Origin of the sequence: Streptomyces sp. NPDC021080 (assembly GCF_044333225.1) — a bacterium.
In the GTDB taxonomy this organism is placed as follows: domain Bacteria; phylum Actinomycetota; class Actinomycetes; order Streptomycetales; family Streptomycetaceae; genus Streptomyces.
Window position 1 is genome coordinate 5,647 of the sequence record NZ_JBIRQM010000033.1, and the last position, 47,175, is coordinate 52,821.

Genomic DNA, 47,175 nt, shown 5'->3' on the forward strand with positions numbered 1-47,175 from the left:
GGGGGGGGGTGGCGCCCGCCCCCCGCCCGCCCCCCCCCCCCGCCCCCCCCGGGGCGGGGGGGGGGGGGGGGGGGGCCCCCCCACGGCCCCGACCCACCCACCGGACCCACCCACCCGACAGAACCCGGCACCGCCGCCTGCCAAAGTGACCCCATGCTGATCGCCCGCTCCGCGCTCCTCTTCGCCCTCGCCGCACTCCTGGAGATCGGCGGCGCCTGGCTCGTCTGGCAAGGCGTACGCGAACACCGGGGCGCCCTCTGGATCGGCGCCGGCGTGATGACGCTGGGCCTGTACGGCTTCGTCGCCACCCTCCAGCCGGACGCCGAGTTCGGCCGCGTCCTGGCCGCGTACGGCGGAGTCTTCGTGGCCGGCTCCCTCGCCTGGGGCGTCGTCGCCGACGGCTACCGCCCCGACCGCTGGGACATCACCGGCGCCCTGATCTGCCTGGCCGGAGCCGCCGTGATCATGTACGCGCCCAGAGGCGGCAATTGACCCCCGCCTATCCTGGCCGGAGGCACCACAGAGACCGCAGACACCGCAGACCCCGCCAAGGAGCAGCCGTATGACCCCCGCCGCCGCGTCCCGTATCGCCGTCATCACCGGTGCAAGCAGCGGAATCGGTGCCGCGACGGCCCGGCAGCTCGCGGCCGAGGGCTACCGCGTCGTCCTGACGGCCCGCCGCAAGGACCGCATCGAGGCGCTGGCAGAGGAGATCACCGCCGCGGGCGGCCAGGCGACCGCGTACGCCCTGGACGTCACGGACCGCACCGCGGTCGACGAGTTCGCGACGGCGTTCAAGACGGTCGGGGTGCTGGTCAACAACGCGGGCGGCGCGCTCGGCGCCGACCCGATCGCGACCGGCGACCCGGCCCAGTGGCGCCAGATGTACGAGACGAACGTCATCGGCACCCTGAACATCACCCAGGCCCTCCTCCCGGCGCTCACCGCGAGCGGCGACGGCACGGTCGTCGTCCTGTCGTCCACGGCGGCCCACGCCACGTACGAGGGCGGCGGCGGCTACGTGGCCGCCAAGCACGCCGAGCACGTGCTCGCGGAGACGCTGCGTCTGGAGATCGTCGGCACGCCGGTCCGCGTGATCGAGGTGGCCCCCGGCATGGTCAAGACCGAGGAGTTCGCCCTCACCCGCTTCGGCGGCGACACCGAGAAGGCCGCCAAGGTCTACGCGGGCGTCGCCCAGCCCCTGACCGCCGACGACGTCGCCGACACCATCACGTGGGCCGTCACCCGCCCGAGCCACGTGAACATCGACCTCCTCGTGGTCCGCCCCCGCGCCCAGGCGTCGAACACGAAGATCCACCGAGAACTGTGACCCCGGACCCTGCGCACGCCCCACAGCCGCAGCCATCCCAGCCACCGCCCCCACCCGGCGAACAGGCCCGCCTGGCCCTGGAGAAGAAGCGCGAACGGTACGTCTGGTACTACCTGGCGTACTTCCTCTTCGGCATCCACATCGTGGCCTTCGTCATGATCTACGCGGTCCTGTCGACGAAGTGACCTCACGGCCCACGGAGCCACAGAACCACGGAGCCGCGAAACCGCGGACCGTTCCGGCCCCGCCCGTGAGCGCCCACGCGAAAGAGCCCCGAGCCGGCAACGGCCCGGGGCTCCGCGCAAGGTTCAGCCCTTCACGCAGACGACCTGCTTCAGCTTCGCCACGACCTGCACGAGATCGCGCTGCTGCTCGATGACCTGCTCGATCGGCTTGTACGCACCCGGGATCTCGTCCACGACGCCGGAGTCCTTGCGGCACTCCACGCCCTGCGTCTGGTCCTCCAGGTCCTTCGTCGAGAAGCGCCGCTTCGCCGCGTTGCGGCTCATGCGCCGACCCGCGCCGTGCGAGGCGGAGTTGAAGGACTTCTCGTTGCCGAGGCCCTTCACGATGTACGACCCGGTCCCCATGGAGCCCGGGATGATGCCGAACTCGCCGGACCCCGCACGGATGGCGCCCTTGCGCGTGACGAGCAGGTCCATTCCCTCGTACCGCTCCTCCGCCACGTAGTTGTGGTGGCAGGAGATCTCCGGTTCGAAGGCCGGCTTCGCCTTCTTGAACTCCTTGCGGATCACGTCCTTGAGGAGCGCCATCATGAGCGTGCGGTTGTTCTTCGCGTACTCCTGGGCCCAGAACAGGTCGTTGCGGTACGCCGCCATCTGGGGCGTGTCCGCGACGAAGACGGCGAGGTCGCGGTCGACCAGGCCCTGGTTGTGCGGGAGCTTCTGCGCGACACCGATGTGGTGCTCGGCCAGCTCCTTGCCGATGTTCCGCGAACCGGAGTGCAGCATCAGCCAGACGGAACCGTCCGAATCGATGCAGACCTCGACGAAGTGGTTGCCCCCGCCGAGCGTCGCCATCTGCTTCACGGCCCGCTCCTCGCGGAACTTCACCGCGTCCGCCACTCCGTCGAACCGCCCCCAGAAGTCGTCCCACCCGGCGGTGGCCAGGCCGTGGAAGCGGTCCGGGGTGACCGGGGAGTCGTGCATCCCGCGGCCCACCGGGATCGCCTCCTCGATCTTCGAGCGGAGTCGCGAGAGGTCGCCCGGCAGGTCGTTGGCGGTGAGGGAGGTCTTGACCGCGGACATTCCGCAGCCGATGTCGACACCCACCGCCGCCGGGCACACCGCGTCCCGCATCGCGATGACCGAGCCGACCGTCGCGCCCTTGCCGTAGTGGACGTCCGGCATGACGGCGAGGCCCTTGATCCAGGGAAGGGTCGCCACGTTCTGGAGCTGGCGGAGCGCGACGTCCTCGACCGAGGCGGGGTCGGTCCACATGCGGATGGGGACCTGCGCCCCCGGCATCTCTACGTACGACATATCGTCCTCTATCCCCATAAACACATCAAAAGTCTTAAAGCGCAAAACCGGCGCCTAGGTCGACGTATAGGACAACGGACCGGCGTCCACGGCTGTGCGTGCGATACACATTGTCTCCAGGGGTCGCCCCCGTGCGGCAACCCAATAACCACAGGACACCCGGGCCCAAGCGCCGTCGGGAACCGTCGAGAGGAGCCTGACCGTGCAGCGGAAGGCGTACGTATCTGCCGCCGCCATGCTCCTCGCGGCAGTGCTGGCGGGCTGCACGGGCGGTTCGGGTGTGGGTGGTTCGGCTCCGGACTCCAAGGGCGGCGACACGGGCACGACGGCCCCGGTGGCCCAGCCGGGCAAGTACCGCACCCTCCCGGAGGCGTGCGGCGCGGCCGATCACGACACGCTCGACACCCTGCTGCCCGGCATCCAGGAGACCAGCGACGAAGCGCAGCAGGAGAAGGCGTACGCGGGCGAGGCCACGCTCACGTACGACACGGACCGGCGCGACGGCTGCGACTGGAAGGTGGCGTCCGCCGCCACCACCGATCACCTCTTCGTCGACTTCGAGCGCGTGGTCTCGTACGACAACACGGTGAGCGACGAGAGCAAGGCCGAGGAGCTCTTCGCCACCAAGCAGACGTCGGCCGGCCTCCCGGCGCCGGCCGCGTCCGCCTCCACCTCCGCCGCCGCCACGCCGAGTCCGAGCGACAGCGCCGGCAGCCCCGCCGCCGACAACGCCGGCGGGGACAACGGCGACGCCTCCGGCGCCCCTTCCGGCCCGGCCTCCGGTGTTCCTTCCGGCTCGGCCTCCGGCGCCTCCGCCTCACAGGCCCCGGCCGATCTCCAGCCGCGCGTACTGGACGACCTCGGCGACGAGGCGTTCCTCGACGACAAGCTGAGCACCGGCTCGTCGACGGCTCAGCAGCGCACGGTGACTGTGGTGTTCCGCACGTCCAACGTCATCGTGACGATCGAATACTCCGAGCAGCCGACGGCTTCCGCGAGCGCCCCCGACAGCAAAGAAATGCAGGACAGGGCGCAGAAACTGGCCCAGAAGCTGGCCTCCCGGCTCAACGACTAGCGGCTGCGCGGCCGCTGGGGGCACCCCGGCGCAAACCCCCCGAACGGGAACCGCCCTTGCGCCCCACCGCGTACCGTGGCCCCTCGGACCCGACCGGTCGCACGCGCCATGTGCGGCCGTACCACGAGCCACGAGTGAAGGAACCATGCACCGACCAGTACAGCGAGCAGGCCGAGCCCAGCGACTCACCCGCATCCTTGTCAGCGCGGCCGCCGTCCCGGTGATGCTCGTCGCCGCGGGCTGTTCCTCGGACTCCGGCTCCGGTGACGACGCGCAGAAGGACGCGAGCGCGGGCCCGGGAGCGACGGTGCCCGCGAGCAGCGCGGCCCCCACCGTCCAGCCCGCCGCGTACGCGACGTTGCCCAAGGCGTGCTCGGCGCTGTCGAAGAAGACGCTGGACGAACTGATCCCGAAGGGATCGAAGTCGGGCAAGTCCGGCAAGCTGGACGAGCCGAAGCAGCGCGGCAACTGCAACTGGACCAGCCTCGACAACAACGGGGTGAAGGGCTCCCAGTTCCGCTGGCTGAACGTGGCGCTGCTGCGTTTCGACTCGGACACGCGCGGCTCGGGCGACGAGCAGGCCCACGACTACTTCCAGAAGCAGGTCTCGGCCGCGCAGACGGTGACGGGCGCGCTGGACAGCAAGTCGGCGCCGGTCGCCGGTACGGGCGCCGAGGCGACGGCCGTGCAGTACGGCCTGAAGAAGAAGGAAGGCTCCTTCAAGCAGCAGACGATCGTGGCGCGCGTCGAGAACGTGGTCGTGACGCTCGACTACAACGGCGCCGGTCTCGCGGGCGAGAAGACCCCGGACCCGGCCGCGCTGCTGAAGGCGGCCGAGAAGGCCACGAAGGAGGCGGTGGCCGCGGTGGCCGCCGCGAACGGGGACGGCGGCGCGGCGAGCACGGGCACGCCGGATCCGGCCGCCTCGTCGAAGGCTCCGTCCTCCTCCGGGTCGCCGTCGGCCTCGGCGTCCAAGAGCGCCGCCGGGGGCACGTCGAAGACCAGTTCGAAGACCGGCTCCAAGAGCGCCTCGCCGTCGGAGTCGGCGACGAAGAAGAGCTGATCCGGCCGCGACCGGTTTCCGGGGCTCAACCCGGTTGTCCGGCAAGCCTGTTACGGGAGCCCGGTTCTCGTCGGAACCGGGCTCCGTCCATACCGCGCATCCGTACGCCACACACATGTGCCACTCTGTTGCGCGCAACAACACGCAAGGGAGGGGAGTACAGGTGGCCGCGCCCATACAGCTGACACGGATGCACAAGATTCTCATCGGCGTGGTCGTCGCCGGTGCGCTCGTCATCGCAGGAATCGGCTTCGCCGGTTCGTACGCGGCGGTCCGTGAGCTGGCGCTCAAGAAGGGGTTCGGGAACTTCTCGTACGTCTTCCCGATCGGCATCGACGCGGGTATCGGCGTCCTGCTCGCCCTCGACCTCCTGCTGACCTGGATCCGCATCCCGTTCCCGATGCTGCGCCAGACGGCGTGGCTGCTGACGGTGGCGACGATCGCCTTCAACGGCGCGGCGGCCTGGCCGGACCCGCTGGGCGTGGGCATGCACGCCGTCATCCCGGTGCTGTTCGTGGTCTCGGTCGAGGCGGCCCGGCACGCGGTCGGCCGGATCGCCGACATCACGGCCGACAAGCACATGGAGGGGGTCCGCCTCACCCGCTGGCTGCTCTCCCCGATCCCCACCTTCCTGCTGTGGCGCCGGATGAAGCTGTGGGAGCTGCGCTCCTACGAGCAGGTCATCAAGCTGGAGCAGGACCGGCTCGTCTACCAGGCCCGCCTGCACTCCCGCTTCGGCCGCTCCTGGCGCCGCAAGGCCCCCGTCGAATCCCTGATGCCGCTGCGCCTGGCCCGCTACGGCGTGCCGCTCGCGGAGACGGCCCCCGCGGGCCTCGCGGCGGCCGGCATCGAGCCGGCACTGCTGCCGCCGGCGCCGGCGCCCGCACCGGTCCAGGCGTCCGTCCCGGCCGCCGCCCCGGCGGCTCCCGAGCCGTTGGAGCTGGAGTCGAACGGGGCCGCCGGACGTCAGGCGCAGGCCGCGTACGCCCAGCAGGGCCAGGGCCAGGGACCGGCCCAGGGACAAGGACAGGGGCAGAGGCAGGCCCAGGGCGCGTATCAGGGCCAGGGCCAAGGTCAGTACCAGGGGCAGAATCAGTACCAGGGACAGGCGCCGGACCCGGACCTGAACCCGTGGTTCGCCACCCCGGTCGATCCCCAGGAGATCCCGTACGACGGCGGCTACGACCCGTCGTACGGGACGGAGGAGCAGTACCAGCAGTGGTTCGCCGACCAGGAGGCGCAGGCCTACGAGCCCGGCCCGGAGGAGACGGGCACCTTCCCGATTCCGGCGGGCCCCGGCCGTACGCGCCAGCTCGGTGAGGGCGGCGGCCCGGAGCAGCTGCCCATCCCGTCCCCGCGCGAGGAGCAGTCGCCGGTCCTGGACGAGAGGGCCCAGGAGGAGGCGTACTACCAGGTGTTCCGCCAGTCGATAGACGGCAGCTTCCCCACGCCGCGGACGCTCGGCGACAACATAGAGGCCACGTACGGGACGACGCTCAGCCCCAGTGCGCTGAAGAACCTGACGGACCGCTTCCAGAACCGTTTCAACACGGAGCTGGAGGAGGACCACATCGCGTGAGCAGGAGGCACGTCGGCGCGTGAACGTGCCGGCGTAGTACGAGGAAGGGGCGCCCGGTGGTCACCGGGCGCCCCTTCCTCGTACTACGCGGCCTTGCCGTGTCCGATTACGCGCTGAGCAGCTTGCGCACCCGGTCCTGGCCCACGGCGAGCAGCAGCGTGGGCAGGCGCGGCCCGGTGTCACGGCCGACGAGCAGGTGGTAGAGCAGGGCGAAGAAGGTGCGCTGGGCGACCTTGATCTCGGCGGGGAGCTCCTTGGCTGTGGCGTCGGCGGGGAAGCCCGCCTGGACCTTGGGAACGCCGTAGACGAGGTGGGTCAGGCCGTCCAGGGACCAGTTCGCCTCCAGTCCGTCGAGGAGCAGGCGCAGCGACTCGCGGCCCTGGTCGTCGAGGGACTTCAGGAGCTCGACGTCGGCTTCCTCGCGGACGACGGTGCGCTCCTCGGCGGGGACCTGGGTGTTGATCCAGGTCTCGGCCTTGTCGAGACGGGGCCGGACCTCGTCCAGGGACGTGAGCGGGTTCTCGGGGTCGAGCTCGCTCAGGATGCGCAGGGTCTGGTCCTCGGCACCGGCGGTGATGTCGGCGACGGAGGCGAGGGTGCGGTACGCCATCGGGCGGGCGGTCGGGGGCAGCTCCCCCGCGGCGGTGCCGACGGCACGGCTGTACGCGGCGGCGTCGGCCGGGAGGACCGAGCCGTCGGCGACCTTGCCGGCGAGCTTGTCCCACTCGTCGTAGAGCCGCTGGATCTCCTGGTCGAAGGCGATCTTGAACGACTGGTTGGGACGGCGGCGGGCGTACAGCCAGCGCAGCAGCTGCGGCTCCATGATCTGGAGCGCGTCGGACGCGGTCGGGACCCCGCCCTTGCTGCTGGACATCTTGGCCATGCCGGAGATGCCGACGAAGGCGTACATCGGGCCGATGGGCTGTTCGCCGCCGAAGATCCCGACGATCTGGCCGCCGACCTGGAAGGAGGAGCCCGGGGAGGAGTGGTCGACGCCGCTCGGCTCGAAGATCACGCCTTCGTAGGCCCAGCGCATGGGCCAGTCGACCTTCCAGACCAGCTTGCCGCGGTTGAACTCACTGAGCAGGACGGTCTCGGCGAAGCCGCAGGAGGAGCAGGTGTACGACAGCTCGGTCGTCGTGTCGTCGTAGGACGTGACGGTGGTCAGGTCCTTCTCGCACTGCCCGCAGTAGGGCTTGTACGGGTAGTACCCGGAGGTGGAGCTGCCGTCGTCCTCGGCGGCGGCGCCCGAGCCCTCGGCGGCCTCCAGCTCGGCCTCGTCGACCGGCTTCTGGCCCTGCTGCTTCTTCGCGGGGGCCTTCTTGGTGCGGTACTGCTCCAGGATCGCGTCGATGTCGCCGCGGTGCTTCATCGCGAACAGGACCTGCTCGCGGTAGGTGCCCGCGGTGTACTGCTCGGTCTGGCTGATCCCGTCGTACTCGACGCCGAGCTCGGCCAGGGCCTCGGTCATGGCGGCCTTGAAGTGCTCGGCCCAGTTCGGGTACGCCGAGCCGGCGGGGGCCGGGACGGAGGTCAGCGGCTTGCCGATGTGCTCGGCCCAGGAGTCGTCGATGCCCGCCACGCCGTTCGGAACCTTGCGGTAGCGGTCGTAGTCGTCCCAGGAGATCAGGTGGCGCACGGTGTGTCCGCGGCGGCGGATCTCGTCGGCGACGAGGTGCGGGGTCATGACCTCGCGGAGGTTGCCGAGGTGGATCGGACCGGACGGGGAGAGACCGGACGCCACGACGACCGGTTTGCCCGGGGCCCGACGCTCCGACTCCTCGATGACCTCATCCGCGAAACGGGAGACCCAGTCGGTGGTCTCGGTGCTCTGAGCCACGATCGGCACGTCCTTCTTCCTCAAACGCGAGTACGGCTGACGCGCCCATTCTCCCAGCTCGGCCCCGAAGAGCGAAAACGGCTTTTCACCGCGTGGGATACTGGCTTTCCCTGTACTCGGAGTCTGCGTACACGAAGTCTCCGTACGCAGAGTCTCCGCATGCAGAGCCTCCGGAACCCGAGCAGAAACGGCAGCCACTCCATGGCCTCGGTCACGTCCCTCACCGCTTCCGTCCATCAGCGCCTCGCGGACGCCCTCTCGGCAGCCCTGCCGGAGGCCGGTTCCGCCGACCCGCTGCTGCGCCGAAGCGACCGGGCCGACTTCCAGGCCAACGGGATCCTGGCCCTCGCCAAGAAGGCGAAGGCGAATCCGCGGGAGCTGGCGACGCAGGTCGTGGAGCGGGTCGAGTCGGGTGACGTGATCAAGGACATCGAGGTCTCCGGGCCCGGCTTCCTGAACATCACGATCACCGACCGGGCGATCGTGTCGAACCTGGCGGAGCGGTACGCGGACGGTGAGCGCCTCGGCGTGCCGCTCGCGGCGAACCCGGGCACGACGGTGATCGACTACGCGCAGCCGAACGTGGCCAAGGAGATGCACGTCGGCCACCTGCGGTCCGCGGTCATCGGTGACGCGGTCGTGCAGATCCTGGAGTTCACCGGCGAGTCCGTCGTGCGCCGGCACCACATCGGCGACTGGGGCACGCAGTTCGGCATGCTCATCCAGTACCTGATCGAGCACCCGCACGAGCTGGACCACAAGGGCGGCGAGGTCTCCGGCGAGGAGGCCATGTCGAACCTGAACCGGCTCTACAAGGCGGCGCGGACCCTCTTCGACTCCGACGAGGAGTTCAAGACGCGGGCGCGGCGCCGGGTGGTGGACCTCCAGGCGGGTGAACCCGAGACGCTGGCCATGTGGCAGAAGTTCGTGGACGAGTCGAAGATCTACTTCTACTCGGTCTTCGACAAGCTGGACATGGAGATCCGGGACCCCGACGTGGTCGGCGAGTCCGGTTACAACGACATGCTGGACGAGACCTGCCGCCTCCTCGAGGAGTCGGGCGTGGCGGTCCGCTCGGACGGCGCGCTGTGCGTGTTCTTCGACGACGTGAAGGGCCCGGACGGCAACCCGGTGCCGCTGATCGTGAAGAAGTCGGACGGCGGCTACGGCTACGCGGCCACCGACCTGTCGGCGATCCGCGACCGGGTCTTCAACCTGAAGGCCGACAGCCTGATCTACGTCGTGGACGCCCGGCAGGCCCTGCACTTCAAGATGGTCTTCGAGACCGCGCGCAGGGCCGGCTGGCTGAACGACGACGTCAAGGCCCACCAGCTCGCCTTCGGCACGGTGCTGGGCAAGGACGGCAAGCCGTTCAAGACGCGTGAGGGCGAGACGGTCCGGCTGGTCGACCTGCTGGACGAGGCGATCGACCGGGCGACGGCCGTCGTGCGGGAGAAGGCCGAGAAGGTGGGCCTGAGCGAGCGGGAGATCGAGGAGAACGGCCGGTACGTCGGCATCGGCGCCGTGAAGTACGCGGACCTGTCCACCTCGGCCGTGCGGGACTACAAGTTCGACCTGGACCAGATGGTCTCGCTGAACGGCGACACGTCCGTGTACCTCCAGTACGCGTACGCCCGTATCCGGTCGATCTTCGGCAAGGCCGGCGACCGCACCCCGCTGGCCCACCCGGAGCTCGAACTGGCCCCGGCGGAACGGGCGCTGGGCCTGCACCTGGACCGGTTCGGGGAGACGCTGGAGGAGGTCGCCGCCGAGTACGCCCCGCACAAGCTGGCGGCGTACCTGTACCAACTGGCATCGCTGTACACGACGTTCTACGACCAGTGCCCGGTCATCAAGCCCGCCCCCGAGCAGGAGGTCGCGGAGAACCGCCTGTTCCTCTGCGACCTGACCGCCCGCACGCTCCACCAGGGCATGACCCTGCTGGGCATCAGGACGCCCGAGCGGCTCTGACCATTCGTGATCGGCGCTGGGGGAGCTCCCCCGAGAAAGACTCTATGAGCTCTTCCAGCGCCCTGCGGGTGGGCGTGGACACGGTGTTGCTACATGATGTGGTCTTCCTCCAGCTCCGCGTTGAAACGGTTCTGGAAGCGGTCCGTCAGGTTCTTCAGCGTGCTGGGGCTGAGCGCCGTCCCGTACGTGGCCTCGATGTTGTCGCCGAGGACCCGCGGCGTGGGGAAACTACCGTCAATCGACTGCCTGAAGAGCTGGTAGTAAGCCTCCTCGGCCCATCGGGCTTCCTCCGCAGATGTCTGCGTGGTGGCCCTCTCGATCTCGGATTTGAGCTCTTCGGCCTCCCGCACCAGCGCAGCCTTCTTCTGCTCGACCACCTGAAGCAGCTTCTCAGCTTTCTTGAGCGCGGCATCACGACCCTTGACCGCCTCGGAATTGGCCTTCGAGACCAGCTCTTCTGCCTTGGCCTGCGCCTCGGCAAGCTGCTCCTCGGCGGCCTTGACGAGCGCGTCGCAACGGTCGCCGGCGGATTTCATGCTCTCGGCGACCTCACGGCGGGCCCGCTCGTGCAGCGCTTCGATCTCGTTGGTGACGCGCTCGCGCAGCTCCTCCGCGCGCTCCCTGATGGCGGTGGCGTCCTGGCGGGCGCCAGCAAGCAGCTCGTCCGCGTCCGTGCGGGCCCTTTCGACCAGAGAGCCACTCTCGGCGAGCGCGTCGGCGCACAACCGCTCGACCTCCTCCCTGTTCCGCTCCGTCCGCTGGAACTGCTCCCGTGCCCGCTTCAGAATCTGCCCCGACACCGAGTGGCTGTGCCCTAGTTGTGTGGTGTCCAGGATGTTCCCGCCTGGGTCCGTCACCGCGTGGTCGGCGAGGAGGGTGCTCAGGGTGTCGCAGACGGCCGCCGCGTCCGCCGGACGGTCTTCCGGACGTTTGGCGAGCAGTTGCAGGATGAGGTCGTTCAGGGCAACGGGAAGTCCTTCGACGACGGCCGCCGGAGCGATTGCGGTGTCCTCGATCTGCATCCGGAGTACGGCCCACTGAGTATCGCTGATGAATGGCGGTCTACCGGTCACCGCGTGATAGAGGAGACAGCCCAAGGAGTAGAGATCGCTTCGGTGGTCGATCTCTCGGGCACCCTCGGCCTGCTCCGGAGACATGTACCGCGGGGAGCCCAGAGGCACACCTGTGACAGTGAGTTCCCGCGCCCCGATGGTCTCTCCCATGAACTTCGCGACCCCGAAGTCGAGGACCTTCACCATCCCCTCGTCGGTGAGCAGCGTGTTGGCGGGCTTGATGTCCCGGTGCACCACGCCCTGGCGGTGCGCGGCGTGCAGCGCCTCCGCAATCTGCGCGACCCACCCCACGGCAAGCGGCCAACCCGCCGTCGACTCCTTTAGTCGCCTATGCAAAGGTTCGCCCTGCACCAGCTCCATAACGAGGAACAGGGTGGGACGCCCGTCGACCGACGCCTCACCCCAGTCATGCACGGTCACGATGTTCTGATGGGCCAGCCGCCCAGCCAGCTGTACCTCGCGCTGGAACCGGGCCTGAGTCTCCGCCTCGTCCATCCCGTACTGCGGATGTACGACCTTCACCGCGACATCCCGCCGCATCCGCTCGTCCTGGGCAGCCCACACTCGGCCCATTCCACCGGACCCCAGTAGCCTAGCGATCCGGAACCGCCCGGCAAGCACCTCGTTCAGCACCGGTTCTCTCTCCCGACGGCGTTCTGTCCCGGAACTCCCTTACGAGTATGGCGGCTTCAGTAGCCCGATGAGTCACCCGAGCTTCCGTACGACCCGCCCGCAGACCTCCGCAAGCGCCGTTCCTCCTCATCAAGGCGGCGGACGACATCGTCGATGCCTGTGGTCTCCTCCAGACCGCCGGCGCGGAGTTGGGCGGCCAGGGTGGTGAGGTAGCGGGCGGTGCGGAGGAGGTAGTCGTCCACGTCGACGCCGACAGACGAGGCAGCGCCCGGAGGGATGCGGTTGACGTCGTCCAGGACGCGGTTGACCTGAACCGTGATCTCGTCCCGGACGTCCTGCGTCAGCGCCACCGCCCGCCCGACCTGAGCGAGGATGGAGTGGCAGGAGCGCGCGAGCTGCATGAGCAGCCGGTCGTCGCGGTTGAGGGAGGATATACCCGACGTCCCGGGGCTGAAGTTGCCCGACGCGATCCGCGCGTCCATGAGCTGGGGCTCGAAGCGCCGCAAGTCGACGGCGCTGGTCGCACCGAGTGCTGCCCGGAAACAGGGGTGGACCTGGAATTCCGTCTCATGCGGCTGGACCGGCAGACCGTCGTCGCCGCTGAACACCACATCGTTGCCGCGCCGCACGCCGAGCAGACCGACGCTGTGCAGCACGTCGATGACTCCGGAAAGCGTCAGCACGTTGACGTACGCGGGAAAGTCGTGGTGCAGCGTCGCGGACGCCGCCTCGAAACGGCGAGCGAGCGCGGCGCGTGTGACGACGTACCCGGTGTTCTGGAAGAGCGGGAAGAGGTTGCGTAGGAAGGGGTGTGCAACCAGGTACTCCGAGGTCAGGTCCTTGAGCTTCCACTCCGAGAACTGCCGACCCGCCTGCACTACGTCCAACTCGGTGATGAGGTCCCGCTCCTGTTCCAGCCAGGCCTTTTCCACGCAGGCGTTGAGGAACTGGATGGCATCACGCGGCCGGGGCAGACAGCGCCGGAAAAGATACGTCGTGATCTCCTCCCCGCCCACCGTCTGCGGGAACAGCTCCTTCCATAACTGCTCCTCGGTCAGCCAAGCCCCGACGGAGGCCTGCGCCCGGGCCAAAGCGAGATCCCGCAGGGCCTGTTCCGTCCAGGCGATCCTGAGCTCGTCCCCGTGGAATTTGTCGCCCTCGCCGAACGACAGCGAATCGTAGATGTCGGCCCGCAGGAACAGCAGGAACCGTACGGAACGCCCGTACAGGCTCGCCACATGCTTCGCCGCTAGCAGCAGCCCGATCACCATCGAATTACTGTCCGGCTCGGCCGACCACACCTGCTCCAACTGGTCAACCATGAGCAACAACGGAGGGTGCGCGACACCGTCGCACCCCAGATCGGCGAAGGCCCGCGCGACACCCTGCTCAACGATCTCCAACTGCCGTGCGGCCCGAGCCCCTTCGGAAGGCGACTGGGCGAGACCCACACTCGCCTTGACCCCGAACGCCTCCAGCGAAAGCGAACCCTGCAACCCGCGCGCGCCCTGGGCCAGCCGCTCCACCAGCCGGCCCCCACCGTCCTGCCCCTCACCGTTCTGCTTGAGGAACCGCCCGAGCACTTTCACCGAATCGGGCTTCTTGTCGTGCGCGCCCTTGGCGTGCCCCACCAGGTGCCGAGCCGCATGCACGGCGAACACGTACCGCCAGATCAACGCCTTGGCCGAGTCCCCCGGCAACCCCTGTAACTCGAACCGCCGGATCTCCTCCCCCGCGGCCTCGTCGGGAGTGACGAGCACCTTCCCGCTACCGTGCCCGACGTCCGACATCAAACGCATACAGATGGCGCTCTTCCCAGACCCCTTACGCCCGATGATCAGCATTTTGCGCCCGCTGAGCGCGGCCCTGTAAGCGGCGTTCGGCAGGAACCCACCGCGCAGCAACAACCCCTCGGTCACATCTCGTTCGGCATCCTCGCGCCCGAAGTGCAACCGCGCGAGTACAGGCTGGTCGGCCAAATCGTCCCCCTGGGTCGTCCCGACCTCCACGTTATCGGTGGCCACCGACGCCGGGGCTGAGAACGCCTGACCGGCAACTCCCGTCTGACCGCTGCTTTAGACACTCAGCACGGGACGCGACGCGACGTCCACGCGATCTGCTCGCGGATACAGCCCAGGGACGGCCTCCAGGCACGTTGTCGGTGGCGGGCCCTACAGTCACCGGCATGGCGACCCTTCCCAATCCGCTGCCGCGGCTGACGGCAGACCCGAGCGGGCGCACGCTCGGACTCGACCTCCCGCCCGGGAGACTGATCGATGCTGGGGGTACCTCCCACGCCCTTGAGGCAGTGGGGGAACTCGACGGCCCGTGGCACGAGCCGCTGCTGTGGCACGCCGAGGACCGGGCGGCTCCCGGCGGCTGGGCGGTCCTGTCCGCCGCCCGGACCTCCGGTCTGCTGCCGGTGCTGGTGGAGGTGGGCGGCGAGCAGAACGGCCCGGAGGAATGGGAGCTGTCGCCCGACGAGATGTCGTATCCCGGGGATCACGACGCCGAAGAGGTGCTGGCGGAGTTCTGGGAGGAGTACGCGGCGGACGAACCCGATCCGGACGAGGACTACCCCGGCAAGGAGAAGGTCGTCGAGGTCTTCGGGGAGCAGCCCGCCCTCGACGAGACGATCGCACCGTACGGGCCTCTCTGGCCGGGCCTGGCCGCCGCCACCCCGCTCGACGCGGATCCGGACGCCCGCGCCGCCGAGATCGCCGACTCCCTGACAGGATCCGACTCCTGGCTGAAGGATCCCCGGGTCGCGCTCGTCCCGGCACGCCGTAGCGCCGACATCCCGGCGGCACTCGGCTGGTCGGGCCCGGTGAACTACGAGGGTGACGTGGCGCGCCTGTGCGCCGTCCTCCGCTCGTGGGAGGACCGCTTCGGCATACGGGTGGTGGCCCTCACCTTCGACCAGTTGGTGCTGTCCGTGGCGGCTCCGCCGACCACCGCGGCCGAGGCCGAGGCGGTCGCGGCGGAGCACTTCGCGTTCTGCCCGGACAACATCACCCAGGGCGACTACGAGACCCTGCGCGAGTACGCCGAGCAGGAGGTGCTGAACGGGCGGGTGTGGTCCTTCTGGTGGGACTGAGCCCCTCGTCCGGGCGCCGGAAAACTCGTCGCTCCGAAACGGGAACTCGAAAGCGGGCTGCGGCGGACAGCGGGTGACCCTGCCCCCGTCTTCGAGGAGATCCATGAGACCGAGAGGCGACCGATGACCCTCTCACCGAGCGTCGGAGTTCCCAGTTCCCGCACCGATACCGATACCGATACCGCCGTCGGCTCGGACGGCGGGTTCGGAGCGGGCGCGGACGGCGACTCCGACGCCTCGGTGATCGAGCGGTCCTGGGACGAACCCGATGTGTTCGCCGAGCTGTTCCACCGCTACGCCGACGACATCCACCGGTACGCGGCCAGGCGGCTCGGCACCGAGGCCGCCGACGATCTGATGGCCGAGACCTTCGTGATCGCCTTCCAGCGGCGGCGCCGGTACGACCTGTCGAGGCCGCACGCGCGCCCTTGGCTGTACGGCATCGTCACACGGCTGATCGGCGGCCACCGGCGGGCCGAGGCACGGCGGCTGCGGGCGCTGTCGCGGGTGGCCTCCACGGCTCCCGCCGACGGGGGCGGCGGCGAGTCGCTGGCGGAGCGGGTGGCCGCCCGGATCAGTGCCGAGAACACGCGCGGCGCCCTGTCGGCGGCCCTGGCGAAGCTGCCCGCTCGCCACCGGGACGTCCTGCTGGTCATCGCCTGGGGAGACCTCGACTACGCGGAGGCCGCCGAGGCCCTGGGCATACCGGTGGGCACGGTGCGCTCCCGGCTGCACCGGGCCCGGAAGAAGCTGCGCGAAGCACTGGGCGGGTCGGATCCCACTGCCTTTCGAGAGGAACAGGAGGAACCCCGCCGTGGATGACCTCACCCTTGTACGCGACCTCACGGCCGACCAGGCCGGACCGACCGACCGGGCGCGCGCCGTCGCCTTCGCCCGGCTCCAGAACGCCATCGGCGAGGAGACCGGCGACGGGAGCGGAGCCCTCGCGCGGCAGCGTCCGCTGTCCCGGCGGCTGGTGCTCCGCGCGGCGATCGCGGCCACCGGCACGGCGGCGGTGGCCGGCACGACCCTGCTCGCCGTCCGCGGCAAGAACGGCGGGGGGACGCAGTTGACCGCCGCCCAGGTGCTGCACAAGGCCGCGAACCGGTCGCGGTCGGACGGCACCGGTATGCCGATCCCCCGCGACGACCAGTACATGTACTCCAGGGAGATCACCCACCGGACCTACGACAGGGGCGGGCGGAAGATGCGGCTCGTCGACGAGTGCTGGTTGTCGGTGGACGGCTCGAAGCCCACCCGGTACATCTACAACGGCAGGATTCAGGACGACCCACCACTGGGCAAGCACGAGGTGCAGTCGATCCCCCTCCAGTACTCGAAGCTGAAGAAGTGGCCGACCGACCCGGACGAGCTCCTCAAGTTGTTCCGGGGCGGCGGGGACCCCGCGAAGGATCCGCAGGTGGACCTGGGGGCGTACTTCGAAGCGTGCATGTTCCTGCGGGGTCCCCGGGTCCTGCCTCCGGGACTGCGGGCCGCCGCGTTCGAGGCCCTCTCGAAGATGACCGCCATCAGGATCGACCATGACCGGGTGAACGCGCTCGGCCGGCACGGCATAGGGGTCTCCTACCCCAGGGCGGCGATGGGTTTCGTCTTCGACTCGACGACCTACGCGTACCTCGGGATATTCGAGCGGGGACACTCGGACAAGAACGGGGGGTTCTCACAGGTCAGAGGCGTCGTGGTGCAAGGCGTGGTGGACAGGATCGGCCAGCGGCCGACCGCCCGGGACACGGGCCGGACGACTCCCTCGCCCTCGGCGACCCCGTCCCCGAGCGACGCGTCGGCGTCTCCGACCTCCGCGTCCCCGTCACCCACCTCAGCGTCCTCGTCTCCTGTCTCCCCGTCTCCGTCCGCGACCCCGTCTCCTGCCTCCCCGTCCCCGTCCGCTACTTCCGCAACCCCGCCCCCAGCCTCCGCAACCCCTCGGCAATCTCCTCCGGCGTCTGGGTGACGAAGCACAGGCGCAGGGTCGACGTCTCCGGTGTGCCCGCGTAGAAGGGGGCGCCGGGGACGTAGGCCACGCCCCGGTCGACCACCGGGCGGAGCAGGGCCGTGGTGTCGTACGGCTCGGGGAGGCGGGCCCAGAGGAACATGCCGCCTTCCGGGCGGGTCCAGGTGGACCCGGCCGGGAGGGCGGCGCCGATGCCCGCGAGCATGGCGTCCCGCCGCTCGCGGTAGACGGCCGCGACCTGGACCACGTGGGAGTCCAGGTCGCGGTCGGCCAGATAGCGGGCGGCGGCCAGCTGGTTCACGGTCGGGGTGTGCAGATCGGCGGCCTGCTTGGCGACGGCGCAGGCGCGCCGCAGCGCCGCGGGCGCCCGCAGCCAGCCCAGCCGCATGCCGGGTGCCATGACCTTGGAGAAGGAGCCGAGGAGGACCGTCCGGTCCCCGGCGCCGTCGTGGGAGGCGATCCACGGGACCCGCTCGCCCTCGAAGCGCAGTTCTCCGTACGGGTCGTCCTCGACGATCCACAGGCCGTACGCGGCGGCGGCGCGGGCGACGGCGGCCCGCCGGTCGGCCGGCAGGGTGCGTCCGGTCGGGTTCTGGAAGGTGGGCACGGTGTAGAGCAGCTTCGGACGCTCGCGGGCCACCAGTTCGCCGAGGGCTTCGGGGTCGAGGCCCTCGTCGTCGCCCGGCACGGCCACCACGCGCGCCCCCGCGAAGGCGAACGCCTGAAGTGCCGCCAGATAGCAGGGGCTTTCGACCAGGACGGTGTCACCGGGTTCGAGCAGGGCGGTGGCGAGCAGCGACAGGGCCTGCTGCGAGCCGGTGGTGACGAGGACGTCGTCGGGCCCGGTCGGCAGTCCCCGCGCGCTCATGCGGTCCGCGAGGGCCGCACGCAGCGACGGCTCGCCCTCGGTCGTCGAGTACTGCAGGGCCCGTTCGGGTTCCTCGGCCAGGACGTCCCGGTAGGCGGCGGCGATGCCGTCCGCGTCGAACAGTTCCGGGGCGGGCAGCCCGCCCGCGAAGTTGATCACCTCGGGGCGCGCGGTGACCGCGAGGATGTCGCGTACCGGCGAACCGCCGATCGCGGTGGCCCTCGCGGCGAGCGGGGGAACGGGTGCGGTCGCGGCGGCGGGTTCGGTGACGGTCACGATGACGGCTCCTTGTCCTTGCGGGCGGCGTCCTTGCGGGTGCGTCCTCGCGGGCAGCACCTCGGCGGGTGCGTGCCTGCGGGCGGCGGCGCCCTCCTGCCGGGGCCGCCCCCGACCGCACCCTAGGCCGGTGCGTGGCCTCTACACCCGTCGATTCCGGGATGCGGACGAAACCCCAACCCCGTTACGCCGCCTAGGGCTTGACACCCGTGGCGACGTACACGTTGATGTCCGCGTCCGTGACGTCGTCGATGCCGAGGTAGCGGACCTTGTCGATGGCGTCGAGCGTGGCCAGGAAGGCGGGGTCGGCGGTCTCGGGGGCCGGGGCGTTGCCGTCGGGACGCCAGTGGTGGGCGGGGACGACACCGGGTTCGTCCAGGATCAGGCCGTTCTCGGTGAAGAAGCGCTCGACCTCGGCCTTCGAGCGCAGGACGAAGGTGAACCCGCGCTCGGTGTACGTCCGTTGGACCGCGCGGACGTTCTCGGCGTTCAGGTCCTCGGTGAGGTGGCTGATGACCACCCGGCTGCCGGACGGCAGCGCGTCGACGAGCCCGCGCACGATCGGGTAGGCCTCGGCGTCCTCGACGAAGTGCAGGACCGCGACGAGCACCAGGGCGAGGGGCTGCTCGAAGTCGATGGTCCCGGCGGCCTGTTCGAGGATCTGCTTGGGCTCCTGGAGGTCCGCGTCGATGTAGTCCGTACGGCCCTCGGGTCCGCTGGTGAGCAGGGCGCGGGCGTGGGCCAGGACCACCGGGTCGTTGTCGACGTACACGACCCGCGCGTCCGGGATGATCCGCTGGGCGATCTGGTGGACGTTCTCCTGGGTGGGCAGTCCGGTGCCGATGTCCAGGAACTGCCGGATGCCGCCCTCCGCGGCGAGCGCGGTCACGGCACGGCGCAGGAAGTCGCGGTTGTGCCGGACGTCGAGGTAGCCGCGCGGGTTCGCGGCGAGCGCGGCGGCGGCCGCGTTCCGGTCGACGGGGTAGTTGTCCTTGCCACCGAGGAAGACGTCGTAGACCCGGGCGGGGTGCGCCTTGGTGGTGTCGATCCTCCTTCTCAGCTCGGCGGGATCCTGGCCGAGGGCGTCACCGGGCATGGGGCATCTCCCTGGAGGGTCGCGTCAATCAACGCTCAACACCCTAGCTCTCGGGGCGACTTGACGGCGTCGTTCAGTCACGGGGGAGGGGCCGTCTGCCATTCGCTGTCGCCCAGCGGGTGGTTGTACGCGGGCCGCCCCACGTTCCCGCTCGTCCGGAACGGCTTTCCGCGGTCGTCGACACGCACCGTGCCGCTCTTCGCCCCGCTGGACCAGTCGAGTTCCAGGTACCAGCTCACGTCGTGCGCCTGAGCGCCCGCGATGACGTAGAAGACCTCGGGGTCGGACTCGCTGACCTTGTAAGGGAAGTTCCGCTGGCCGCCCTTGACCCCGACAGCCGGCCGCCCCGCGTCGAGGTCGACGGTGAAGGACTTCGTCTCCACGTCGCCGCCGCAGCCCACGCCCACGGCGTAGTCGTTCCAGGCGAGGGGTGCGTTCTTCTCCAGCACCCGCACGTGCAGCGCCTTCAGGACGACGGTCGCCTTCCCGGTGCCCTGGACTGTGAGCGCGATCATCTGCTCCCCGCTCGGGACCGCGCCGAGCGCGGTGACCCAGCCGCGCGCGGTCGACTCGTCCGGCGGCGGGGGCACTTGGGGGGCGGGCCGGTTCACCAGGTAGTGCTGGCTGCACGGGTTCTCGAACTTGTACGCGTCGGTGACGACGGTGGGCGCGCCCGCTCCGTCGGCAGCCGCTCCCCTTCCGGTCGCCGTGTCGCCGCCGGTCCCTCCCGGATCGACGGCCCCGCCGATGGACGAGACGGACGCCTTGGGACTGCCCTCGCGCGAGGCGGACGGCGAAGGCGAGCCGTGCTCCGCGCCGGTGGCCGCTCCGGTCTTCCGCGGACCGGTGACGCTCGGTACGCCGAGGGCCACCGCCTTGCCCTTGGTGTCGTCGTCACCGCCGCCGGACCCGATCCGCACACCCAGCGCGCCGGACACGACGGCGGTCACGACGACGGCACCGGCCGCGGCGAGCGCCATGGCCCGCCGACCCCGCAGCCGGCTCCGCTCCACCGGTACGGCTTCCCCGATCTCTCCGGCCTCTCCGATCTCTCCGGCCTCTCCGGCCTCCCGGCCACCGTCCGCCGGACTCTCCGCCCGCGGGCCCTGGTCCGACCCCGGCCCCGAACCCGAACCCGATCCAGAGCCCGGCAGAGCGCCGCCCGAGCCTCCGCCCTCGCCCTCGTCCTCGGCCTCACCCTCGGCCTTGCCCTCCGGAGAGGTGCCTTCCGAAGAGGTGCTCTCTGAAGCGCCGCCCGCGTTCTTCCTCCCGCGCAGCGCGTCCGCCAGGACCCACCGCCGGTGCAGTTCCACCAGCTCCTGCGGGGTGGCCCGGCACGCCCGCGCCAGCCGCTCCACGGGCGCGTAGTCCGCCGGTACGGCATCCCCGTTGACGTACCGGTGCAGTGTGGACGTACTCACGTGCAGCCGTTTGGCAAGCGTCCCGTAGCTGAGACCGGACCGCTCCTTCAACTCCCGGAGCAGTCCCGCGAACTCGTCCCCCGCCACCGTTCCTCCATCCCCCGTGTTCCGGACCGCGTTCCAGGGGAGGTCTGTTTCCCCAGGTCAGACGGCATTCCGGCGTTCCAGCGTCCCATGTTCGCCGCTGGGCATGGCAGTTGGGACGGATCGCCGCACAAGCTGTGGCCATCCAAGCACGCCGCTCCCGCCGACCGGTCGAGCGGCCGTCCCACCAGCGACACCACAGGGGGATCACCCATGTCCGCACGCACTGCCCGCACCGCCCGCACCCGTCTGCTCGCCGCCTCCGCCATCGCGCTCACCGCGCTCTCGCTCACGGCGTGCGGCAACGGAAACGGCGTCCGCGACGAGGGTTCGTCCTCGACGGCCCGCTCCTCGGCACGACCGGGCAGCCCGGCGGCCGGCTCGGGCACGACGGCGAAGCCCGCGGGCACCGGCACCACCACGGGCTCGACGAACGGTTCGAAGAACACCGGCACCACGACCGGCGGCGCGGACGGCTCCTCCGGTAAGAGCGCCAATGGCTCGACGGGCGGCTCGGGCGGCTCGAAGGGCACGACCCACACCGGCACCGGCACCGGCACCGGCACCGGCACCAGGAACGTGGCGTGCAACGGCTCCAACACCCGTATGAGCGCGACGGCGGTCTCCCGGCCGCTGAACCACCTGCTGCTCACCGTCACCAACACGGGCTCGAAGAACTGCGACCTGACGGGCTATCCGATCGCCCGCTTCAGCGAGGCCCAGTCCGTCCCGCCGGTCGCGGAGGAGACCCACCCGCAGGCGGTCGTCACCCTCGCTCCCGGCGAGTCCGGCTACGCGGGCGTGCTGCTGTCGGCGGCCGACGGCAGCGGCGGCAACGGTTACACCGCCAAGACGCTGGAGGTCGGCTTCTCCGGCGGGGGCAGGACCGCCCGTCCCGCCCTCCCCGCGAAGGGTGTCTTCATCGACGACAAGCTCACGGTGACGTACTGGCAGCAGGACCTGGACACCGCGCTGTCGTACTAGCCCAGGCCGCTGGCCACCTCGGTCGCCCAGTACGTGAGGATGTTCTGCGCACCGGCGCGCTTGATGCCGGTCAGGGACTCCGATCCTGCGCCGGTCACTGCCGCACGCACCGAAGCCAACGGAAGGACGGACATGAGCGACATCGCCAGAAGAGGCGAACTGTTCGACGGCACCGACGCCGACCGGTTCTCCGGCCCGACGACCGGCGACGAACGGCGCATGCTCGTCGATGTCCTGCGCGCCCAGCGCGCCACGCTGGAGCTGAAGTGCGGCGGCCTGGGAGCGGAGTTGTCCCTGCGGTCCGTGGAGCCGTCCACGCTCTCGTTGCTCGGCCTGGTCCGGCACCTCGCCGATGTGGAACGCCGCTGGTTCCGGCGGGTTCTGGCCGGAGAGGAGGCCTCGGCCCTCTTCTCCTCGGCGGCCGATCCGGACGGGGACTTCGACGGCGCCACGGACGACCCCGGGACCGTCACGGAAGCGTGGGCGGCCTGGCGGACCGAGGTGGCCTTCGCCGAACGGTTCACCGCCGGGGCCCCCGGTCTCGACGTCGAGGGTGACGACGTCTGGCGCGGAAAGGTGTCGCTGCGCTGGGTCCTCATCCACATGATCGAGGAGTACGCCCGTCACAACGGCCACGCCGACCTGCTCCGCGAGCGCATCGACGGAGCGATCGGCCTGTGAGACCCGCACGGCCGGGACTTCCGGGAGTGCCGGGACGTCCCGGCCGTCGGCGTCCCGGCCGTCCACGTCCCGGCCGTCGGCGTCCCGGCACTAGCCCAGGCTGCGGGCCACCTCGGTCGCCCAGTACGTGAGGATGTTCTGCGCACCGGCGCGCTTGATGCCGGTCAGGGACTCCAGGATCGCCCGGTCGCGGTCGATCCAGCCCTTCTCGGCGGCGGCCTCGATCATCGAGTACTCGCCGGAGATCTGGTAGGCGACGACCGGCACGTCGGAGGCGTCGGCGACGCGGGCGAGGATGTCGAGGTAGGGACCGGCGGGCTTCACCATCACCATGTCGGCGCCCTCCTCCAGGTCCAGCGCCAGCTCCCGCAGCGACTCCCGCGCGTTCGCCGGGTCCTGCTGGTACGTCTTGCGGTCGCCCCGGAGCGAGGAGCCGACGGCTTCGCGGAACGGGCCGTAGAAGGCGGAGGCGTACTTGACGGTGTAGGCGAGGATCGACACGTCCTCGCGGCCGATCTGGTCGAGGGCGTCGCGGATGACGCCGATCTGACCGTCCATCATGCCGCTGGGTCCCACGACGTGGGCGCCCGCGTCGGCCTGCACCTGGGCCATCTCGGCGTACCGCTCCAGGGTCGCGTCGTTGTCCACCCGGCCCTGGTCGTCGAGGACACCGCAGTGCCCGTGGTCGGTGGTCTCGTCGAGGCACAGGTCGGACATCACGAGGAGTTCGTCGCCGACCTCGGCGCGCACGTCGCGCAGGGCGACCTGGAGGATCCCGTCCGGGTCGGTGCCGGGCGTCCCGACGGCGTCCTTCTTCTCGTCCTCGGGCACCCCGAACAGCATGATCCCGGAGACCCCGGCCTCCAGCGCCTCCACGGCGGCCTTCTTCAGGCTGTCCCGCGTGTGCTGCACGACCCCGGGCATCGAGCCGATCGGCACCGGCTCGCTCACACCCTCGCGGACGAACGCGGGGAGGATGAAGTCGGCGGGGTGCAGCCGGGTCTCGGCGACCATCCGGCGCATGACGGGCGTGGTGCGCAGCCGCCGGGGACGCGTACCGGGAAAGGATCCGTACTTCGTCATGCCATCTACGCTACGCCCGCCGGACCCGTGCCTTTGCCGACGCTCAGTCGGGCCGGGCCGGGGTCGGCGGGCGCAGGACGCCTCAGGACGAGAAGTGCCGCCAGGCCAGGACCGTCGGCTTCGTTCCCCTGGACTGCGCGAACTCGTAGGGGTCGTAGACGACGTACAGCGTGTTCCCGAAGGTCCTCGGCACTCCCAGTCCGACCGCGTCGGGGCTGAAGGCGGTGGACGTACGGGGGTGCCGCAGATCGGCCAGGGCGTATCCGCTGACGGCCCAGGTGACGAGGCGGTTTCCGCTGATCCAGTCGACGGTGTAGAGGCCCTGCAGCGAGGCGCCCACGTCGACCGGTGCGGTCCTGCCGCCGATCGTCAGGACCCGGACCCTTCCGCTCTCGTCGTCCGAGTGCGGGAAGTACGCGATGCGCCCGCCGTGGATGGCGAAGCCTCCGCTGCCGGTGAACCGGGCCACCCGCCGGGCGACCGCGGGCTGCCCGATGCCGACGCGGTAGGTGGTACGGCTGCTCAACGCGCCGTCGGCCGTGAGCCTGCCCTCGGTGAGGTACAGCGTGCCGCCGTCGACGTCGAGCTGGCCCTGGGCCGAGCGGGTCAGCAGCCGCACGGCCTTGGCGGCGCCCGGAGTCCAGCGGAAGAGACCGAACTTCCCACCGCTCGTCCCCTGTTCCCACACGAAGGATCGGCCGTCGGCCAGCGGGTGGGGAACCCTGCTCTGGTGCCCCGGGTGGGCCGACCGCGCGAGCAGGCGCGGCTTCGGCGAGGACGAGGACAGGGACTGGTCGTACAGCCGCCAGCTGAAGCAGTCCGCGGCCGCGTCGGCCGCCTCGCCGCAGGCCGTGCCGTCGAGTTGCCGGCTCTCCACCCGCAACAGCCGGCCCGCCCCCAGGGCGATGCCGCTCGGAGCCCAGTGGGAGTCGATCTGCGGGAAACGCCGCACCCGGCCGCTGACGGAGTCCACGACCCAGGTCTCGGTCGCCCCGCCGCCGGACGACGCCTTGGCGGGAGGCGTGGCCAGGAAGGCGAGGTCCTTCCCGGAGCCGATCACGCCGTAGCCGTCGATGTTCCAGCCGCTGGGCATGCCGAGGGTTCTGTCGGGCCGGAGTTTCACCAGCGCCCGCGGCGGCGGGGAAACCTCCTTCAGGCGCGGGGAAGCCTGCGACGCCGTGGGCGCGGCCGAGCCTCCGGCCGCCACCGCGCTGTCGGCACATCCCGACGACAGCAGCGCCGCAGCCGCGCACAGCAGCGGCACCAGCCGTAAGCGCAGGGTCATCACCGCACCAGCCCGTTGTCGGCCTTGCCCTCGCCGGTGCAGCCGGCCCTCATTCCGCTCCATGGCATGCGCACAGCAAGACGATAATGGAGACGCCATGAGCGCAAAAGATCATTTTCCGGCCCCGGCGAGAGCCATCACGTCCGACGGGGCCGTGGGGGCCTTGCCCGGGTGGGCGGCGCGGCAGTCACGGCACCACGCTCCTCGGAACGGTGCCCTGAAGGCCCTGTTGCAGCCGCCTTCGCAGTCCGCCAGGGCGGGCGGAGGGAGCAGCGGCCGGCTCGGGAGCGGCCCGCCCCCACCGGCCCCCGGAAGGGACGGCAGCGCCGGTGGGAGCAGGTCCAGCAGGCGGTTGCGCAGGAAGCCGGCCGGGTGCCGCACGTGGAGGGGAAGACCGTCGGTCAGGGCGTGGATCACCGTCGCTCCGCCGAGGCCGTTCTCGAACCAGGCGGCGACCAGGGGAGCCAGGCGCCGCACCTCCCGCCCGGACAGTGTCAGCCGGATGTCGGTCCGGCGCAGCCCGGCGAGCAGCGCCTCCGCCTTGTCGTGGTGCTCGCCGCGGGGCGGGTCAGGATCGGCGGGGGCGGCGGCCCGCTCAGGCAGGGAGTCGCAGGGCGAGGCACCGGAGGAGAAGTGGTCCGGGACCGTGGGGGCCGGGGTCGGCGCAGTCGTGATCGTCGGGGAGGCCTCGCGCACCGGAGCGGCCGGGGCGGCGGACTGCTCCGCCTCCCGCCGGGCCCGGGTGAGCGCCGGGGCGTGGAAGGCGTACGTACGGGTGATCATCTGTCCGGAGGGAAGCCGTTCCCGCACCCGCTCGACATAGCCCCGCGCCTCCAACTCCCGCAGTGCGCAGGCGATCCGGGCCCGCCCCTCGGGGAACCACTCGGCGAGGCTGCGGATGTCGACCCGCGCGCCCTCGGGCAGCGACAGGATGTGCACGGCGATCCCGATCGCGGCTGCGGAGAGCCCCCGGTGCTGGGCGAGGTGGTTGCCGACGATCGTGTACCGGTCGGGCTGGTACTCACGTACGTGGGTGACACCGAAGTGGGTGTCGTTGCGCGGGACTCCCTGACTCGGGCGCAGGGCATCGATAAGCTTGGTGACAGCCATGGGGAAGGTTTGGCTTCCTCTTTGGTCAGGCCCTCGCACTGGGATTGCAGTCCCGGCGGGGGCCGAAGCATGTGTGGGGGTGTTGAGTTGTGGATGTTGCCTGCGGCGAGCGTGCACGTCCGAGCCGCCCACGCGCCACCCGCACCGGCCTGTTTCACCCGCTCGTGTGACAACAGCCCGGTTTGGTTGGTCGGTTGGTTCTCCCCCAGGTCCTTTGGTCTTTTACCGCCCGCCGCACCGGAGCACCCGCCGCCGAAGTACGCCTCACCGGGCTCCGGTTCGGGCGACACCGGCCAGGTGCGGCGGGACGGCGTTCGCGGCGAGTTCGGCGACGACGAGCCGGCCGGGTCCAGGACTCCGCGTCACCCACCTCGATACAACCGATCGCCCTGGTCACGGGTCTAGTCACAGCCCCCTCGAACGGCCCGAAAGGCATCCCCTCCGTGAAGACCCCCACCCGGCTGAGACTCGTCGCCGCCGTCGCCGTCACGCTGGCGACGAGCGGCGGTCTGCTCGCCGTCGACGCCGCCCCGGCCGCCGCCGCCGACTGCGCCTCTCCGGTGTTCAAGCGCCAGTACTTCGCCAACACCACCTTCTCCGGCACCCCGAAGAAGACGGACTGCGACAGCGCGGTCAACGAGAGCTACGGCACCGGCGCCCCGGCGGGTGTCACCCTGCCCAAGGACAACTTCTCCGTCCGCTGGACCGCCACCCGTGACTTCGGCTCCGGCGGGCCCTTCACGTTCGCCGCCGAGGCGCAGGACGGCATCCGCGTCTACCTCGACGGCGTCCGCAAGATCGACCTGTGGAAGAACGTCTCGTCCACGCAGAAGAAGTCGGTCGCCCTCACGGTCCCCTCGGGCAAGCACACCCTGCGCGTCGACTTCGTCGCCTGGACGGGCGCGGCGAACGTCAAGTTCACGTACACGCCCCGGACTTCCGCCACCGTCGACAAGGTGAAGCCGCTCACTCCGACCGGGGTGAGCGCGCGGCTCGACAACGCCACCGCGCAGGCCGTGGTGTCCTGGGCCGCGAACAAGGAGATGGACCTCGCCGGCTACCGCCTCTACCGACGCGAGGAGGGCAGCAGCACCTGGCTGAACGTCGGCTACACCACCGGCACCACCTACTCCAACCTCCCGACGGCTCCCGGCCGCACGTACTACTACGAGGTCCGGGCCTACGACAAGGCGGGCAACGCCTCCACGGGCAGCGCCGACCAGCGGGTGGAGACCGTCGCCCTCACCACGCCGACCGGCCTCACCGCCCAGGGCCTGGACGAGGGCATCAAGCTGACCTGGAACCCGGTCCCCGGAGTGACGCGCTACATCGTGTCGCGGAGCAGCGAGATCGGGGGCGACGTATACACGTCCGGCACCAGCTTCACCGACACCAAGGCCACACGGTCCCAGGCCTGGACCTACAGGGTGCGGGCCGTCGACGGGGCCGGCCGTACCTCCGAGTACTCCGCCCTGGTGAAGGCGACCCGGCCCGTCGCCGCCCCGCACGACCTGACCGCGACGCCCGACGCCCAGCGGGTCGTCCTCAAATGGACCGTCGACCCCGACACGGACGGGAACTACTACGGCTTCAACGTCTACCGGTCCCTGTCCCTGCCGGTGAAGACCTCTGGCGAGCCGTCGCGGTGCGACACCACGTACACGCGGCTGTCCGACGGCCGGTACCAGTACACCTGCACCCAGACGATGGCCCCGAACACCACGTACCACTACGTGGTCAAGGGCTACGACAGCGTCGATCGCGAGTCCGTGGCCTCCCCCACCGTCACGGTCACCACCCTCGCCTCCGACCGGGACACCACCCCGCCCGCCGCGGTCACCGGGCTGACCGCCGAGGCCACCGAGTACGGCGTCGTCCTGGACTGGAACGCCAATAAAGAGACGGATCTCAAGCGGTACACGGTCTACCGCGGAGAGATACTCAGGGACGAGGAGGACGGCACCGCCGTGTGCTCCGGCTCCGAATGGGCCTACCTGAGCCCGACCACCACGCACTACGTCGACGCGACCCTGCCCGACGGTGACGAGCACTGCTACTGGATCGACGCCGTCGACACCAGCTTCAACTCCAGCTACAGGTGGACCGGAAAGGCCCTGGTCGTCGCCGTCACCGAACTCGACCTGACCCCGACCGTCGCCACGCCGGAAGGCTCCCCGGTGTCCCTGGAGGCGTCCGCCGCGGACACGGGCGGCGCCGTGGACCTGTCCTGGAACGCGGTCGAGGGCGCCACCGGCTACCGCGTCCTGCGGTGGGACCGGGACGCGGGCCGGTACGTGAGCCTGACGGGCGACACCCCCGTCACCGGGACCTCGTACACGGACACCACCGCCCCCTCCGGCACCACCCACTACTACTGGGTGACCGCACTCCTCGCGGACGGCACCGAGACCGCACCGGGCGCCGACTGGGCCATCCTGGTGCCGCCGGGGTCCGACGGCTGAGGACGTCCCACAGGGCCCGGCCGGGGCATCACCGGCCGGGCCCGAGATCGAGTTCCGCCCACACCGTCCTGCACGGCACGGGGCCCGACCGCACACCCCAGCGGCCCGCGAACTCCTCGACCAGCAGCAGCCCGTAGCCCGATCCGGACCTCCTTTCCGCTCCGCCCCTCACCCTCGTGGGCCACCGTTCGCCCCGGGCGTACGACGAAGAACGCCCCGCCGTCTCCCGTAGGAGACGGCGGGGCGTTTCTCACCTGGTTCAGGTGGTGCGGCGCCTGCGCGAGCCGGGACGGCGCTCGCTCGGGCGGGTCACCGGGTCGCCGGCGGCCAGCGCGGCGGCACGGCGGCGCAGGCCGAAGTCCGCCAGTGCCTCCGCCAGCTTGTGCACGGAGGGCTCGGGAGCCATCACGTCGACCCGCAGCCCGTGCTCCTCGGCCGTCTTGGCCGTGGCGGGGCCGATACAGGCGATCACCGTCACGTTGTGCGGCTTGCCCGCGATGCCGACCAGGTTGCGGACCGTGGAGGACGACGTGAAGAGCACGGCGTCGAAGCCGCCGCCCTTGATCGCCTCGCGGGTGTCCGCCGGCGGCGGCGACGCGCGCACGGTGCGGTACGCCGTGACGTCGTCGACCTCCCAGCCCAGCTCGATGAGCCCGGCGACGAGGGTCTCCGTGGCGATGTCGGCACGCGGCAGGAAGACGCGGTCGATCGGGTCGAAGACCGGGTCGTAGGGCGGCCAGTCCTCCAGCAGGCCCGCGGCCGACTGCTCGCCGCTCGGTACCAGGTCCGGCTTCACGCCGAAGGCGACGAGCGCGTTCGCGGTCTGCTCGCCGACCGCGGCGACCTTGATGCCCGCGAAGGCGCGCGCGTCGAGGCCGTACTCCTCGAACTTCTCCCGGACCGCCTTGACGGCGTTGACCGAGGTGAAGGCGATCCACTCGTAGCGGCCCGTCACCAGGCCCTTGACCGCGCGCTCCATCTGCTGGGGCGTGCGCGGCGGCTCGACGGCGATCGTCGGCACCTCGTAGGGCACGGCCCCGTACGACCGCAGCTGGTCGGAGAGCGACGCCGCCTGCTCCTTCGTCCTCGGCACGAGCACCTTCCAGCCGAACAGCGGCTTGGACTCGAACCAGGACAACTGGTCGCGCTGGGCGGCTGCGGAACGCTCGCCGACCACGGCTATGACCTGGCGGCCACCGTCCGGGGACGGCAGCACCTTCGCCTGCTTCAGCGTCTGCGCGATCGTGCCGAGGGTGGCCGACCAGGTGCGCTGGCGGGTCGTCGTACCGGCGATCGTCACCGACATCGGGGTGTCGGGCTTGCGGCCGGAGGCCACCAGCTCGCCGGCGGCCGCGGCCACGGAGTCGAGCGTCGCCGACACCACGACGGTGCCGTCGGAGGCACCGACCTCGGTCCAGCAACGGTTCGAAGCGGTCCGCGCGTCGACGAACCGGACGTCCGCGCCCTGCGCGTCCCGCAGCGGGACACCCGCGTAGGCGGGCACACCGACGGCGGCCGCGATACCGGGCACCACCTCGAAGGGCACGCCCGCAGCGACGCAGGCCAGCATCTCCTCGGCGGCGTACGTGTCGAGCCCGGGGTCACCGGACACCGCACGCACGACCCGCTTGCCGCCCCGCGCGGCCGTCATGACAAGATTGGCAGCGTCCCTCGACGCGGGGTCACCAACGGTCGTCGACGTGCCGTCAACAACCGTCAGCTGAGGCGTGCCTGTGGTCTGGTACGGAACCGGCGATGTGTCCGGATCCGTGTTCAGAACAGCGACGCCTTGTCTGGCATGAACACGTACCACGTCGAGCACGTCGTGCTCGGCGACGAGAACGTCCGCGTTCGCCAGCGCCTCCACGGCGCGCAGTGTCAACAGCCCTGGATCTCCGGGTCCGGCACCCAGGAAGGTGACGTGCCCGTGGACCGGACCGGCGGGAAGGTTGGTGGGGCTCAAAGTGCTCGCTCCCCCATCAGACCGGCCGCGCCCTTGGCAAGCATCTCGGCAGCGAGTTCACGGCCGAGCGACATCGCCTGGTCATGTGTCTCGGGCACGGGACCGGTGGTGGACAGCTGCACCAGCGTCGAGCCGTCGGTCGTACCGACGACGCCGCGCAGGCGCATCTCCTTGACAATCTGCCCGTCGGCCAAGAGGTCGGCGTACGCGCCCACGGGAGCGCTGCAGCCGGCCTCCAGGGCCGCGAGCAGGGATCGCTCGGCGGTCACGGCGGCCCGGGTGAACGGGTCGTCGAGCTCGGCGAGCGCGGCGACGAGGTCCGCGTCGTGCGCGGCACACTCGATCGCCAGGGCCCCCTGGCCGGGGGCGGGCAGAACGGTGTCGGCCGACAGGAAGTCGGTGACCTCGTCGATCCGGCCGAGCCGGTTGAGTCCGGCGGCGGCGAGCACGACGGCGTCGAGCTCCCCGGCGTGGACGTACCCGATCCGGGTGTCTACGTTGCCCCGGATGGCGACCGTCTCGATCGTCATGCCGTGGCTGCGCGCGTAGGCGTTCAGCTGGGCCATGCGGCGCGGCGAACCTGTACCGACGCGCGCGCCGTCCGGCAGCTGCTCGAAGGTCAGTCCGTCGCGGGCGACGAGTGCGTCGCGCGCGTCCTCGCGCACCGGCACGGCGGCCAGCGCGAGGTCCTCGGGCTGCGCGGTCGGAAGATCCTTGAGGGAGTGCACGGCGAAGTCGACCTCCCCGCGCACCAGTGCCTCCCGCAGCGCCGTCACGAAGACGCCCGTGCCGCCGATCTGCGCGAGGTGCTCGCGGGAAACATCGCCGTACGTCGTGATCTCAACGAGCTCGACGGGCCGTCCGGTCACCCGGCTCACGGCTTCCGCCACCTGCCCGGACTGGGCCATGGCGAGTTTGCTGCGCCTGGTCCCGAGCCTCAAAGCCTGCTCACTCATGCTCGCCCTCGGTTCTTGGCGTTCTCGGTGTTGTTCTCGGCCCGCGAGACGGCGGCGACCGTCTCCGGGTCCAGGTCGAACAGGGTCCGCAGCGCGTCCGCGTACCCGGCGCCGCCGGGCTCGGCGGCGAGCTGCTTGACCCGTACGGTCGGCGCGTGCAGCAGCTTGTCGACGACGCGCCGCACGGTCTGGGTGATCTCGCCGCGCTGCTTGTCGTCGAGGTCGGGCAGCCGTCCGTCCAGCCGCGCGATCTCGTTCGCGACGACGTCGGCGGCCATGGCGCGCAGCGCCACGACGGTGGGCGTGATGTGCGCGGCCCGCTGGGCGGCGCCGAACGCGGCCACCTCGTCGGAGACGATCCGGCGCACCTGGTCCACGTCGGCGGCCATCGGCGCGTCCGCGGAGGCCTCGGCGAGCGTCTCCAGGTCGACGAACCGTACACCGAGCAGCCGGTGCACGGCCGCGTCGATGTCACGGGGCATCGCAAGGTCGAGCAGCGCGAGCACCGGCGCGGGGCGGGGAGCCTCGGCGACGGGTTCGGGCCTGCGGCGCTCGGGGATGCGGCCGACGGTCGCGGCGGCGGCGGCCAGCGCGGCGATGACATCGGCGTCGGCCTCGGCCTCCTCGCCGGGCGTACGACGGCCGTCGCGGCGCTCGACGGTTCCGGTGCCCTTGTCCACCCAGGCCGCGTGCTGCTCCAGGGTCGCGGCGTCCATGCCGGCGACGGCCGCCTCGCCCATCACGGAGAAGCCGGTGGCGCCCTGCACGGCGGACAGGTCCAGCGGGCAGGCGTCGTCGCCGCAGGCGTCGGCGGCGACGAGGTGACCGGCCGGGCCGGACACCGGCTCACGCAGTGCCGCGGGCGTTCCCGTGCGTCCTTCGACGGCGGCGGCGACGGTCTCGGCCGTCAGGACGAGCCCAGTCGCCCCGGTGCACGAGACGGCGATGTCGGCACGTGTCAGCTCGGCCGGCACCGAGTCCATCGGTACCGCGCGGGCCAGCACGTCCGTGTCCTCGCCGGCGGTGAGGATCTCGGCGAGGCGCTCGGCACGGTCGGGGGTGCGGTTGGCGATCACGATCTCGCCGACGCCGACGCGCGCGAGCGTCGCGGCGGCCAGCGAGGACATCGAGCCCGCGCCGATGACGAGGGCCTTCTTGTCCTTGGCCCAGGTCTCGACGGGCCGTCCGGCGGACAGCTGCTCCAGGCCGAAGGTGACCAGGGACTGTCCGGCGCGGTCGATGCCGGTCTCGGAGTGGGCGCGCTTGCCGACCCGCAGGGCCTGCTGGAACAGGTCGTTCAGGAGGCGGCCCGCCGTGTGCTGTTCCTGCGCGGTGGCGAGCGCGTCCTTGATCTGGCCGAGGATCTGGCCCTCGCCGACGACCATCGAGTCCAGGCCGCAGGCCACCGAGAAGAGGTGGTGGACGGCCCGGTCCTCGTAGTGCACGTACAGATGGGGGGTGAGCTCCTCCAGGCCGACGCCGCTGTGCTGGGCGAGGAGCGTGGACAGCTCGGCGACGCCCGCGTGGAACTTGTCCACGTCGGCGTACAGCTCGATGCGGTTGCAGGTGGCGAGCACCGCGCCCTCGGCGGCCGGCTCGGCGGCGAGCGTGTCCTGGAGCAGCTTGACCTGCGCGTCCGCGGACAGCGCGGCCCGTTCGAGGACGCTGACCGGAGCGCTGCGGTGGCTCAGTCCGACGACGAGGAGACTCATGCCGGCATCACGGCGGGAAGATCCCCGTCGGGTCCTTTGCCGTGGTCGTCCCGCTCGGCCGGGGCGGCGGCACCGGCCTGCGCCTCGGCCTCCTCGCCGGCCTTGCGCTGCTCGTGGAACGCGAGGATCTGCAGCTCGATGGAGAGGTCGACCTTGCGCACGTCGACGCCGTCCGGGACGGACAGGACGGTCGGCGCGAAGTTCAGGATGGAGGTGACTCCGGCGGCGACCAGGCGGTCGCAGACGGGCTGGGCGGCTCCGGCCGGGGTGGCGATGACACCGATCGAGACACCGTTCTCGTCGATGATCTTTTCCAGGTCGTCCGTGTGCTGCACCGGGATCCCGGCGACGGGCTTGCCGGCCATCGCGGGATCGGCGTCGATGAGCGCCGCCACCCGGAATCCACGGGAGGCGAACCCTCCGTAGTTGGCCAGTGCCGCACCGAGGTTGCCGATGCCGACGATGACGACCGGCCAGTCCTGGGTCAGGCCGAGTTCGCGGGAGATCTGGTAGACGAGATACTCGACGTCGTACCCCACGCCGCGGGTCCCGTAGGAGCCGAGGTAGGAGAAGTCCTTGCGCAGCTTCGCGGAATTGACCCCCGCTGCGGCCGCGAGTTCCTCGGATGAGACCGTGGGTACCGAGCGCTCCGACAGTGTGGTGAGAGCTCGGAGGTACAGCGGAAGCCGGGCGACGGTGGCCTCGGGAATTCCTCGGCTGCGGGTCGCCGGTCGGTGAGTTCGGCCAGTTGCCACGGTGCTCCTGCGGGTAGAGCGGGGCTGCAGGCGGTCACACGTACCCAGACCGCCCCGTCGAGTGCAGGCTATGTCTTTGTGAACGCGTGCACAAAGACGGTGTCCGATTTGCCCGGCCAACGTGACCGGGCTCACGCATGCCCGGCACGCCCGTATGCAACCGGCGTGCGGACGACTTCGTTCCGCACTTGAAGGGGGCAAAACCGCACACTCTCCTCAACGAATCCCGCCCCCGAGACCAATCGCCGTCGATCCTAGGCGACTTTCCGGACGACTTGGCCAGCTTCGTCAGGTCACGAATCGGGATACGCGACCGGCGCGACGGGTGTCCCGGCTCCCGGCCCGTGCCCGGCCGGCACCCCGCTCACCGCGCGAGGGCTTTGCGAAGGCGCTCCTCGTTCACACGCCAGAACGTGTGCTGGGCCCCGTCCACCAGCACGACCGGGATCTGCTCCCAGTACTGGCGGTGCAGCTCCTCGTCCTCGGTGATGTCCTTCCCCTCCCAGGGGACCCCGAGATCGCCGCAGACCTTCTCGATCACTTCCTGTGCGTCATCACACAGATGGCACCCGGGCTTCCTGATCAGTGTGACCAGGTGCTCCCCGGGCTCCTTGCTCTCCGTACGGCGGTCGCTGCGCCGGAAGATGGGGCTCATACGCGCCATTCTCCCGCCCCCAAGGCCCCGGCGGGCACCGCCGGGGCATCACGCGGTGGCGGGCCTCGCGCGAGGCCCCTCTCAGGTCCGACGCGCCGCGGGTGCGGCACGTCGAAGAGGCTTCGGCGGGACTTCGGGCCACTCGTTTAACGGCATGGCCGCGGAGAGTTCACAGCACCGAATCCTGTCGACTCCGGAAGCGCCGAACAGACTGGCTATGCTCACGACATGGCCGCTCTCGGATGGCTCACTCCCCGTAGGCGCTCCGCCACCGCGCGGAGCGTGTTGGCAGGCGAGGCCTCGGCGGAGGCAGCGCGCAAGTCCTCGCAGGAACTGGAAGAACTGGAAGAACTGGCACCACCGGACGCCGTGGAGGAACCCGACTTCCCGGTGCTCGGCGACGACAGGGCCGCCGCGTTCTTCGACCTCGACAACACCGTGATGCAAGGTGCTGCCCTCTTCCACTTCGGACGCGGGCTGTACAAGCGGAAGTTCTTCGAGACCCGCGACCTCGCGAAGTTCGCCTGGCAGCAGGCGTGGTTCCGGCTGGCCGGCGTCGAGGACCCCGAGCACATGCAGGAAGCGCGTGACTCCGCGCTGTCGATCGTCAAGGGCCACCGGGTCTCCGAGCTGATGTCGATCGGCGAGGAGATCTACGACGAGTACATGGCCGAGCGGATCTGGCCCGGGACCCGCGCGCTCGCCCAGGCGCACCTGGACGCCGGGCAGAAGGTGTGGCTCGTCACGGCGGCACCGGTGGAGATCGCCACGGTGATCGCGCGGCGGCTCGGGCTCACGGGTGCCCTCGGTACCGTCGCGGAGTCGATGGACGGGATCTACACCGGAAAGCTCGTCGGCGAGCCGCTGCACGGTCCGGCGAAGGCGGAGGCCGTGCGGGCGCTGGCGTCCGCGGAGAACCTGGACCTGTCCCGCTGCGCCGCGTACAGCGACTCGCACAACGACATTCCGATGCTCTCGCTGGTCGGGCATCCGTACGCGATCAACCCGGACTCGAAACTGCGCAAGCACGCGCGGGACTTCGACTGGCGGCTGCGGGACTACCGCACCGCGCGCAAGGCCGCGAAGGTCGGGATTCCCGCCGCGGCCGGGGTCGGCGCGGTGGCCGGCGGCACGGCCGCGGCGATCGCGCTGCACCGGCGCCGGCGCTGACGCCGCCTTTCCGCTGACGCCGCCTTTCCGCTGACGCCGCCTTTCCGCTGACGCTGCCTTTCCGCTGACGTTCGCGGTGCCGGCTGGTGGGTGGGTCGGGGCCGCGCCGGTACATCCGCCCGCATCCGAACGGATCCCACCGGCGTCGAGACATGGACGCGGGTTCCGATCCGTCCGGCCTGCGGGCATCTGATGTACCGGCACGGCCCCTCCCGCGCGTACCCGGCTGCGGGTGCATCGGGGTGGCCGGTCGGCCGCTGCGGGTGCGTCGTGGTGGCCGACCGCTGCGGGTGCGTCGTGGTGCGGGCCGACCCCCTGCGGGTTCGTCGTGGTGGCCGGGCGTTGTGGGTGCGTCGTGGTGCCGGGCGTTGTGGGTTCATCGTGGTGCCGGGCGGTCGCTGTGGGTGTGCGGTGTTTTCCTGCCCGGTTTTCGTTCCCGCCGGGGGGAAATTCCCGCCCCGGCCGGGAAATTTCGGCACCTCCGGCCCGCTTTCGGGCGCGGGACGAGTTTTCAACCCCTCCGGCGTTCGAGGAGCGGGGTCCGGGGCGGAGCCCCGGGTACGGGACGGGTAGGGGCGGAGGGGGCGAAAACCTGTCCGGACCTGGGGTGAGGCCGTCGGCCGTGGGGGCAATCACATGGTCCTACCCACGTCATCGGCGACTCAGTCGCGCGTTCCGCAGGCGAGCACAACACGCTCTGCACTCAGACGGAACGTGAACTGATCCGGTCAACAAGCGGTCATCGCGCAGCACTTGAACAGGCACCGATCCGTGCCAAAGCCGTCGTAATCGATGATTTTAGCAACTGGGTGTAGTGCTGCCTGTACGAAGCGTTATTCTCCTCAAACGCAAACCGGTACCCCTCCGTCGCTACGACGGGTGAAAGGTCCCGCACTGCACGTGATGGAAGCTCTGCCTCTGGGAGTCCCGTGTACTCACACGTCGGGGTTGACGCCTCGGGCCTGGCTACGCTGCGCGCAACGGTCCTGGACCGTCTGCGCGGCTTCGTCCCCACCGCGTACGCCGTCCCCGCCTTCGCCCTCCCCGCGCCCGTCGGACCTTGCTATGCCCTGGCCGACGGCAACGCGGCGGTCGGCAGGCGGGGCCGCTCAGGCTCGGCCACCACCGCACGCCGTCCGGCCGCGGACAGTGACAGCGCCCGGATGATGGATCTCGTGGAGCGCGCCCAGGCCGGCGAGGCCGACGCCTTCGGACGGCTCTACGACCAGTACAGCGACACCGTGTACCGCTACATCTACTACCGAGTGGGAGGCAAGGCGACCGCCGAGGACCTCACCAGTGAGACCTTTCTGCGGGCGCTGCGCCGGATCGGCACCTTCACCTGGCAGGGGCGTGACTTCGGCGCCTGGCTCGTGACCATCGCCCGGAACCTGGTGGCCGACCATTTCAAGTCCAGCCGCTTCCGGCTGGAAGTGACCACCGGCGAGATGCTCGACGCCAACGAGGTCGAGCGCTCCCCCGAGGACTCCGTCCTGGAGTCCCTGTCGAACGCCGCGCTGCTCGACGCGGTGCGCCGGCTCAACCCCCAGCAGCAGGAGTGCGTGACACTCCGCTTCCTCCAGGGGCTCTCGGTCGCCGAGACCGCCCGGGTGATGGGCAAGAACGAGGGTGCCATCAAGACCCTCCAGTACCGGGCCGTCCGCACGCTGGCCCGGCTCCTGCCCGACGACGTCCGCTGAGCCCGCCTTCGGCCACAGCGGGCCCCACACGCTCAGCGACACCCAACTCACCTTCTGTAAAAGTCTGTTGACTTCACGGTCCGCACGTCTGTCGTCCGTAACCAAGGTGCCGTGACGCTCGTTGTGCGGGATACAGGCTCCCTGTGGTCACGCCCTGGCCGGCACCGATCACCCGATCGTGTGGGCACGGCCAGGGGGTGCAACCCTCAGGACCCCCTGGGGAGTCGACCGTCATGACGAGAGGAGGTGCCGCCAGTGATCGCGAACGTCTCGGCACACCGGCGGGCGAACGCCTTCGCCCAGGCCCTGGAGGAGATCGACCAGGGCACGGCGGCCGAGCAGCCCGATGGGTCGGCACCGTCCCGGGCTGCTGCGGAACAGACCGAGCAAGGGCTGCTGTTGGCCCTCGCCACCGGTCTCGGCGAGCTGCCCGAACCGGAGCTGGATCCCGAGGTCAAGATCGTGCAGCGAGCCCAGCTCGTCGCCGCGATGGAGGCCATGCTGCTGGAAGGCACCGCCGCCGGAGGCGAGGATGCGGGCAGTGCTCTGCCCGGACCGCGGTCCCATCGGGCCAAGGGCTCGCACCGGGCGACCGGACTGGGGAAGCTGCGGCCCCGGTCCCGGCTGTCCAAGGGACTCGCCGCGGGCGGGCTCACCGTCGGTGTGGCCGCCGGAGCCTTCGGCGGTGTGGCCGCCGCGAGCTCCGACGCCCTGCCCGGTGACTCGCTCTACGGGCTCAAGCGCGGCATGGAGGACATCAGGCTGGGCCTGGCCCACGGCGACAGCGACCGGGGCGAGCTCTATCTCGACCAGGCCTCGAACCGCCTGAACGAAGCCCGCCGGCTGATGGAGCGGGGTCGTTCGGGGCACCTCGACCACGAGTCCCTGGGCGAGATCCGCCGCACTCTGTCCGGCATGCAGCACGACGCCTCCGAAGGCCACCGGCTGCTGCACGAGGCGTACGAGCGGGACGGCTCGCTGGGCCCCATCCAGACCCTGTCCGCGTTCTCCCAGTCGCACCGCAAGGCCTGGGGAGCACTGCGCGACCGGCTGCCCGTGCAGCTCGGTGATGTCAGTGACCAGGTCTCGTCGGTCTTCGAGGCCATAGACGAAGAGGTCGACCCGCTGCGCTCGCTGCTGCCCAGGACGCCCGCCCCCGAAGGCACCGGCCGTCACCGGGGCAAGAGCGAGGAGACCGCCGGCTCGCCGGGTACGGATACTCCGGCGCCCAGCGCCAGCAGCGGCTCGGCGGGCGCGAGCCACAGCAGCGGCAAGCCCAAGCCGTCCAGCTCGGGCAGCAGCGGCGACGGCCTGCTCGGCGGCAGCACCGGCGGCCTGCTCGACCCGCCGCAGGACGACACCAGCTCCTCCCCGTCGTCCAGCTCGGGCAGCAAGAGCAGCGCGACGAGCGCGCCCGACGTCACCCTGCCACCGCTGCTCCCCGGTCTCCTGCCGGGCCTCGGCATCGACACGCAGAACAGCGACTGACCGGGCCACCGCGACACGCAGATGGGGCGCCTTCCTCAGGGAGGGCGCCCCATCTGCGTACAGGCATATCAGGACATGATCAACAGAATCGTAACTGCATGATCAGAAGAAAACGGACCTGCGCTGCACCAGCAGCTTGTACAGGGTGTGCTGGATCTGCTCCCTGACCTGGTCGGTCAGGTTGAACATCAGCATCGGGTCGTCGGCCGCCTCCGGCGGATAGCCGTCCGTGCGGATCGGCTCGCCGAACTGGATCGTCCACTTGGTGGGCAGCGGGATCGCGCCGAGCGGGCCCAGCCACGGGAAGGTCGGCGTGATCGGGAAGTACGGGAACCCCAGCAACCGCGCGAGGGTCTTCGCGTTGCCGATCATCGGGTAGATCTCCTCCGCCCCGACGATCGAGCACGGAATGATCGGGGTGCCCGCGCGCAGCGCCGTCGAGACGAACCCGCCGCGGCCGAACCGCTGGAGCTTGTAGCGCTCGCTGAACGGCTTGCCGATGCCCTTGAAGCCCTCCGGCATCACACCGACCAGTTCACCGCGCTCCAGCAGCCGCTCGGCGTCCTCCGCGCAGGCCAGGGTGTGACCGGCCTTGCGGGCCAGCTCGTTGACGACCGGCAGCATGAACACCAGGTCGGCGGCGAGCAGGCGCAGATGACGGTTCGCGGGATGGTTGTCGTGCACGGCGACCTGCATCATCAGGCCGTCCAGCGGAAGGGTGCCCGAGTGGTTGGCGACGATCAGGGCGCCGCCCTCGGACGGGATGTTCTCGACGCCCTTCACCTCGACGCGGAAGTACTTCTCGTACACCGGCCGGATCAGTGACATCAGGACCTGGTCGGTCAGCTCCCGGTCGTACCCGAACTCGTCGATCTCGTAGTCGCCCGTGAGCCTGCGGCGCAGGAAGGACAGGCCCCCCGCGATGCGCTGCTCCAGGCTCGTGCCGCCCTGCCGGTGCTGCTCGGGCGGCTGTTCCTCCTGCGTCACGGGAACATCATCCTGCGGGAGGGTCCGCCCGGGCATGGGCTGGACCTCGCGGACGACCGCAGGCTCACCCTTGCGCCGGCTCCCCGCGGCCCTGCGCCTCGCCGGGCGCTGCACCGCAGCCCCGCGCGAGCGGTCGTCGTCGAACGGAATGACCTTGGCGTCCGCCATCGTTGATGCGCTCCTCAGTTGGCGCTCTGCGTCGGGGGGTGGCCGCCGCCCGGAACAGACAGTGCGGCGATCTTGTCCACGGCCCCCGCAAGGGCCTCCGGGGGCAGGAGTCCGGGACCCCTGCTCTGGGCGAAGTCCGCGAAGGTCTCCGCCGTCGTGTACTTCGGCTCGTAGCCCAGGGTTTCGCGCATCTGGACCGTCGCGACCACCCTGCCGTGCGTGAGCAGCCGCAGCTGCTCCGGCGAGAAGTCCGTCACCCCCAGGGTACGCACGGCCGTACCGGCCCAGCTGAGGGCCGGCAGCAGCAGGGGGACCGTGGGCCGGCCCAGCCGCCGCGCGCACTGCGAGAGCAGCAGCACACCGTCGCCGGCGATGTTGAACGTGCCGCTGTTGAGCGTGCCCCGCCGCGGCTCGTGCGCGGCGAGCCGCAGGACCTCGATGACGTCGCTCTCATGGACGAACTGCAGCCGCGGGTCGTAGCCGAACACCGTCGGCAGCACCGGCAGCGAGAAGTACGAGGCGAGCGGAGAATCCGCGCTCGGGCCGAGGATGTTGGCGAACCGCAGCACGCAGACGGCGACATCGGGCCTGCGGCGCGCGAAGCCGCGTACGTAGCCCTCGACCTCGGTCGTGTCCTTGGCGAAGCCGCCGCTGGGCAGCGACTTGGGCGAGGTGGTCTCGGTGAAGACGGCGGGGTCGCGCGGCGCCGAACCGTAGACGTTCGTGCTGGACTTCACGACGAGCCGCTTGACCGTCGGGGACTTCTGGCAGGCGCCGAGCAGCTGCATGGTGCCGATGACGTTGGTCTCCTTGACCGAGGTCCGGCTGCCGGAGCCCAGCGGTGTGCCCGTCACGTCCATGTGGACGACCGTGTCGACGGAGTACTCGGCGAGCACCCGGGCGATGGTGGGCTGCCGGATGTCGGCCTGCACGAAGTCGGCGCCGCCGATGTGGTGCTCGGGCGGCACCGCGTCCACGGCGATCACCCGGTCCACCTGCGGGTCACGCTGGATCCGTCGTACGAACCGGCCCCCCAGCTGCCGGGCCACCCCGGTCACGAGCACGACCTTCCCCAAGATCAGCGCCTTCCTTCCAGAACTGGACGTAGCTCCGCTCGTACCTGCCGGGTTCCCCGTGTGCGGCCAACTTAGCGGGTTGATGTTGCGCTGTGATGACCGCCCGATGCACGAAGTGACGACAGCCATGGACGTGCGGCCAGACCCAGCCATTCGGCCCACAGACGTGCGCGGCACACATGGCCGAAGATGTTCGACGGTCGAGCGGCTATTCGGGGGAACCCTTTCGGCCACCGACGTCGTACCGGGGGCTTCGACGCACCCCCGGCCCGCGGAATTCCCGTCCGGCTCCTCCGCCGACCCTCCGACGACCCGCTGACGCCCCTTTGGGCGGCTTTCGGGTGCCGGGTACGCCTGTGGCCCCCCACCAGCCGGTGAGAGGCCACAGTACGCGTTTCCGCGCGTCGCTTACTTCTTGTTGCGACGCTGAACGCGAGTGCGCTTGAGCAGCTTGCGGTGCTTCTTCTTCGCCATCCGCTTGCGCCGCTTCTTGATAACAGAGCCCACGACTACCCTCGCTCACTTCTCTTTACTCGGTGCTGGGCTGCATGGGCCCACACGACCTATGAGGGGCCAGCCTACCCGCCCGAGGGCTGAGGTCGTAATCGAGGTGTTTCCGGGAGATCGCGAACGGTCTCCCGGAACGCCGTCAGGCGGTCTCCACCCCCACATAGCTCTCGCGGAGGTACTCGTGAACCGCTTGCTCCGGCACCCGGAAGGACCTCCCCACCCGGATCGCCGGCAGATGACCGCTGTGCACCAAGCGGTACACGGTCATCTTCGACACTCGCATCACCGAGGCGACTTCCGCCACGGTAAGGAACTGAACCTCGTTCAGAGGCCTCTCGCCTGCAGCCATGTCACACCTGAACCTTCCGCACTCGACGGCCACCGGCTTCCCCTTCCGGTGACTCTTCGTCGTTGCGCACTCACTCCCCAATGTAGGGGCGTGTGATGCGAGTGGGGAAGAGGGGATGCCATCGGCCCCCTACGGTGACAGACACGCTCGATTGAGTACATAGCGAGTAAGCGGTCGGTAGTAATCAGACCGCACAGCGTCATCAACCGGAACGACGACGGACACCCGCCCCTCTGCCTCTCCCACAAACAGCGCGGGATCGTCCGTATCTGCCAGACCGATGGCCTCGAACCCCAGCTGACCTGCACCGCAGACCCATCCGTGATCCCCGATGACCAGCTCCGGGAGGGGCCCTCCGCCCTCCGCGGCGGCCGCCAGGACGGTCCGGACCGGCAGGGGTGAATGGGTGTGTGCGCCGGTCGTGCGACCGGCGGCTCCCCCCTCGGGTTCGCGCACCAGCGCGACACCTTGTACGTAGTCGAGGTTGTACGTGCGTAGACCGAACCGGGTCGTTATGTCGATAGAGCTACCCTGCGCGGGGGTGAGGACGGCACATCCAGCCGCCGACAGGGCGTCCGCGAGTGCGGCGTAGAAACCGATCAGCCGGTGCGGGTGACCGGTGCCGAGAAGCACGGGGCGACGACGGCGGGCGACTTCACCGAGCCGTTCCGCGAAGGCGTCGAGGGCCGCCAGGGTCCGCTCCGGGTCGATCACATCATGCCCCGAAGTGTCGGACGGATCGGCCGAGACTCCGCATTTGTCGGCCATCAACGCGATCACATCCCGCTGGCACCACGTCCATTCGGGATCAAGTCCGAGCATCAGCCGGGGGTCGCGGGCGGCGAAGAGCCGGTAGCTGCGCAGGCTCTCCTCGCGTGACGTGGCCACGGGTCCGGCCAGCCGGGCGGCCAGGAGATGGGCGCGCAGGGCACCGGTGCTCAACACGTCAGCGATGCTGACGCATCGACCGGCACCGGATGCACGAAATGCCGAATATGCCCCGCAGTTGGCCTAATGGTCCCTTCCGGAGCCGGGGCAGGACAGGACGGCACGGGACGGGGATACGGGGCGGGCGGGCGGGGCGACCGGACCTACGGGAGCATCCCCCGCAGCGGGAACACGGCCTTGCGGGTGGCCACGATCGCCTGGTCGAGACGGTCCGCCGGGTCGTACCCCGACTCCCACTCCTTCCAGGACACCGGCCAGCGTCCGTCCGTCATCCGCATCGGCGCCAGCTGCCGTGTGCGGGCGAAGACCTGCTGCCGCCAGCTCTCCGGGATCACCGTCTCGGGTTCCACGGGACGGCCGGCCGCCACGGCGACGAGATGCGTCCACGAGCGCGGCACCACCTCCACCACCGCGTATCCGCCGCCGCCCAGCGCGACCCAGCGTCCGTCGGCGTACGTGTGCGCCAGGTCGTGACAGGCGACCTGCACGGCCCGCTGCGCGTCGAGCGAGACGGCGAGGTGCGCGAGCGGGTCCTCGAAGTGGGTGTCCGCGCCGTGCTGGGTGACCAGCACCTGCGGCCGGAAGTCGGCGATCAGCTCCGGCACCACGGAGTGGAAGGCCCGCAGCCAGCCCGCGTCACCGGTGCCCGCGGGCAACGCCACGTTGACGGCCGTGCCCTCCGCGCTGTCCGCCCCGGTCTCCTCGGGCCACCCGGTCTGCGGGAACAGCGTCCGCGGATGCTCGTGCAGCGAGATCGTCAGGACCCGCGGGTCCTCCCAGAACGCCGCCTGGACACCGTCGCCGTGGTGCACGTCGACATCGATGTACGCGACCCGCTCGGTACCCAGCTCCAGCAGCCGGGCGACGGCGAGCGCCGCGTCGTTGTAGACGCAGAACCCGGAGGCACTGCCGGGCATCGCGTGATGCAGCCCGCCGGCGAAGTTCACCGCGTGCAGCGCCTCCCCCCGCCACACGGCCTCCGCGGCCCCCACCGACTGCCCGGCGATCATCGCCGACACCTCGTGCATCCCGGCGAACGCGGGATCGTCCATCGTTCCGAGGCCGTACGCCTGGTCGGCCGACGCGGGATCGGCGGACGCGGCCTTCACGGCCGCCACGTAGTCCTCGCGGTGCACCAGCCGCAGGGTCGAATCCCCGGCGGGTTTCGCCGCGACGACGTCGACGTCACGGTCGAGCCCGAAGGCGTCGACGAGTCCCCGGGTCAGCCGGAGCCGGACCGGATCCATCGGATGGTCCGGACCGAAGTCATACCCCGTTACTGCCTCGTCCCACATCAGCTGTGCGCGGCCGCTCATGCACGTCACCGTATCGGTCCGGTTGAGGATCGAACGAACGGGCGTACCCGAGGATCGCCAGCACCAGCACCATCGGTACGAGCATGGCCGCTCGGTAGTTCCACGCGTCACCCAGCGCGCCCACCAACGGGGACCCGATCAGGAACCCGACGTAGTTGAAGATGTTCAGCCGCGCGATCGCCGTGTCCGACGCCCCCGGGAAGAGCCTTCCGGCGGCCGCGAAGGTCTGCGGCACGACCACGCACAACCCGAGCCCCAGCAGCGTGAACCCGAGCATGCCCACCCCGGCTCCCGGCGCGACGGCGACCACACCGAACCCGAGCGCGGCGACCACGGCACCCAGCCGCACCACCGCCACGGCCCCGAACCGCCGCACACCGAAGTCCCCGACGGCCCGCCCCACCAGCGTCATCACCATGTAGACGTTGTACGGAACGGTCGCCATCTGCTCCGAGCTGCCCAACACGTCCTTGAGGTACTTCGCGCTCCAGTTGGAGACGGTCGAGTCCCCGATGTAGGCGAACGTCATCACCAGACACAGCGGCAGCAGCAGCTTGAAGACGAGGGGACCGGCACCCGTTCCGGCCGCCGCGTCCTCCTTCCCGTCCGCGTCCGCGCCCCCGTCGACGTACCACCGGCTGCCCACCAGACACAGCGGCAGCAGCACCAGCACGACCGGCAGATACGACACGAAGAGCGACAGGTGCCAGTGCGCCCCGGCCCACGCGAGCGAGGCGCCCCCGATCCCGCCCAGGCTGTACGCGGCGTGGAAACCGAGCATGATGCTGCGCCCGTACGACCTCTGCAGACTGACCCCGAGCATGTTCATCGAGGCGTCGAGACCGCCGACCGCCAGACCGAAGGCACCGAGGGCGACGGCCACCTCGGCGAGCTGGTCACCGGCGCCGACACCGAGCAGGGCCAGCAGCACGACCGGCTGCGACCACCGCAGGATGCGGCTGGGACGTATCCGCTTGACCAGATGCTCGGTCGTGACGCTGCCCAGTCCGGCGAGGACCGGGACGGCCGCCAGGAACAGCGGCAGGAGCGCGTCGGAGATCCCGTAGCGGTCCTGGATGGCCGGGATACGCGTCACGAGCAACGCGAAGGCGGCCCCCTGAGCGAAGAAGCTGAACGCCAAAGAGGCCCTACCGCGCCGCAGCACATCTGTCATGGCGGCGAGCGTAGGGCCCCGGCTTACCGGTGGGTAGATCAAGCCGAAGATGAATTTTGCTCAGCTCTTCGGAGGTGGGGGTGGGAAGGGACTGTCGAGGTCTTCGCGGCGGACCCGTCCGGGTCCGCCCGGCGGGGCGGTTCAGCTGTGCGCCCCGCCGGCGAGCTCGTGCTCCAGCATCTTCGCCATCGGGACGACGGCGAAGCGGCCGCTGAGCAGGAAGGCGAGGACCATCGAGGCGACGGTGACGACCGTGCCGAGCCAGACCATGGTGTCGATCGGCAGCGTGTAGGCGCCCACGACCTTCGCGACGCACTCGCTGAGCAGGACCGTCCCCCACACCAGCGAGAAGGTCCGCTCGGCCTTCCGGAAGGCCTCGGAGCCTGCCGACAGGCGGTCCCAGGCCGCGGCCCGCGCCGCGTCACCCTTCACGAGGAACGGCTTCATCCCCTGCGTCATCATCGGCCGTCCGAGCCGCACGGACACCAGGACACCGATCCCGATCACGCTGCTGACCCCGCTGTCCTTCGCCAGCATCAGCCGCGGGTCACCGGCGACCAGGCTGAGCGCGAGCCCGACCATGTTGACGAGCAGGATCAGCGCGGCCAGGGCGTTGGCCTTGCGCTCCTTCACCATGCCCCACACAGTCCGCACGGCCGGCACGACGCTGCTCCAGCCGAGGGCCGCCATCGTGCTCATCCCGAGCCCGTTCTTGAGCAGGTAGTACGAGCCGACGGGCACCGCCACGTCCACGATCAGCGGCAGGAAGCTCGGCCGGGAACCGGCGGTCCGCGCCGGTGCGGCCGTGGTGACGGCCGTCGCGGCAGCGGTGACGGTCTCTTCGGCGCTGATCTCGGTGGCGGTGATGCTCATGATCGGGTCCCTCCGTCGTCACTGTGTACGTCCCGTTTCGATGTACTCAGCTTCGCGGTCGGACCCCGCCCTCCGACAGAAACGATCGTCCGGAGCTCCGCATGACAAATGTCAGCGCCCGCCGATGGGTGACGTCATACCAGCAGGTCAGCCAACTCCCCCATGTCGGAGAAGAGTTGGGTGGCACCGGTCAGCCGGTCCGCCGGTGTCATGGCGGTGAACCCGAACACGTCCATCCCGGCCGCGTTGGCCGCCTGGACACCCAGGGGACTGTCCTCGACGACGGCACACTTCTCCGGCCGCACGCCCATGCGCTCGGCTGCGTGGAGGAACAGATCGGGTGCCGGCTTGCCCCGCCCGACATCCTGCGAGCTGAAGACCCGCCCCTCCTCGAACCACCGGTCGAGCCCGGTCGTCCGGTGCCCGACCCGGATGCGCTCATGACTGCCGGAGGAGGCCACGCAGTACGGCACCCCGTCCGCGGCCAGCTTCTCCAGCACCTGGCCGGCGCCGGGAACGGGCTTCAACTCCCGCTCGAAGGCGGCGAAGACCCGCGCGTGGAACACGTCGTCGAAGTCGTCCGGCAACCGCCGGCCGGTGCGCTCCAGGACCAGGTCGTGGATGCGGTGCATCGCGGAGCCCATGTAGTCCCGTAGGGAGTCCTCGTACGAGGTGGGGTGTCCCAGCTCGGTGAGATAGGCGGCCAGCAATCTGTTGGAGATCGGCTCGCTGTCCACGAGGACGCCGTCATTGTCGAAAATAATCAGGTCGTAGCGCATGACAAAGACCCTAAACGCAGAAAACCCCCGGACCGGTATCCCCGGTCCGGGGGTTTTCTCTAAAATTTGTTCGGCGGCGTCCTACTCTCCCACAGGGTCCCCCCTGCAGTA

General features: G+C 70.5%; 40 protein-coding genes. 16 read left to right on the plus strand and 24 right to left on the minus strand.

What is annotated here, in order from left to right; all coding sequences use genetic code 11:
* Positions 1-153: 153 nt before the first annotated feature.
* The 3 genes from ACH4S8_RS43035 (at position 154) to ACH4S8_RS43045 (ending at position 1,515) form a co-directional block, all read left to right on the plus strand.
* Positions 154-492 carry a YnfA family protein gene (locus tag ACH4S8_RS43035; protein ID WP_365493604.1) on the plus strand — a complete coding sequence of 113 codons (339 nt, stop codon included), beginning with the start codon at positions 154-156 and terminating at the stop codon, positions 490-492.
* Positions 493-562: 70 nt separating this feature from the next.
* The gene (locus tag ACH4S8_RS43040; protein WP_398404429.1) at positions 563-1,330 is read left to right on the plus strand and encodes an SDR family NAD(P)-dependent oxidoreductase; all 768 of its coding nucleotides are present in this window, start codon (positions 563-565) and stop codon (positions 1,328-1,330) included.
* Positions 1,327-1,515, plus strand: coding sequence for a hypothetical protein (locus ACH4S8_RS43045; protein ID WP_398404431.1), 189 nt, complete (start codon positions 1,327-1,329; stop codon positions 1,513-1,515). Before ACH4S8_RS43040 ends, ACH4S8_RS43045 begins: the two co-directional genes overlap by 4 nt.
* A gap of 123 nt (positions 1,516-1,638) precedes the next feature.
* Here the strand turns inward: ACH4S8_RS43045 and ACH4S8_RS43050 are convergent, their stop codons facing one another.
* On the minus strand, positions 1,639-2,832 hold the full coding sequence (locus ACH4S8_RS43050) for an RtcB family protein (RefSeq protein WP_398404433.1): 1,194 nt from the start codon (positions 2,830-2,832) through the stop codon (positions 1,639-1,641).
* Positions 2,833-3,034: 202 nt separating this feature from the next.
* Here ACH4S8_RS43050 and ACH4S8_RS43055 point away from each other — a divergent pair, with 202 nt between their 5' ends.
* The 3 genes from ACH4S8_RS43055 (at position 3,035) to ACH4S8_RS43065 (ending at position 6,549) form a co-directional block, all read left to right on the plus strand.
* The gene (locus ACH4S8_RS43055; RefSeq protein WP_398404435.1) at positions 3,035-3,907 is read left to right on the plus strand and encodes a DUF3558 domain-containing protein; all 873 of its coding nucleotides are present in this window, start codon (positions 3,035-3,037) and stop codon (positions 3,905-3,907) included.
* 145 nt (positions 3,908-4,052) lie between these two features.
* Positions 4,053-4,970, plus strand: a complete 918-nt coding sequence (locus ACH4S8_RS43060; RefSeq protein WP_398404437.1) for a DUF3558 domain-containing protein — start codon at positions 4,053-4,055, stop codon at positions 4,968-4,970.
* Between the two features lie 163 nt (positions 4,971-5,133).
* Positions 5,134-6,549 carry a DUF2637 domain-containing protein gene (locus ACH4S8_RS43065; protein ID WP_398404439.1) on the plus strand — a complete coding sequence of 472 codons (1,416 nt, stop codon included), beginning with the start codon at positions 5,134-5,136 and terminating at the stop codon, positions 6,547-6,549.
* 106 nt (positions 6,550-6,655) lie between these two features.
* Here the strand turns inward: ACH4S8_RS43065 and lysS are convergent, their stop codons facing one another.
* Positions 6,656-8,398, minus strand: a complete 1,743-nt coding sequence (gene lysS / locus ACH4S8_RS43070) for a lysine--tRNA ligase (RefSeq protein ID WP_398404441.1) — start codon at positions 8,396-8,398, stop codon at positions 6,656-6,658.
* A gap of 192 nt (positions 8,399-8,590) precedes the next feature.
* Here lysS and argS point away from each other — a divergent pair, with 192 nt between their 5' ends.
* Positions 8,591-10,360 carry an arginine--tRNA ligase gene (argS, locus tag ACH4S8_RS43075; RefSeq protein ID WP_398404500.1) on the plus strand — a complete coding sequence of 590 codons (1,770 nt, stop codon included), beginning with the start codon at positions 8,591-8,593 and terminating at the stop codon, positions 10,358-10,360.
* An 89-nt stretch (positions 10,361-10,449) separates the two neighbouring features.
* On the opposite strand, the gene ACH4S8_RS43080 is transcribed toward argS, so the two are convergent.
* Both ACH4S8_RS43080 and ACH4S8_RS43085 read right to left on the minus strand, forming a co-directional pair.
* The gene (locus ACH4S8_RS43080) at positions 10,450-12,066 is read right to left on the minus strand and encodes a protein kinase (protein ID WP_398404443.1); all 1,617 of its coding nucleotides are present in this window, start codon (positions 12,064-12,066) and stop codon (positions 10,450-10,452) included.
* Positions 12,067-12,122: 56 nt separating this feature from the next.
* The gene (locus tag ACH4S8_RS43085) at positions 12,123-14,090 is read right to left on the minus strand and encodes a P-loop ATPase, Sll1717 family (protein WP_398404445.1); all 1,968 of its coding nucleotides are present in this window, start codon (positions 14,088-14,090) and stop codon (positions 12,123-12,125) included.
* A 161-nt stretch (positions 14,091-14,251) separates the two neighbouring features.
* On the opposite strand from ACH4S8_RS43085, the gene ACH4S8_RS43090 reads away from it, so the two are divergent.
* From ACH4S8_RS43090 to ACH4S8_RS43100, 3 genes are all read left to right on the plus strand, one after another.
* The gene (locus ACH4S8_RS43090) at positions 14,252-15,163 is read left to right on the plus strand and encodes a DUF4253 domain-containing protein (protein WP_398404447.1); all 912 of its coding nucleotides are present in this window, start codon (positions 14,252-14,254) and stop codon (positions 15,161-15,163) included.
* A 123-nt stretch (positions 15,164-15,286) separates the two neighbouring features.
* The gene (locus tag ACH4S8_RS43095; RefSeq protein ID WP_398404449.1) at positions 15,287-15,985 is read left to right on the plus strand and encodes an RNA polymerase sigma factor; all 699 of its coding nucleotides are present in this window, start codon (positions 15,287-15,289) and stop codon (positions 15,983-15,985) included.
* Positions 15,978-17,135 (plus strand): CU044_5270 family protein, encoded by a 1,158-nt coding sequence (locus ACH4S8_RS43100; RefSeq protein WP_398404451.1) that lies wholly within the window; start codon positions 15,978-15,980, stop codon positions 17,133-17,135. The genes ACH4S8_RS43095 and ACH4S8_RS43100 overlap by 8 nt, the downstream gene beginning before the upstream one ends.
* On the opposite strand, the gene ACH4S8_RS43105 is transcribed toward ACH4S8_RS43100, so the two are convergent.
* The 3 genes from ACH4S8_RS43105 to ACH4S8_RS43115 form a co-directional block, all read right to left on the minus strand.
* Positions 17,071-18,279 carry a PLP-dependent aminotransferase family protein gene (locus ACH4S8_RS43105; protein ID WP_398404453.1) on the minus strand — a complete coding sequence of 403 codons (1,209 nt, stop codon included), beginning with the start codon at positions 18,277-18,279 and terminating at the stop codon, positions 17,071-17,073. The two genes, ACH4S8_RS43100 and ACH4S8_RS43105, sit on opposite strands and share 65 nt — an antisense overlap.
* A gap of 193 nt (positions 18,280-18,472) precedes the next feature.
* Positions 18,473-19,375, minus strand: a complete 903-nt coding sequence (locus ACH4S8_RS43110; RefSeq protein ID WP_398404455.1) for an SAM-dependent methyltransferase — start codon at positions 19,373-19,375, stop codon at positions 18,473-18,475.
* Between the two features lie 77 nt (positions 19,376-19,452).
* Positions 19,453-20,883 (minus strand): helix-turn-helix domain-containing protein, encoded by a 1,431-nt coding sequence (locus ACH4S8_RS43115; RefSeq protein WP_398404457.1) that lies wholly within the window; start codon positions 20,881-20,883, stop codon positions 19,453-19,455.
* Between the two features lie 210 nt (positions 20,884-21,093).
* Between ACH4S8_RS43115 and ACH4S8_RS43120 the strand changes: the two genes are divergently transcribed.
* Positions 21,094-21,864, plus strand: a complete 771-nt coding sequence (locus ACH4S8_RS43120) for a DUF4232 domain-containing protein (RefSeq protein WP_398404459.1) — start codon at positions 21,094-21,096, stop codon at positions 21,862-21,864.
* 132 nt (positions 21,865-21,996) lie between these two features.
* On the plus strand, positions 21,997-22,545 hold the full coding sequence (locus tag ACH4S8_RS43125; protein ID WP_398404461.1) for a DinB family protein: 549 nt from the start codon (positions 21,997-21,999) through the stop codon (positions 22,543-22,545).
* A gap of 90 nt (positions 22,546-22,635) precedes the next feature.
* Here ACH4S8_RS43125 and hemB read toward each other — a convergent pair whose 3' ends face one another.
* From hemB to ACH4S8_RS43140, 3 genes are all read right to left on the minus strand, one after another.
* Positions 22,636-23,628, minus strand: coding sequence for a porphobilinogen synthase (gene hemB, locus ACH4S8_RS43130; RefSeq protein ID WP_398404463.1), 993 nt, complete (start codon positions 23,626-23,628; stop codon positions 22,636-22,638).
* A gap of 82 nt (positions 23,629-23,710) precedes the next feature.
* On the minus strand, positions 23,711-24,913 hold the full coding sequence (locus ACH4S8_RS43135; protein ID WP_398404465.1) for a hypothetical protein: 1,203 nt from the start codon (positions 24,911-24,913) through the stop codon (positions 23,711-23,713).
* Between the two features lie 111 nt (positions 24,914-25,024).
* A complete protein-coding gene (locus ACH4S8_RS43140; protein WP_398404467.1) occupies positions 25,025-26,023 on the minus strand; it encodes a helix-turn-helix domain-containing protein in 999 nt (332 codons plus the stop codon).
* 443 nt (positions 26,024-26,466) lie between these two features.
* Here ACH4S8_RS43140 and ACH4S8_RS43145 point away from each other — a divergent pair, with 443 nt between their 5' ends.
* The gene (locus ACH4S8_RS43145; protein ID WP_398404469.1) at positions 26,467-28,485 is read left to right on the plus strand and encodes a PA14 domain-containing protein; all 2,019 of its coding nucleotides are present in this window, start codon (positions 26,467-26,469) and stop codon (positions 28,483-28,485) included.
* A 259-nt stretch (positions 28,486-28,744) separates the two neighbouring features.
* On the opposite strand, the gene ACH4S8_RS43150 is transcribed toward ACH4S8_RS43145, so the two are convergent.
* From ACH4S8_RS43150 to ACH4S8_RS43170, 5 genes are all read right to left on the minus strand, one after another.
* Positions 28,745-30,448: a uroporphyrinogen-III synthase gene (locus ACH4S8_RS43150; protein ID WP_398404471.1), complete on the minus strand. Its 1,704-nt coding sequence runs from the start codon at positions 30,446-30,448 to the stop codon at positions 28,745-28,747.
* Positions 30,445-31,404 carry a hydroxymethylbilane synthase gene (hemC, locus tag ACH4S8_RS43155; RefSeq protein ID WP_398404473.1) on the minus strand — a complete coding sequence of 320 codons (960 nt, stop codon included), beginning with the start codon at positions 31,402-31,404 and terminating at the stop codon, positions 30,445-30,447. Before hemC ends, ACH4S8_RS43150 begins: the two co-directional genes overlap by 4 nt.
* Complete coding sequence (locus ACH4S8_RS43160) at positions 31,401-33,116, minus strand: glutamyl-tRNA reductase (RefSeq protein ID WP_398404475.1); 1,716 nt, start codon at positions 33,114-33,116, stop codon at positions 31,401-31,403. The genes hemC and ACH4S8_RS43160 overlap by 4 nt, the downstream gene beginning before the upstream one ends.
* Positions 33,113-33,871 carry a redox-sensing transcriptional repressor Rex gene (locus tag ACH4S8_RS43165; RefSeq protein ID WP_398404477.1) on the minus strand — a complete coding sequence of 253 codons (759 nt, stop codon included), beginning with the start codon at positions 33,869-33,871 and terminating at the stop codon, positions 33,113-33,115. The genes ACH4S8_RS43160 and ACH4S8_RS43165 overlap by 4 nt, the downstream gene beginning before the upstream one ends.
* Positions 33,872-34,235: 364 nt before the next feature.
* Complete coding sequence (locus tag ACH4S8_RS43170; RefSeq protein WP_398404479.1) at positions 34,236-34,535, minus strand: glutaredoxin family protein; 300 nt, start codon at positions 34,533-34,535, stop codon at positions 34,236-34,238.
* Positions 34,536-34,754: 219 nt separating this feature from the next.
* On the opposite strand from ACH4S8_RS43170, the gene ACH4S8_RS43175 reads away from it, so the two are divergent.
* From ACH4S8_RS43175 to ACH4S8_RS43185, 3 genes are all read left to right on the plus strand, one after another.
* Positions 34,755-35,696 carry an HAD family hydrolase gene (locus ACH4S8_RS43175; RefSeq protein WP_398404481.1) on the plus strand — a complete coding sequence of 314 codons (942 nt, stop codon included), beginning with the start codon at positions 34,755-34,757 and terminating at the stop codon, positions 35,694-35,696.
* Between the two features lie 929 nt (positions 35,697-36,625).
* The gene (locus ACH4S8_RS43180) at positions 36,626-37,396 is read left to right on the plus strand and encodes an ECF subfamily RNA polymerase sigma factor, BldN family (RefSeq protein WP_037627370.1); all 771 of its coding nucleotides are present in this window, start codon (positions 36,626-36,628) and stop codon (positions 37,394-37,396) included.
* A 255-nt stretch (positions 37,397-37,651) separates the two neighbouring features.
* A complete protein-coding gene (locus tag ACH4S8_RS43185) occupies positions 37,652-38,884 on the plus strand; it encodes a DUF5667 domain-containing protein (RefSeq protein ID WP_398404484.1) in 1,233 nt (410 codons plus the stop codon).
* Positions 38,885-38,986: 102 nt separating this feature from the next.
* On the opposite strand, the gene ACH4S8_RS43190 is transcribed toward ACH4S8_RS43185, so the two are convergent.
* The 9 genes from ACH4S8_RS43190 to ACH4S8_RS43230 all read right to left on the minus strand — a co-directional run bounded on the left by ACH4S8_RS43190 (position 38,987) and on the right by ACH4S8_RS43230 (position 47,064).
* Positions 38,987-40,039, minus strand: a complete 1,053-nt coding sequence (locus ACH4S8_RS43190) for a lysophospholipid acyltransferase family protein (RefSeq protein WP_398404486.1) — start codon at positions 40,037-40,039, stop codon at positions 38,987-38,989.
* Between the two features lie 14 nt (positions 40,040-40,053).
* Positions 40,054-41,115, minus strand: coding sequence for an NAD-dependent epimerase/dehydratase family protein (locus ACH4S8_RS43195; RefSeq protein ID WP_398404488.1), 1,062 nt, complete (start codon positions 41,113-41,115; stop codon positions 40,054-40,056).
* Positions 41,116-41,523: 408 nt separating this feature from the next.
* Positions 41,524-41,622, minus strand: a complete 99-nt coding sequence (locus ACH4S8_RS43200; RefSeq protein ID WP_003948845.1) for a 30S ribosomal protein bS22 — start codon at positions 41,620-41,622, stop codon at positions 41,524-41,526.
* Positions 41,623-41,764: 142 nt separating this feature from the next.
* Positions 41,765-41,974: a helix-turn-helix domain-containing protein gene (locus ACH4S8_RS43205; protein WP_093781815.1), complete on the minus strand. Its 210-nt coding sequence runs from the start codon at positions 41,972-41,974 to the stop codon at positions 41,765-41,767.
* Between the two features lie 129 nt (positions 41,975-42,103).
* Positions 42,104-42,919 carry a phosphatase gene (locus tag ACH4S8_RS43210; protein ID WP_398404490.1) on the minus strand — a complete coding sequence of 272 codons (816 nt, stop codon included), beginning with the start codon at positions 42,917-42,919 and terminating at the stop codon, positions 42,104-42,106.
* 146 nt (positions 42,920-43,065) lie between these two features.
* Positions 43,066-44,238 (minus strand): acetoin utilization protein AcuC, encoded by a 1,173-nt coding sequence (locus tag ACH4S8_RS43215; RefSeq protein WP_398404492.1) that lies wholly within the window; start codon positions 44,236-44,238, stop codon positions 43,066-43,068.
* Positions 44,189-45,412 carry an MFS transporter gene (locus ACH4S8_RS43220; protein ID WP_398404494.1) on the minus strand — a complete coding sequence of 408 codons (1,224 nt, stop codon included), beginning with the start codon at positions 45,410-45,412 and terminating at the stop codon, positions 44,189-44,191. The genes ACH4S8_RS43215 and ACH4S8_RS43220 overlap by 50 nt, the downstream gene beginning before the upstream one ends.
* 141 nt (positions 45,413-45,553) lie before the next feature.
* Positions 45,554-46,285, minus strand: coding sequence for a VC0807 family protein (locus tag ACH4S8_RS43225; protein ID WP_398404496.1), 732 nt, complete (start codon positions 46,283-46,285; stop codon positions 45,554-45,556).
* A 134-nt stretch (positions 46,286-46,419) separates the two neighbouring features.
* Positions 46,420-47,064, minus strand: coding sequence for an HAD family hydrolase (locus ACH4S8_RS43230; RefSeq protein WP_398404498.1), 645 nt, complete (start codon positions 47,062-47,064; stop codon positions 46,420-46,422).
* Between the last annotated feature and the right edge of the window lie 111 nt (positions 47,065-47,175).

Coding starts and splice junctions, on each gene's coding strand:
- ACH4S8_RS43170 (WP_398404479.1), bottom strand. CDS start 34,535: ATGGCGCGTATGAGCCCCATCTTCCGGCGCAGCGACCGCCGTACGGAG.
- argS (WP_398404500.1), top strand. CDS start 8,591: ATGGCCTCGGTCACGTCCCTCACCGCTTCCGTCCATCAGCGCCTCGCG.
- ACH4S8_RS43230 (WP_398404498.1), bottom strand. CDS start 47,064: ATGCGCTACGACCTGATTATTTTCGACAATGACGGCGTCCTCGTGGAC.
- ACH4S8_RS43035 (WP_365493604.1), top strand. CDS start 154: ATGCTGATCGCCCGCTCCGCGCTCCTCTTCGCCCTCGCCGCACTCCTG.
- hemC (WP_398404473.1), bottom strand. CDS start 31,404: ATGAGTGAGCAGGCTTTGAGGCTCGGGACCAGGCGCAGCAAACTCGCC.
- ACH4S8_RS43190 (WP_398404486.1), bottom strand. CDS start 40,039: ATGGCGGACGCCAAGGTCATTCCGTTCGACGACGACCGCTCGCGCGGG.
- ACH4S8_RS43040 (WP_398404429.1), top strand. CDS start 563: ATGACCCCCGCCGCCGCGTCCCGTATCGCCGTCATCACCGGTGCAAGC.
- ACH4S8_RS43220 (WP_398404494.1), bottom strand. CDS start 45,412: ATGACAGATGTGCTGCGGCGCGGTAGGGCCTCTTTGGCGTTCAGCTTC.
- hemB (WP_398404463.1), bottom strand. CDS start 23,628: ATGACGAAGTACGGATCCTTTCCCGGTACGCGTCCCCGGCGGCTGCGC.
- ACH4S8_RS43110 (WP_398404455.1), bottom strand. CDS start 19,375: ATGCCCGGTGACGCCCTCGGCCAGGATCCCGCCGAGCTGAGAAGGAGG.
- ACH4S8_RS43090 (WP_398404447.1), top strand. CDS start 14,252: ATGGCGACCCTTCCCAATCCGCTGCCGCGGCTGACGGCAGACCCGAGC.
- ACH4S8_RS43095 (WP_398404449.1), top strand. CDS start 15,287: ATGACCCTCTCACCGAGCGTCGGAGTTCCCAGTTCCCGCACCGATACC.
- ACH4S8_RS43050 (WP_398404433.1), bottom strand. CDS start 2,832: ATGTCGTACGTAGAGATGCCGGGGGCGCAGGTCCCCATCCGCATGTGG.
- ACH4S8_RS43120 (WP_398404459.1), top strand. CDS start 21,094: ATGTCCGCACGCACTGCCCGCACCGCCCGCACCCGTCTGCTCGCCGCC.
- ACH4S8_RS43175 (WP_398404481.1), top strand. CDS start 34,755: ATGGCCGCTCTCGGATGGCTCACTCCCCGTAGGCGCTCCGCCACCGCG.
- ACH4S8_RS43140 (WP_398404467.1), bottom strand. CDS start 26,023: ATGGCTGTCACCAAGCTTATCGATGCCCTGCGCCCGAGTCAGGGAGTC.
- ACH4S8_RS43215 (WP_398404492.1), bottom strand. CDS start 44,238: ATGAGCGGCCGCGCACAGCTGATGTGGGACGAGGCAGTAACGGGGTAT.
- ACH4S8_RS43160 (WP_398404475.1), bottom strand. CDS start 33,116: ATGAGTCTCCTCGTCGTCGGACTGAGCCACCGCAGCGCTCCGGTCAGC.
- ACH4S8_RS43225 (WP_398404496.1), bottom strand. CDS start 46,285: ATGAGCATCACCGCCACCGAGATCAGCGCCGAAGAGACCGTCACCGCT.
- ACH4S8_RS43135 (WP_398404465.1), bottom strand. CDS start 24,913: ATGACCCTGCGCTTACGGCTGGTGCCGCTGCTGTGCGCGGCTGCGGCG.
- ACH4S8_RS43125 (WP_398404461.1), top strand. CDS start 21,997: ATGAGCGACATCGCCAGAAGAGGCGAACTGTTCGACGGCACCGACGCC.
- ACH4S8_RS43205 (WP_093781815.1), bottom strand. CDS start 41,974: ATGGCTGCAGGCGAGAGGCCTCTGAACGAGGTTCAGTTCCTTACCGTG.
- ACH4S8_RS43060 (WP_398404437.1), top strand. CDS start 4,053: ATGCACCGACCAGTACAGCGAGCAGGCCGAGCCCAGCGACTCACCCGC.